Annotated in this window: 60 protein-coding genes (1 of these 60 cut by a window edge); 8 read left to right on the forward strand and 52 right to left on the reverse strand. The window is 31.6% G+C overall.

Translation table 11 applies throughout. The features are described 5' to 3' along the window. The 43 genes in view from flhA to CR532_RS01620 are tightly spaced (at most 48 nt apart) and all read right to left on the reverse strand, a layout consistent with a single transcriptional unit that may run on beyond the window. On the reverse strand, nucleotides 1-997 hold the 5' end (the start) of the coding sequence (gene flhA, locus CR532_RS01410; RefSeq protein WP_108729062.1) for a flagellar biosynthesis protein FlhA. 1,097 nt of this gene lie to the left of the window's left edge; 997 of the gene's 2,094 nt are visible here — the first part of the coding sequence; it begins with the start codon at nucleotides 995-997; the stop codon falls past the left edge of the window. 1 nt (nucleotide 998) lies between these two features. Then, the gene (gene flhB / locus CR532_RS01415) at nucleotides 999-2,126 is read right to left on the reverse strand and encodes a flagellar biosynthesis protein FlhB (RefSeq protein WP_108729063.1); all 1,128 of its coding nucleotides are present in this window, start codon (nucleotides 2,124-2,126) and stop codon (nucleotides 999-1,001) included. Then, the gene (fliR, locus tag CR532_RS01420) at nucleotides 2,123-2,911 is read right to left on the reverse strand and encodes a flagellar biosynthetic protein FliR (RefSeq protein WP_108729064.1); all 789 of its coding nucleotides are present in this window, start codon (nucleotides 2,909-2,911) and stop codon (nucleotides 2,123-2,125) included. The genes flhB and fliR overlap by 4 nt, the downstream gene beginning before the upstream one ends. A 15-nt stretch (nucleotides 2,912-2,926) precedes the next feature. Then, nucleotides 2,927-3,190 (reverse strand): flagellar biosynthesis protein FliQ, encoded by a 264-nt coding sequence (fliQ, locus tag CR532_RS01425; RefSeq protein ID WP_108729065.1) that lies wholly within the window; start codon nucleotides 3,188-3,190, stop codon nucleotides 2,927-2,929. An 8-nt stretch (nucleotides 3,191-3,198) separates the two neighbouring features. After that, complete coding sequence (gene fliP, locus CR532_RS01430) at nucleotides 3,199-3,963, reverse strand: flagellar type III secretion system pore protein FliP (protein ID WP_108729608.1); 765 nt, start codon at nucleotides 3,961-3,963, stop codon at nucleotides 3,199-3,201. A 9-nt stretch (nucleotides 3,964-3,972) separates the two neighbouring features. Further along, nucleotides 3,973-4,617, reverse strand: a complete 645-nt coding sequence (locus CR532_RS01435; RefSeq protein WP_108729066.1) for a flagellar biosynthesis protein FliZ — start codon at nucleotides 4,615-4,617, stop codon at nucleotides 3,973-3,975. Beyond that, on the reverse strand, nucleotides 4,610-4,951 hold the full coding sequence (gene fliN / locus CR532_RS01440; RefSeq protein ID WP_108729067.1) for a flagellar motor switch protein FliN: 342 nt from the start codon (nucleotides 4,949-4,951) through the stop codon (nucleotides 4,610-4,612). The genes CR532_RS01435 and fliN overlap by 8 nt, the downstream gene beginning before the upstream one ends. Before the next feature lie 48 nt (nucleotides 4,952-4,999). Further along, nucleotides 5,000-6,058: a flagellar motor switch protein FliM gene (gene fliM, locus CR532_RS01445; RefSeq protein ID WP_108729068.1), complete on the reverse strand. Its 1,059-nt coding sequence runs from the start codon at nucleotides 6,056-6,058 to the stop codon at nucleotides 5,000-5,002. Nucleotides 6,059-6,078: 20 nt separating this feature from the next. Next, the gene (gene fliL / locus CR532_RS01450) at nucleotides 6,079-6,612 is read right to left on the reverse strand and encodes a flagellar basal body-associated protein FliL (protein WP_108729069.1); all 534 of its coding nucleotides are present in this window, start codon (nucleotides 6,610-6,612) and stop codon (nucleotides 6,079-6,081) included. A gap of 44 nt (nucleotides 6,613-6,656) precedes the next feature. Beyond that, entirely contained in the window at nucleotides 6,657-7,436 is a 780-nt protein-coding gene (gene motB, locus CR532_RS01455) for a flagellar motor protein MotB (protein WP_108729070.1), read from the reverse strand. After that, on the reverse strand, nucleotides 7,436-8,218 hold the full coding sequence (locus tag CR532_RS01460; RefSeq protein ID WP_108729071.1) for a motility protein A: 783 nt from the start codon (nucleotides 8,216-8,218) through the stop codon (nucleotides 7,436-7,438). Before CR532_RS01460 ends, motB begins: the two co-directional genes overlap by 1 nt. After that, complete coding sequence (locus tag CR532_RS01465) at nucleotides 8,215-8,436, reverse strand: flagellar FlbD family protein (RefSeq protein ID WP_108729072.1); 222 nt, start codon at nucleotides 8,434-8,436, stop codon at nucleotides 8,215-8,217. Before CR532_RS01465 ends, CR532_RS01460 begins: the two co-directional genes overlap by 4 nt. A 16-nt stretch (nucleotides 8,437-8,452) precedes the next feature. Beyond that, a complete protein-coding gene (gene flgE / locus CR532_RS01470; RefSeq protein WP_108729073.1) occupies nucleotides 8,453-9,781 on the reverse strand; it encodes a flagellar hook protein FlgE in 1,329 nt (442 codons plus the stop codon). A gap of 4 nt (nucleotides 9,782-9,785) precedes the next feature. Continuing rightward, nucleotides 9,786-10,211, reverse strand: a complete 426-nt coding sequence (flgD, locus tag CR532_RS01475; RefSeq protein WP_375537737.1) for a flagellar hook assembly protein FlgD — start codon at nucleotides 10,209-10,211, stop codon at nucleotides 9,786-9,788. Nucleotides 10,212-10,227: 16 nt separating this feature from the next. Continuing rightward, nucleotides 10,228-11,394, reverse strand: a complete 1,167-nt coding sequence (locus CR532_RS01480) for a flagellar hook-length control protein FliK (protein ID WP_108729075.1) — start codon at nucleotides 11,392-11,394, stop codon at nucleotides 10,228-10,230. A 3-nt stretch (nucleotides 11,395-11,397) separates the two neighbouring features. Next, a complete protein-coding gene (locus CR532_RS01485; protein ID WP_108729076.1) occupies nucleotides 11,398-12,012 on the reverse strand; it encodes a periplasmic-type flagellar collar protein FlbB in 615 nt (204 codons plus the stop codon). Further along, nucleotides 12,005-12,436: a flagellar protein FlbA gene (locus tag CR532_RS01490; protein ID WP_108729077.1), complete on the reverse strand. Its 432-nt coding sequence runs from the start codon at nucleotides 12,434-12,436 to the stop codon at nucleotides 12,005-12,007. Before CR532_RS01490 ends, CR532_RS01485 begins: the two co-directional genes overlap by 8 nt. Then, nucleotides 12,433-13,740 carry a FliI/YscN family ATPase gene (locus CR532_RS01495; protein WP_108729078.1) on the reverse strand — a complete coding sequence of 436 codons (1,308 nt, stop codon included), beginning with the start codon at nucleotides 13,738-13,740 and terminating at the stop codon, nucleotides 12,433-12,435. Before CR532_RS01495 ends, CR532_RS01490 begins: the two co-directional genes overlap by 4 nt. Nucleotides 13,741-13,756: 16 nt before the next feature. Then, nucleotides 13,757-14,677 (reverse strand): flagellar assembly protein FliH, encoded by a 921-nt coding sequence (fliH, locus tag CR532_RS01500; RefSeq protein WP_108729079.1) that lies wholly within the window; start codon nucleotides 14,675-14,677, stop codon nucleotides 13,757-13,759. A 14-nt stretch (nucleotides 14,678-14,691) separates the two neighbouring features. Then, nucleotides 14,692-15,726, reverse strand: a complete 1,035-nt coding sequence (fliG, locus tag CR532_RS01505; RefSeq protein ID WP_108729080.1) for a flagellar motor switch protein FliG — start codon at nucleotides 15,724-15,726, stop codon at nucleotides 14,692-14,694. A gap of 21 nt (nucleotides 15,727-15,747) precedes the next feature. Further along, nucleotides 15,748-17,454, reverse strand: coding sequence for a flagellar basal-body MS-ring/collar protein FliF (fliF, locus tag CR532_RS01510; RefSeq protein WP_108729081.1), 1,707 nt, complete (start codon nucleotides 17,452-17,454; stop codon nucleotides 15,748-15,750). 13 nt (nucleotides 17,455-17,467) lie between these two features. Beyond that, nucleotides 17,468-17,782 carry a flagellar hook-basal body complex protein FliE gene (fliE, locus tag CR532_RS01515; RefSeq protein WP_108729082.1) on the reverse strand — a complete coding sequence of 105 codons (315 nt, stop codon included), beginning with the start codon at nucleotides 17,780-17,782 and terminating at the stop codon, nucleotides 17,468-17,470. A 15-nt stretch (nucleotides 17,783-17,797) separates the two neighbouring features. Beyond that, nucleotides 17,798-18,256 carry a flagellar basal body rod protein FlgC gene (gene flgC, locus CR532_RS01520; protein ID WP_108729083.1) on the reverse strand — a complete coding sequence of 153 codons (459 nt, stop codon included), beginning with the start codon at nucleotides 18,254-18,256 and terminating at the stop codon, nucleotides 17,798-17,800. A gap of 23 nt (nucleotides 18,257-18,279) precedes the next feature. Further along, nucleotides 18,280-18,687, reverse strand: a complete 408-nt coding sequence (gene flgB / locus CR532_RS01525; RefSeq protein ID WP_108729084.1) for a flagellar basal body rod protein FlgB — start codon at nucleotides 18,685-18,687, stop codon at nucleotides 18,280-18,282. Between the two features lie 31 nt (nucleotides 18,688-18,718). Next, nucleotides 18,719-20,071 carry an ATP-dependent protease ATPase subunit HslU gene (gene hslU, locus CR532_RS01530; protein WP_108729085.1) on the reverse strand — a complete coding sequence of 451 codons (1,353 nt, stop codon included), beginning with the start codon at nucleotides 20,069-20,071 and terminating at the stop codon, nucleotides 18,719-18,721. Then, nucleotides 20,071-20,613, reverse strand: a complete 543-nt coding sequence (hslV, locus tag CR532_RS01535; protein ID WP_108729086.1) for an ATP-dependent protease subunit HslV — start codon at nucleotides 20,611-20,613, stop codon at nucleotides 20,071-20,073. The genes hslU and hslV overlap by 1 nt, the downstream gene beginning before the upstream one ends. A gap of 8 nt (nucleotides 20,614-20,621) precedes the next feature. Beyond that, a complete protein-coding gene (gene dprA / locus CR532_RS01540; RefSeq protein WP_199911320.1) occupies nucleotides 20,622-21,563 on the reverse strand; it encodes a DNA-processing protein DprA in 942 nt (313 codons plus the stop codon). Nucleotides 21,564-21,570: 7 nt separating this feature from the next. Next, entirely contained in the window at nucleotides 21,571-22,260 is a 690-nt protein-coding gene (locus CR532_RS01545) for a tetratricopeptide repeat protein (RefSeq protein ID WP_108729087.1), read from the reverse strand. Then, a complete protein-coding gene (ftsZ, locus tag CR532_RS01550; protein ID WP_108729610.1) occupies nucleotides 22,261-23,457 on the reverse strand; it encodes a cell division protein FtsZ in 1,197 nt (398 codons plus the stop codon). A 20-nt stretch (nucleotides 23,458-23,477) separates the two neighbouring features. Then, nucleotides 23,478-24,719, reverse strand: coding sequence for a cell division protein FtsA (ftsA, locus tag CR532_RS01555; RefSeq protein WP_108729088.1), 1,242 nt, complete (start codon nucleotides 24,717-24,719; stop codon nucleotides 23,478-23,480). Further along, on the reverse strand, nucleotides 24,719-25,462 hold the full coding sequence (locus tag CR532_RS01560) for a cell division protein FtsQ/DivIB (protein ID WP_108729611.1): 744 nt from the start codon (nucleotides 25,460-25,462) through the stop codon (nucleotides 24,719-24,721). The genes ftsA and CR532_RS01560 overlap by 1 nt, the downstream gene beginning before the upstream one ends. A 35-nt stretch (nucleotides 25,463-25,497) precedes the next feature. Continuing rightward, nucleotides 25,498-26,595, reverse strand: a complete 1,098-nt coding sequence (gene ftsW, locus CR532_RS01565; RefSeq protein ID WP_108729089.1) for a putative lipid II flippase FtsW — start codon at nucleotides 26,593-26,595, stop codon at nucleotides 25,498-25,500. Between the two features lie 15 nt (nucleotides 26,596-26,610). After that, entirely contained in the window at nucleotides 26,611-27,666 is a 1,056-nt protein-coding gene (gene mraY, locus CR532_RS01570) for a phospho-N-acetylmuramoyl-pentapeptide-transferase (RefSeq protein ID WP_108729090.1), read from the reverse strand. Nucleotides 27,667-27,675: 9 nt separating this feature from the next. Continuing rightward, complete coding sequence (gene murF / locus CR532_RS01575; protein WP_199911296.1) at nucleotides 27,676-29,073, reverse strand: UDP-N-acetylmuramoyl-tripeptide--D-alanyl-D-alanine ligase; 1,398 nt, start codon at nucleotides 29,071-29,073, stop codon at nucleotides 27,676-27,678. 21 nt (nucleotides 29,074-29,094) lie between these two features. Further along, on the reverse strand, nucleotides 29,095-29,376 hold the full coding sequence (locus CR532_RS01580; protein WP_108729092.1) for a hypothetical protein: 282 nt from the start codon (nucleotides 29,374-29,376) through the stop codon (nucleotides 29,095-29,097). Then, nucleotides 29,364-30,263, reverse strand: a complete 900-nt coding sequence (gene rsmH, locus CR532_RS01585) for a 16S rRNA (cytosine(1402)-N(4))-methyltransferase RsmH (RefSeq protein ID WP_108729093.1) — start codon at nucleotides 30,261-30,263, stop codon at nucleotides 29,364-29,366. Before rsmH ends, CR532_RS01580 begins: the two co-directional genes overlap by 13 nt. Beyond that, nucleotides 30,256-31,086, reverse strand: a complete 831-nt coding sequence (locus CR532_RS01590) for a hypothetical protein (protein ID WP_199911297.1) — start codon at nucleotides 31,084-31,086, stop codon at nucleotides 30,256-30,258. Before CR532_RS01590 ends, rsmH begins: the two co-directional genes overlap by 8 nt. Nucleotides 31,087-31,088: 2 nt before the next feature. After that, a complete protein-coding gene (locus CR532_RS01595) occupies nucleotides 31,089-32,159 on the reverse strand; it encodes a hypothetical protein (RefSeq protein ID WP_108729094.1) in 1,071 nt (356 codons plus the stop codon). A 24-nt stretch (nucleotides 32,160-32,183) separates the two neighbouring features. Further along, nucleotides 32,184-32,942 carry a TP0443 family flagellar-associated protein gene (locus CR532_RS01600; RefSeq protein ID WP_108729095.1) on the reverse strand — a complete coding sequence of 253 codons (759 nt, stop codon included), beginning with the start codon at nucleotides 32,940-32,942 and terminating at the stop codon, nucleotides 32,184-32,186. 15 nt (nucleotides 32,943-32,957) lie between these two features. Beyond that, nucleotides 32,958-34,622: a DNA repair protein RecN gene (locus tag CR532_RS01605; RefSeq protein ID WP_108729096.1), complete on the reverse strand. Its 1,665-nt coding sequence runs from the start codon at nucleotides 34,620-34,622 to the stop codon at nucleotides 32,958-32,960. A gap of 41 nt (nucleotides 34,623-34,663) precedes the next feature. After that, nucleotides 34,664-35,500 carry an NAD(+)/NADH kinase gene (locus CR532_RS01610; protein ID WP_199911321.1) on the reverse strand — a complete coding sequence of 279 codons (837 nt, stop codon included), beginning with the start codon at nucleotides 35,498-35,500 and terminating at the stop codon, nucleotides 34,664-34,666. Continuing rightward, a complete protein-coding gene (locus CR532_RS01615; protein ID WP_108729098.1) occupies nucleotides 35,490-36,017 on the reverse strand; it encodes a chemotaxis protein CheW in 528 nt (175 codons plus the stop codon). Before CR532_RS01615 ends, CR532_RS01610 begins: the two co-directional genes overlap by 11 nt. 18 nt (nucleotides 36,018-36,035) lie before the next feature. Next, nucleotides 36,036-36,629: an SAM-dependent methyltransferase gene (locus tag CR532_RS01620; RefSeq protein WP_108729099.1), complete on the reverse strand. Its 594-nt coding sequence runs from the start codon at nucleotides 36,627-36,629 to the stop codon at nucleotides 36,036-36,038. A gap of 51 nt (nucleotides 36,630-36,680) precedes the next feature. On the opposite strand from CR532_RS01620, the gene CR532_RS01625 reads away from it, so the two are divergent. Then, nucleotides 36,681-37,727 (forward strand): polyprenyl synthetase family protein, encoded by a 1,047-nt coding sequence (locus CR532_RS01625; RefSeq protein ID WP_108729100.1) that lies wholly within the window; start codon nucleotides 36,681-36,683, stop codon nucleotides 37,725-37,727. Then, nucleotides 37,724-38,413 (forward strand): tetratricopeptide repeat protein, encoded by a 690-nt coding sequence (locus CR532_RS01630; protein WP_108729101.1) that lies wholly within the window; start codon nucleotides 37,724-37,726, stop codon nucleotides 38,411-38,413. The genes CR532_RS01625 and CR532_RS01630 overlap by 4 nt, the downstream gene beginning before the upstream one ends. Here the strand turns inward: CR532_RS01630 and CR532_RS01635 are convergent. The 6 genes from CR532_RS01635 to CR532_RS01660 are packed head-to-tail and all read right to left on the reverse strand — an operon-like array spanning nucleotide 38,391 to nucleotide 44,258. Next, nucleotides 38,391-39,197 (reverse strand): ABC transporter permease family protein, encoded by an 807-nt coding sequence (locus tag CR532_RS01635; RefSeq protein WP_108729102.1) that lies wholly within the window; start codon nucleotides 39,195-39,197, stop codon nucleotides 38,391-38,393. The two genes, CR532_RS01630 and CR532_RS01635, sit on opposite strands and share 23 nt — an antisense overlap. Then, complete coding sequence (locus CR532_RS01640) at nucleotides 39,198-40,130, reverse strand: ABC transporter permease (RefSeq protein ID WP_108729103.1); 933 nt, start codon at nucleotides 40,128-40,130, stop codon at nucleotides 39,198-39,200. After that, the gene (locus CR532_RS01645) at nucleotides 40,127-41,584 is read right to left on the reverse strand and encodes an ATP-binding cassette domain-containing protein (protein ID WP_108729104.1); all 1,458 of its coding nucleotides are present in this window, start codon (nucleotides 41,582-41,584) and stop codon (nucleotides 40,127-40,129) included. Before CR532_RS01645 ends, CR532_RS01640 begins: the two co-directional genes overlap by 4 nt. A gap of 3 nt (nucleotides 41,585-41,587) precedes the next feature. Further along, a complete protein-coding gene (locus CR532_RS01650; protein ID WP_108729105.1) occupies nucleotides 41,588-42,628 on the reverse strand; it encodes a BMP family ABC transporter substrate-binding protein in 1,041 nt (346 codons plus the stop codon). Then, the gene (locus CR532_RS01655) at nucleotides 42,625-43,191 is read right to left on the reverse strand and encodes a 5-formyltetrahydrofolate cyclo-ligase (protein ID WP_108729106.1); all 567 of its coding nucleotides are present in this window, start codon (nucleotides 43,189-43,191) and stop codon (nucleotides 42,625-42,627) included. The genes CR532_RS01650 and CR532_RS01655 overlap by 4 nt, the downstream gene beginning before the upstream one ends. Before the next feature lie 5 nt (nucleotides 43,192-43,196). Beyond that, nucleotides 43,197-44,258 (reverse strand): hypothetical protein, encoded by a 1,062-nt coding sequence (locus tag CR532_RS01660; protein ID WP_199911298.1) that lies wholly within the window; start codon nucleotides 44,256-44,258, stop codon nucleotides 43,197-43,199. 540 nt (nucleotides 44,259-44,798) lie between these two features. Between CR532_RS01660 and CR532_RS01665 the strand changes: the two genes are divergently transcribed. Together CR532_RS01665 and CR532_RS01670 are read left to right on the forward strand one after the other, a co-directional pair. Further along, nucleotides 44,799-45,935, forward strand: coding sequence for a LysM peptidoglycan-binding domain-containing protein (locus CR532_RS01665; protein ID WP_108729108.1), 1,137 nt, complete (start codon nucleotides 44,799-44,801; stop codon nucleotides 45,933-45,935). Nucleotides 45,936-46,034: 99 nt separating this feature from the next. Continuing rightward, nucleotides 46,035-46,400, forward strand: a complete 366-nt coding sequence (locus tag CR532_RS01670; protein ID WP_108729109.1) for an outer membrane protein assembly factor BamD — start codon at nucleotides 46,035-46,037, stop codon at nucleotides 46,398-46,400. A 22-nt stretch (nucleotides 46,401-46,422) separates the two neighbouring features. On the opposite strand, the gene CR532_RS01675 is transcribed toward CR532_RS01670, so the two are convergent. From CR532_RS01675 to CR532_RS01685, 3 genes are read right to left on the reverse strand one after another with little or no spacing between them, the layout of a single operon-like run. After that, entirely contained in the window at nucleotides 46,423-47,541 is a 1,119-nt protein-coding gene (locus tag CR532_RS01675) for a vWA domain-containing protein (protein WP_108729110.1), read from the reverse strand. A gap of 52 nt (nucleotides 47,542-47,593) precedes the next feature. Further along, on the reverse strand, nucleotides 47,594-50,464 hold the full coding sequence (gene flcA, locus CR532_RS01680; RefSeq protein WP_108729111.1) for a periplasmic flagellar collar protein FlcA: 2,871 nt from the start codon (nucleotides 50,462-50,464) through the stop codon (nucleotides 47,594-47,596). A 13-nt stretch (nucleotides 50,465-50,477) separates the two neighbouring features. Next, nucleotides 50,478-51,371 carry a 1-acyl-sn-glycerol-3-phosphate acyltransferase gene (locus tag CR532_RS01685; RefSeq protein ID WP_108729112.1) on the reverse strand — a complete coding sequence of 298 codons (894 nt, stop codon included), beginning with the start codon at nucleotides 51,369-51,371 and terminating at the stop codon, nucleotides 50,478-50,480. Between the two features lie 166 nt (nucleotides 51,372-51,537). Here CR532_RS01685 and CR532_RS01690 point away from each other — a divergent pair, with 166 nt between their 5' ends. The 4 genes from CR532_RS01690 (at nucleotide 51,538) to CR532_RS01705 (ending at nucleotide 57,473) form a co-directional block, all read left to right on the forward strand. Beyond that, nucleotides 51,538-53,121: a peptide ABC transporter substrate-binding protein gene (locus CR532_RS01690; protein ID WP_108729113.1), complete on the forward strand. Its 1,584-nt coding sequence runs from the start codon at nucleotides 51,538-51,540 to the stop codon at nucleotides 53,119-53,121. Between the two features lie 235 nt (nucleotides 53,122-53,356). Next, nucleotides 53,357-54,940 carry a peptide ABC transporter substrate-binding protein gene (locus tag CR532_RS01695; protein ID WP_108729114.1) on the forward strand — a complete coding sequence of 528 codons (1,584 nt, stop codon included), beginning with the start codon at nucleotides 53,357-53,359 and terminating at the stop codon, nucleotides 54,938-54,940. A 322-nt stretch (nucleotides 54,941-55,262) separates the two neighbouring features. Further along, the gene (locus tag CR532_RS01700) at nucleotides 55,263-56,849 is read left to right on the forward strand and encodes a peptide ABC transporter substrate-binding protein (RefSeq protein WP_108729115.1); all 1,587 of its coding nucleotides are present in this window, start codon (nucleotides 55,263-55,265) and stop codon (nucleotides 56,847-56,849) included. 366 nt (nucleotides 56,850-57,215) lie between these two features. Next, nucleotides 57,216-57,473: a hypothetical protein gene (locus tag CR532_RS01705; RefSeq protein WP_108729116.1), complete on the forward strand. Its 258-nt coding sequence runs from the start codon at nucleotides 57,216-57,218 to the stop codon at nucleotides 57,471-57,473. Nucleotides 57,474-57,671 lie beyond the last annotated feature (198 nt).

Here is a 57,671-nt window from a genome sequence, read left to right on the forward strand (position 1 = left end):
TCCTAGCCAAATTAGATAGTGAGTAAGCTAAAAATGCTATTAAGAAACTCAAAAGAATAAGTATTAATGTAGGAAACCCTGGAAGGAATGCCAAAAATAACAAAAATCCAGATACAATCCAATAAATTCCCGAATAGGAAGTAAACTGCTCAACAATTTCTCCTCCAAAACTATTCTTAGCTATTGATCTTGTAACAATAAGTCCTGTAGCTGTCGAGATTAATAGTGCTGGAAGCTGAGATACAAGTCCATCCCCAACAGTTAAAGATATATAATTATTGAGTGCATCACTCAATTTAAGACCTTGCAGAGTAATGCCTACTAAGAGTCCCCCAATAATGTTTATAACAGTTATCAAAAGTCCAACCTTTACATTACCTGATACAAACTTAGAAGCACCATCCATAGCACCATAGAAGTTTACTTCAGCCTGTAATTCATTTTTTTGTTTTGTAGCTTCCTCTTCTGTTAAATTCCCAGAACTATAAGCAGAATCAATCGCCATCTGTTTCCCAGGAAGAGCATCAAGAGCAAACCGAGCAGCTACCTCAGCAACTCTCGTAGAACCTTTAGTGATAACAATAAATTGAACTGCAATGATAATAAGAAATATTATAAACCCAACAACTAGCCCCTGAGTTCCAGCACTTCCAACAACAAATGTTCCAAAAGCTCTGATCATTTGCCCATCAAAATTAATCCCTTTCGTTAAAATTAATCTAGTAGAAGAAATATTCAAAACAAGACCAAAAATAGTCATAACAAGTAAGAGTGTTGGAAAAACTGAAAAATCAAGTGAACGCCTAGAATAAAGAACAATAAGAATAATCAAAAGACTTACTACTAAATTAACCACAATCAAAGCGTCCAAAATAAAAGCAGGAAGTGGTAAAATAAAACCAGCAACAATAAGTATTAAACCAATTGAAACTATTAAGTCTGATTTATTATTAAGTCCCAAATATCCTAATACAGAACTTCTTCTAGCATCCAACAATTCAACCTCTAATAAAATTTTTAGTAATAGAATACACCTTCACAAGAATTTTTGAAACAATCTCCCAATACTCTCTTGGAATCTCCTCATTAACTTCAACATTAGCATAAAGATCTCTCGCAAGTGGTTTATTCTCTATCACAGGAATACTACTCTCCCTTGCAATTTGTTTAATTATAAATGCGATTTCATCTTGCCCTTTTGCAAGCACCCTTGGTGCCCACATCGTATTACTATCCCACTTGATAGCAACGGCAAAATGCTCTGGATTCGTAATTACTATATCCGCCTGAGGAACCGTTACCCTCAAATTAGCACTTAAAATCTGCCTCATTCGTTCTCTCATCCTAGAACGAAGTAGGGGATCCCCCTCCATTTCCTTTCTCTCCTGCTTCACCTCTTCTTTTGTCATTTTCAAATTCTCAATATAACGAGTCCTCTGAAAAGCATAATCCAATATACTAATAATCACTAACACTATTATTGAAAAAAAGCATATTTTATAAGCAACACTCAATATAATAGAAATGCCTCCCTCAAGGCTATACTCAGATATCTTTGAGACTTTACCTATATTGCTTTTTAGCATAACGTAATATATCAAAGATATTATAGCAACTTTTGATAAACTTTTAAACAAATTAAAAAAAGCTTCAGATGAGCCAAATGAATTTCTTATCCACTTTGAAAAATTTGGACTTACGCGTTCCCACTTGGGTACTATAGGCTTAAAAGTAATCAGAAAACCAACTTGAATAACATTAATAAAAAAATTAACCACAAATGATATTAAAAAAAATACAATCATATATCCAAGCATCGGCCTAATATATGCGAAACTTAATGAATAAATACTAATAGACATTACCTTTGGAAGCTTGCTAGCCTGTTCCGTAAAAACACTTACCAAATCTCGTGCAAAATAAGATAACATAAAGAAGAATACAGCAAATAATATGAAAAGACTAACTGCTGAGTTGATCTCATTTGATTTTAATACTTGTCCCTCTTCTCTTGCTTTATGCTTCTTTTGCTCAGTAGGAAGTTCAGTTCGCCCCTCATCCTCTGATGCAAAAAAATTAAGAGGGATATACCATTTTTTATTTAAGAATGCTTTTTGATCATTCATTCCAAAGTCTCAGAGAATAAATTTAAAACATTTCGCATAGAGTCTAGAGCAAGTTCAATGACCCTTCTAATAGATATTATCAAACTTGGGAAACTAATATATAAAATAATCAATCCTAAAAGCAACGAAACTGCAAAACTAATCATTAATAAATTAATCTGAGGAGAGGTCTTTGAAAGTATACCTAAAACCAAATAAAGCAGTAAAAGTACTCCCAATATCGGCAAAGAAATTACTAAAGCTTTTTCAAAAAGAATAGCAAAAGAATAAAGCATTAACTTAATAAATTCATAATCTTTTATATTGACCAAATTTTCAATTCTAACATTTAAAATAGAATCATGAACTCCGATCAAAAAAAACCGAAATAGAATATTATGCGACAAAAACAAGAGCAAAAATAGATAAGTAAATATTTGAGATATTACCAAGCTATCCTCCTCCGCAAACACATCAAAAATATTTGCATAAGCAAGTCCCATCTGATTTGAGAAAAAAAATCCAAGTAAATGAAAAACACTAAAAATTATATTTACAAAAAAAGCTTGAATAAGGCCTAAAAGAGCTTCCCCCAATAATATCAATGAAAATGAAAACAAACTGTCTAAAGGGTAAGCAATATTTATTTTATCTACAATAATAACCGACAGAATCAAGGAAAAGAAAAAATTTAAATAACTCACTTTTACAGTTGCAAAAAGAGGAGAAAATCTTAAGAAGAGAAAAATCCTAATAAATACAGGCAAGATTACGAAAGACTTTGAAACTAAAAAATTTATATCCATACTTTAATCCACAGATTATATATTTTGTATTTGACTAAAAACCAAAAAAGCGAATTGTATAAGCTTTTTTAAAATCCAAGGACCAAAAACTATAAGCGTTAAAAGTATTATAATAATTTTAGGAATAAAGCTAAGAGTCTGATCTTGAATCGATGTAACGGCTTGAAAAATTGAAATCAAAAGTCCAACTATAAGCGCTGTGATCAACATTGGAGCCGAAAGAATAATAATATTTTCAATAGACACCCTAACCAGATAAATAATTTGCCCCGTTGTCATTTAACTCCTCACATGAAACTTTTAACAAGTCCGCTAGTAATTAAAGTCCAACCATCCACCATTACAAAAAGAATAAGTTTAAATGGTAAAGATATCATTACAGGTGGCAACATTATCATTCCCATTGCCATTAAAACCGAAGCTACAATAATGTCTATTACTATAAATGGTAAAAATATCAAAATGCCCATTTTAAAAGCAACTTTCAGCTCATGTAAAACAAAAGATGCAATCAGAACATGAGTTGGAACTTCACTAAAATTTGTAGGCCTGGGATATTTACTAATACTCATAAATAATCTAATTTCTTCATGCTTTCCATTAGACATCTGCTTATACATAAAATTTCTAAGCGGAGCTATTCCCTTATCATAAAATTCATTAAAATCTATTTTTGCATCCTTAAGAGGCAAATAAGCATCCTTATACACTATATTAAAAGTTGGCCACATGGTAAAAAGAGTTAAAAACAAAGCCAATCCCATTATTACCTGATTCGGTGGAGATTGCTGAAGTGCTAATGCTCTTCTGATAAAATCTAATACTATTGATATTCTTAAAAAAGAAGTCATTAAGACTAAAAAGGCTGGAGAAAGAGTTATTACAGTTAATATCAATAAAAGTTGCAAAGGAAAAACTATTCCCCCGCCAGTAGAATTTCCCAAATCAACAAAAGGAAAATTTAGACCAGTAGTAGTTTGCAAAGATTTATTCTGAGCAAAGGACAAATTTACAACTCCAAAAAACAAGAAAAGACTTATATTTTTTCCCAAATTCAACCTCTAAAACTTTTTCAACCTATCCTGCTTACTTTTTAAAGAAGTTTCAATATCCTTCTCTAGCTCCGTATACTCAACTTCATCAGGCAAAGATTCATCTTCCTTACTCTTCCGCAATATTTTATAAAAAATTGCCCTAAAAGATTTTGTGCTACCCAGTCCCTTAACCTTGTCAAGCTCAAATTCTAACTTGTCTAACTCTTCCCCTTGCTTTATCTCTCTTAGTAAAATAGAAGAATTGATAGACACCAAAAATACATAAATATTGCCTAGTATATTGATAATCCTTATAGAATTTTTATTATCTATTTCATAAAAAGCAAGCTCTCTTATAAAATTCGACTGTCTATCATTTTTTAATATCTTACGACTAAAAATCATTCTCTTAAATAAAAAGATACAAAAAATAAAAAAGATACAGAAAAGCAATATATTAACCAAATCCGCAATATTGAAAAGAGATAGTTTTCGTATATCGTCACTATTCAAATCAACCTTATCATCTCCCAATATTGGCAAATCAATTTCACTCTCTAAACTAGACGGGGTACTATCCAAAGTAACTCCATCTTTTTGCGCAAATAAATTCTTAGAAAAGAATGTAATAAAAATTAAAAACAACAACTTAAATGAAGTTAACCTACTCATTTTTAATTTTAATTATTTCGGTAATTCTAACCCCAAAATTCTCATCAATTACAACCACCTCGCCCTTAGCCACTACTTTCCCATTAACCAAAATATCAACAGGCTCACCTGCAAGTTTATCAAGCGTAATAATTGTTCCCTCAGACATACCAAGTATATCCTTTATCTTACGCTCAGTTCTACCAAGCTCAACCGTAACCTGCATGGATACATCCATTAAAAGCCCAAAATTACTAGAATCAACACCTTCCGGCAAAGTATCAATCAAATCAGGAAGCTTAACACCCTTTATCTCAGGCTTCTCTTCACTAATGTCATTCTCATCTACACCCATTAATTCATCTCCTAATCAAACTTCTTAAAATATCCAAACTTTTACAAACTATTCAACCTCTTCTGTAAGTTCCTTTAACAAGTCAAAATCCTTTATATCACCAACTTTTTCTGTAACCTGAACAGCAATCTTATTCCCCACAAGCCCCATTCTACATTTAAATTTCTGTTTAGTTCCTACCTTTAGAGTTAAATCCTTATTTATTTGAGAATTCTCAAGACTAATCACATCACCCTTTTCTAAAGACAATATTTCTTTCACCTTTAATCTAACTTCTCCCATCTCAGCTATCAAAGGCATATCTGTATTTTCAAGCTTTTCCCTTAAAGCATCAAGATTTTCGCTAGTAGTACCCACGCCAATTAAAGAATGCCAATACCTTGTTGACAGCTTGGAAACAATAGGCTCTATTGTAATATAAGGCAAACAAAAATTCATCAACCCCTCTACCTTACCTATCTTAACCTCAAGAGTTACTAAAATAATCATTTCTGTTGGAGGAACAATCTGAGCAAATTGAGGATTAACCTCTATATGTCCAAAACGAGGTCTAAGATCTACTACCTGAGACCAAGCTTCTCTCATATTAGCAAGTATACGAATAATAACGCTCTCCATAACAGATTGTTCTATCTCCGTTAAATCTCTACTCTTGTCTTTCATAGTATCCCCATCCCCACCAAAAAGTCTATCGACTATTGCAAATGCAATAGTCGGATCAACTTCAAATATAGCAGAACCCTTAAGAGGATCCATGTTTATTATTGCCAAAGTAGTAGGATTTGGGATAGACCTAATAAACTCTTCATAAGTTAACTGATCTACTGAAGCTACATGTACGTGCACCATCTTTCTTAAAAGAGCTGAGAGGGAAGTCGTAGTATACCTTGCAAATGCCTCATGAAAACTTGATACAGTTCTGACTTGCTCCTTTGAAAACTTGTCTGGCCTTTTAAAATCATAAACTTTAACCTTCTGCTTCTTACCCATAGGACTAGATATAACATTGGAAAGCGCATCATCTGATGATAAATTCTCAGATGAATTAATAGATTCTAAAAGACTGTCTATATCATCCTGTGATAATGCCCCCGGATTACTTGCCATTAAAAATTCCTTATCAAAAACTACATATCAAAAATATCAATTTGTGTTAATGCTATTTCTTTTATTTCACCATTTCTAAGAACACTATTAATCCTAGCCTTAATTTCAGCTTTAATTTGACTTTCATTTTTTATCTCTTGTCCTGTTCTTTGACTAAAATATTCTCTAATAATATCTTTTAATCGTACCTTTTGTCTTCCAAGTTCATTTAAAATATTTACATTATTTTCAGCATAGCCCAAAGCAAGTTTTACAACAAAAGTTTTTGGAGGGGTATCCAAAGTAGTTCCTCTAATCTCATCTATACTCTCATACCATATAAGCATAGGGGGTTTCCCTAAATATTCATTAGAAAAAATTGGAAAATCATTAGGTGTCCCACTTTGGCTTACAACCATCTTAGAGACAAAATAAGAAACAATTATCATAATAACAACAGTAAATAACCCTATAGCCAATATTTGTAAAAACTTTATTATAATGTCAGATAGCAAACCACTCTTCTTACTATCATCACTACCTATATCCATGTTCTCATCATCTTTATCAGGCATATTACCTCCCTATAAATTTCTATCATCATTTCTAAACATTGCTACTAATTAACACTCTTAGGAGTACTCAAAGAAGAATCACTCGTAATTAAAATATCAATTCTTCTATTATAGGCTCTGCCCTCAGGAGTATCATCTGTAGCAATTGGCCTGCTACCTGCAAATCCGGATACTTCAAATCTACTCTCAATACTTTCTATCCTAGACTGATCAGCATAATTTAAAATCTGCTCTAGCATATTTACCGCCCTTACTGCTGAGAGCTCCCAATTACTTTTCCAAATTCCATTCACATCAGTATCAACATTATCCGTATGACCCTCTATTTTAAAATTATATCCTTGATCATCTAAAAACCCAATAAAAGATGCTATTCTTTGTATTGCTCTCCTATTCTCATCAAGCTTAACCTCAGCGCTAGCTGAGTCAAAAAAAGCATCAGCTAAAAGGGACACAACAACACCTCTCTCAAGTCGTCTAACAATAATACTCTTAGACTGAATCTTTTCAATGAATTCAATCATAGATTTATTTTTAGCTGTCTGAGAAGCTTGTTTATTCTTCTCAGTAGAAGGCAAAGACATAAAACTATTACTCAAATAAGAAAGTTTACCAACATCCAAAGTCTTTCCGCCCTTAAAAAATCCAGATCCTGAAAATGAAGCTGACATTATTCTTAATATATTTTCCTTAACGATAATATCATTTAACGAAAACATAGTAACAAAAAAAACAAGTAACAAAGTAACCATGTCTCCATACGTTAACATATAATCAGGAGCACCTTCTTCGCGCTTTGAATTCTTCTTAGCTCTCAATGCCATTACTCACCTCCAAGAACACCCCCAAGCTGATTTCTGTCTTTAGGCGTTAAGAATGTCACAAGCTTCTGCTCTAAAATTCTAGGATTATCGCCTGCCTGAATTGATAAAATACCCTCAACCAACATTGTCTTAACTGCTGCCTCCTCAGAATCTATAGATTCTAATTTAATCTGAACAGGAAGAAACATCAAATTTGCCATTATTGTGCCATAAAGAGTCGTAACAAGAGCAACAGCCATAGAAGAACCAAGTGCTGATTTATCTTCTAAATTTCCAAGAAGAGCTATAAGACCAATAAGAGTACCTGTCATTCCAAAAGCAGGAGCAAGCTTTGCCCAAGTTCCAAAAAGATCAGAGCCCATCTTATGTCTTTCTTGCATCTGATCAAGCTCAAGATAAAGCATAGTTCGAATTATCTCGGGATCAGCACCATCAACAACAAGTCTCATTCCAGACTTAAAAAACGGGTCACTGATCTGCTCAAGCTCATCATCAAGAGATAATAGTCCTTCTTTTCTAGCTTTTTCTGAGAGCTCCACCAAATTCTTTATAATAGACGCCTTAGCAAAAGTACTCTTCTTAAAGAAAAATCCTAAATATGTAGGAATTTTCTTAACGGCGAGAATTTCTGAGGAAGCCATAAGTGCAGAAAAAGATCCAACAACTGTAATAAATACAGAACTCAAATCCCAAAAAACCCCTAACCCCGTAGGAGTAAACGCCATAGAAATTAAAATAGCCCCAAATCCAACTCCCCATCCAATTATACTAGCCAAATTCATAATCCAGCTCCCTTATTCTCTTGTGTAATTTTATCTAAAAAAGCAATCTCTCTCCTATACATCTTAATTCTATCTACCACCTCTACTATATTTTCCTTTACAACCACTTTCTTACCGTTCATAAGAAGAATTGTAGTATCAGGATTAGCCTCAATACTCTCAATATGACAAGGATTTAAATAATATCCATCTCCATTAAGTTTAGTTACATAAATCATAAACTAAAACAAAATATTAACTTTTAAGTCTTACAAGTTCTTGCAATAACTGATCGGAAGTAGTGATAGTCTTAGCATTAGCCTGAAAACCTCTCTGAGTAACTATCATATCTGTAAATTGTTCAGCAAGATCAACATTAGCCATCTCTAAGACTCCTGCCCTAATAGTACCAAGTCCTGCAAAACCAGTCTCACCCACTCTAGCCTGACCTGAATTGCTTGTCTCAATGAAATTAGTATCACCAGCCTTCTCAAGTCCTCCAGGATTAACAAACGATGCAAGAGCAATCTTTCCAAGATCTCGCCTTATACCATTAGAATAAACTCCTGTTATTACGCCATTCTGATCTATCTCGTAATTTTCCATATATCCCATACCATACCCATCTTGAATAATAGCCTTAGTTGTACTTGCATCAGCAAATTGAGTAATTGAATCAGTATAGCTACCAACATTTCCAAGCCTAAGGTTAATAGTCTGCTGTTCACCATCTTCCCCAACATTAGCATTAGGAACGCCAAAAGTTATAGGAAATTCAAGCAAATCGCCTGGCTGACCTGGCTGACCATTCAAAGAAAGCAATGCTCCTTCATTGTTAAAACCTATCACAAAGTTAGAATTTTCCTCTCCATTAACTAAAACTGTAGCATTCCATGTATTAAAAGCAGTTGCATCCCTTACAACCCTAAGTTCAACAACACTAGTATTCCCAAAATTATCATAAACCGTTTTATTAACAACCCAAGTTCCACTAGCAATATCCGATTCACTAGCACCCTCTTCAATTACAGGCAATCTCTTATCAAGATTACAGGCAAAAGTAATGTGCCCAGTAGCCTTAGCTCCTTCTTTATCTCCAACAGGAATAATCAAATCCTCGACATCAGAAGATGTATTAATAACCTGTTCTCCCCCAAGAGTCCTTGCCATCCAACCCTGAATTCTCATGCCATTTGCAGGATTTACAAGATGACGATCAGAATCAACATCAAATGCACCAGCTCTTGTATAAAAAGAATTACTACCTTCTCTTAAGATAAAAAACCCAGCACCACTAACTCCAAGGTCAGATGCTTTCTGAGTACTCTGAAAAGACCCTTGAGTATGAATAGTATCAACGGTAGCAACACTCATACCAAGTCCAACCTGTTTTGGATTAGTACCACCACGCCCATCAGTAGGACGGGATGCTCCAGAAATACTTTGAGATATCATATCTTGGAAATTAACCCTTCCCTTCTTGAAACCAATAGTATTTACATTTGCAATATTATTACCAACAACATCCATTCTTGTTTGATGATTCTGCAACCCAGAAACACCAGAATATAAAGATCTCATCATATAATTATTCCTCCAATCCTACTGACAAAATATTTTCATAAACGTAATACTTTCCATTAACCATAATCTGTGGAATCACTCCCGTTTTAATATTTGTAACCTTACCCCTAACAACCTCACCATCAGCATGCTTAAATTCAATTATTTTACCTAACAAATCCAAATCTTTATTGATACCAAGAGCAGATGAAAGTTTTTCGAAAGATTTGCTCATATTAGTCATTTGCTCAAGAGTTGAAAATTGTGCCATCTGAGCAATAAACTCTTTATCTTTCATTGGATCTGTAGGATCTTGATACCTAAGCTGAGTAATAAGCAACTTTAAAAAATCATTTCGACCAAGATTAGCTCCCTTAATGCCTCGTTCTACCTGAGAATCAGACACTTCCCTCACTCTGACTACATTAGAAATACTGTCAATTGTATTCAATCTCATTCCTCTCCTACTAAACAATAAAATTAATATTTTTTTCTAAATCACTAGAAATTTCAACATCCTCTTCAAGTTTAAAAATTTTATTCTCATTAAAAGAACCCTCTTGATCCCCGGCATCATCTCTAAAATCACCTGAAAAAAATCCAGTATTCCTACCCGCAAGCGAAAGATCCAAGCTAGTATTAAACCCATTATCATCTAACATTTTACTGATTGAATACATATTTTGCTCAAAAAGAGTTCTGACATTTTGATTATCAACTATTATTTTGCCCAATAAATTATTATTGGAGTCAAGATTTAAATTAATTCGTATGCTACCAAGTTCTCTAGGCTTTAAAATCAACCTAATCTCTCCTGTATCATTCGATTTTAACACAATTTTGACTTTATTCACAATATTATGATTAATCTTCAAGTTCCACTCTGACATTAAATTATCAGCAATATTACCGCTCAAAAATTCTTTAACATATTTTGTATCAACACTAGAAAGATTTCCGCAAAATTCTCTAATTCCATCGAATGCTTCTTTAAAAATATATTTGCCTACGGAGTTCTCGCTATCAACTATCCTCAAGCTAGCGCCTGCGTTAACAAATTCCTTAACATTATCATTTCTCTTAAAATCCTTAACATCAATATTAATAACATTTTTATCCTTATTACCCTTTTCAACATTCGAATCTCCATAAGCAAAACCTAAAGTATTCAAATCTAAAATAGAATTCAAATTTCTAAACAAACTGTTAAGCTCCGATAAAAAATTTTCCATATTTTTCAATATTTCTTTTCTATCCACGACCTCAGAACCCAAAGATAAACTTTCACTCAAAGTACTCAAATTTTCAAAATCAAATAAATTATCCATCCTGTTTATTAAAGATTTCAAATTAGATACAAAATCATTACCTCTAAGTCTTTCAAAAGCGACATCTTCATTTAAAGATACATTTTTAAAACCCTTATTGATAAGACCATTGTTTTTTAAAAACTTCAAAAAATCCACTATTGAACCTCTACTCTTAACCAAATTCTGTTTCTCTGAGGCAATAAGGTTTGAAAACACACCTTTCATATCTTTACCCAAAACATTACCTAAACTTAAAGAGGCTAAATACTTACTTGAATTTATCGAATTAAGATTATTTGGAACAATCTTAATTAAATTACTCATAACTTACTCCAACGAACCAACAGACATCTTTCTCATTAATATAGCAGCCTTCTTAGAATCCATAAGAGACAGCCAATAAGGAACAATAGATGCACGCCCCTCTTTTCTAAAAACATCTTCTACCTTGCGCATATAAGATATTGCAATCTCGTCATTAAGCTCCTCAAGTCTTTTAACAGCATCCTCTGGTGGCATATTCACCAAATATAGAGCAGCTTGTACAAAATTTGCGTCCTCATCTTTATATTTATTAACAATGTCATCAATTACCTTTTGTTTTAAATCTAAATCTTTTTGTTTTTGACTAAGTTCAGCTTCAAGCTTATTTAAATTATCTTCTCTAATCTTTAATTCTTCTCTCAACTTTTCAACTTGTTGGCTCTTAATATCAATAGCTTCTCTTTCCTTTATCATCCTGATCTCATCAAGATTAATACGTATGTACTCAAGAGGTTGAGAACTCTCTCCAAAAAGTAAACTCCTTATGTATAGTGGAAAATAATCTCTAGTCTTATATATTCCAAATAAATCAATCAAAAACAATGAAAGACCTAAGAAAAAAATAATCAAAAATAACCACAAAGATACTCTAAAAGAGAATGACAAAACCCTATTCATCATTAATTCCTAACTTTTTACAAATTTTATAATTTATATATTCATCTAAAAGTAAACTTTCTTTTTTCTCTTTTTTTATAATTATAGTATCATTTAAACCTTTTATTAAGATGTTAATTTTTTTTTCTTCCCTATATTTCTTTAAATAAACATCATAATACTTCTTATATTCATATTTCAATTTTGAAATATTTTTTAATTCTTCCTTTTTTTTACTATTTAAATAATCTAAATAATATCCCCTCAAAAGAGTGTCCTCATCGCTCAGTTTCTTCACCCGCTCAGGAATCTTCCCCACAAACTCTGTTATTTCTGAAATTTGATTATTTATATTCATTAATTCAATTTCGCTAAACCTCTTATCATAAGTTTTAATACTTAATATTTTCTCAAATTTCTTCTTCTTAAGATTTAAATCATTCAAGCCAATATTTCTCTTATTGCATTATCTAGATTTTCAAAATCAAATTCTTCTTGCATCCCTTGGGATACAAAATCAATAATCTTTGGGTATTTTAAAATTGCCAAATCAACTTCCTTATTAGAACCTTTAATATAAATTCCTGTTCTAATCAAATCCTCATAACTTTTATAAATTGACAACAAATTCCTAATTCTAGTTATCAATTTCTGTTTCTCAAAATTTACTACCCTATGGAGAGATCTTGAGGTCGAACTTAAGATATTTATCGAAGGATAGATTCCTCTATCAGATAAATCCCTATCTAAAATAATGTGTCCATCCAAAATAGCCTTCATATTATCAGCTATTGGCTCTGTAAAGTCATCACCCTCAACAAGAACAGTATAAAATCCTGTAATGCTACCTTTGCAACTAATCCCCGAACGCTCAAGCAAAATGGGGATTTCTACAAAAACAGAAGGAGGATAACCCTTAGTAGTAGGCGGCTCCCCCATAGAAAGGCCAATTTCTCTCTTCGCATTTGCAAACCTTGTAATTGAATCAAACAATAAAATAACATTCATGCCCCGATCTCTAAAGTACTCAGCTATCAGTGTCGCCGTATAGGCTCCCTTATATCTTGAGATAGGAGATTCATCGGAAGTTGAAACAATTAAAACACTTTTTTTCAAGCGTTCTTCACCAAGTTCATACTTAATAAACTCATTAAGCTCGCGCCCTCTCTCACCAATAAAAGCAATTACATTAACATCCGCCTTAGAATTTTTTGCAATCATACCAAGTAAAGTAGATTTACCAACCCCAGCTCCTGAAAAAATTCCCAAACGTTGCCCCTTTGCAACTGGTAAGAATCCATCAAGAACCTTCACTCCAGTAACTATTTGTTCAGAAAAAACTCCCCTACTTAAAGGATTAATGCTGTTAAAACCTAATTCCTTGCAATATTTGCCAAAAAATTGCCCCTTATTATCAATAGGCCTCCCAAGAGAATCAATCACTCTTCCAAGTAGTTCATCACTAAGATTAATCTGTAGCCTTTTATTTAAAGAATAAACCTTATCTCCAACTTCAATACCATCTAATCCTTCATAAGCCATAAGACTAACAAGCGATCCATTAAAACCCAAAACTTCAGCATATATTTTCTTGCCATTCCTCTGTTCAATTAAACATAAATCGCCAATACTACATTTTGGGCCCAAACTCTCAACTAAAAGTCCTTTGATTCTTTTTATCTTTCCAATAAGAGATATAGATTCAATATTATCCAGCACTTTTAAATAACCTTCAAAAAAATTGTCCATCAATATTCCTTAACGCTTAAAATAGTGAAGAAAAATTCTTAACTCTTTCTTCTATTCTATCTAGCTGAGATGAAATTCGTGCATCAATTTCTCCAAAGTCAGTCTCAATAACACATCCACCCTTCCCTATATTAACATCTTCAACAACTTCCAGATTTTCTATAAGATCAAATTTAGATATAAATTCATTTTTTTGATGACTGACAATCTCCATATCATCAAGATTGACACGCACAACAATATTGGTTTTACTATTTATTTTTTTTAAAGCCTCATTTACATTTTCTATGATAACACCTTTGTGAGAATCTATAATTCTTTTTACTACCTTAACTGCGATCTGCATGACAAGATTCATTATCTGATCTCTCGAAGACTCAATAATTTCTCTTCGCTTCGAGACCAAAGAAGATATTATACTATTCAGCTTCCCTAATACTCTATCAAAATCTTCACCACCCTTCTTAAATCCTGCATCATATCCCTCCTGTCTTCCTCTAGTAACTTCAATCTCAAGTTCATTTTTTAATCTTCCCTCGTACTCTCCCACAATTCTCTCAATTTCAGAATTAGATTGTCTCTCAATTGTCTCTTTCTTATTCTCAGCTTCTCTTTGCAAAGCCTCAGCTTGTTCATTAGCCAAAGCTATTATTTGACCAGCTTTCTCTCTAGCTCCCTCAATAAGTCTAGCGCATTCAGCATCTATCTCCCTCTTAGTAAACTCATGACTACTATCAAGCTCTTCTTGCAATTTCTGTTTTTTTTCCATTAAGGCTTCCAGTTCATTTCTAAGACTAATACTCCGATTATCTATATCATAAGCTTCATTTTCTTTTCTTTTAATTTCCAAAGATTCAAAAATGGGATTTGCAATCTCAACAAATTCTAACTTCACAGCATTTATAACTTCTTTTGACTTATATAAAATCTTAGACAAACAAAGCTCCTTTATCAGACAAGTACATCTTCCTCGCCACCTCTTGAGATTACTATTTCTCCCTGTTCCTCTAATTTTCTAATCAAAGAAACGATTTTTTGTTGAGACTCCTCAACATCCTTACGTCTAGTAGGTCCCAAAAATTCCATATCTTCCTTAAGCATTCCGGCAGCTCTCTTAGACATATTTTTAAAAATCTTCTCTTGAACAGGAACATCCACAGATTTTAAAGCCTTTGCTAATTCTTGCCCATCTATTTCTCTTAAAACTCTCTGTATTGATCTATCATCAAGAAGAACAATATCTTCAAACACAAACATCTTTTTCTTAATTTCTTCTGCAAGTTCGGGATCTTCTTCTTCAAGAGACTCAATAATAAATTTCTCTGTCTTTCTATCGGCCATATTGATAATCTCAACAACATTATCAACACCACCAGCTGAGGTATAATCCTCTGAGGACAAGGAAGCTAGCTTCTTCTCAAGCACTCTCTCAACTTCTCTTACCACCTCAGGAGAAGTTCTATCCATCAATGCAATTCTTCTTGCGACATTAGTCTGAATTTCAGTAGGAAGACTAGAAAGGATAAATGAAGCTTTCTGGGGATCAAGATACGAAAGTATTAAGGCAATCGTTTGTGGATGTTCTTGTTGAATAAAGTTTAAAATATTAGCAGGGTCTGCTCTTCTAACAAACTCAAAAGGTCTCGATTGCAAAGCAGATCCCAAATTGTTAATGATATCTACTGCCTTTTGGGTACCAAGAGATTTCTCAAGAAGCTCCCTAGCGTAATCTATTCCACCTTTTTGAATAAATTCTTGAGCCATCATCAATTCTTTAAATTCCAAAAGAACACTGTCCTTAAGCTCAGAAGTAATAGTCTCAAGTCTTGCTATCTCGAAAGTTAAGGACTCTATCTCTTCTTGAGAAAGATATTTGAATACTTTAGAAGAAATCTCAGAACCTATTGAAACCAATAAAATAGCCGCTTTCTCTTTCCCCGTTAAAGCAGAGACATCAAGTATCTCTTTTTCCTTTTTATCTTCCATAAACTTATTACCCTTTATACATCATACATTCTTAAAAATCCATGTTCTAATAAGTTTAGCAACATCCTCAGGCTTTTCTCGAGCTAAAAGCTCAGCATTATCTTGAAGCTCGTCTCCCTCTCTAAGTCCTCCAACAACATCATCAACACCAATATCATCCCCATCCATTAATGCCTGCTGACGCCTCAAGTGTGCCTGTTTTGCAAGCTCCTCTTCCCTAAATCGTCTTCGCCTTTCAAGTTCTCTAGAAATAGCAAAGAATAATGTAAATCCTAGCATTAACAATGCAAACGCTATGCTTGCAATAAACAACAAAGACTTAAATCTCTCACTTGAAAAATAATCTTCATCTATCTTTCTAAATTCATTTACTCGATCAAAAGAAATATTCCTAACAGTGATTGAATCACCTCTTTCTGGCTTATATTCAAAAGAACTCTGCAACACATCTGTAATATTTTTCAAAGATTCATCAGAAATAGCCCTATATTCTCTTTTTCGCATGCCATTCTCTATAACAAAATTTCCAGACTCATCATAAACAAAATCCCAAATACCATCTACAAAAATACCCAAAGAAACCCCCGCAATTCTAGCAGGCTCCTTTTCACTTAAAGATTTCTTTTCATTAAGAGCAACATTCTTTATTTCCTGGAATTCATTTGACTTGCCAATAATATCGCTTAAATCTTGATATTCAGGAGGAGTATTTCCCTCCTGACCAGGGGGCCCCCATGGACTATAACCCTGGCCCTCATACTCTCGTTTGCGCACCTGAGAAGAGATAACTGTAGAATCACTTATTTTTCTTGTATTATAAGAAACTTTTGGATCTTGAGGTTGAATTTCAATAGGAGCATATTCCTTAGATTCCGTAGTTTGACGAGAAGTATCAAGCTTCACATTGATTCTTGCAATCATAAATCTATCAACAGACAAAACTTTACTTAAAGCAGAATCAATTTCATCTCGAAGCACAGCCTCATATTTCAATTTAAGCTTTCTTTCCTTTTCAGCTAAATCAATCCTATCGATTCCATCTAAATTAGAAAAATCATTTAAGATGGCTCCCTTATTGTCAACAATAGCAATATTCTCTGATTCAAGACCTTCAATAGCATATTGAATTAACTTGACAAGTCCCTCTACCTTCTTACGATTAGTGACAATATCAGATCCAGGCTTGGGAGTAATCCTAACAGAAGCTTTAACCGCTTCTTGTGATTCTTTAAAAAGAGCCTTCTCAGGCATCACAAGACTAATACTAACAGCATCTACATCATCAAGAGCAACAATATGCTGCTCAACAGCTCTCGTAATTGACCTTCTAAGATTAATATTTCTCTCAAAATCTGTAATAGTCCATCTATCAATATCAAAAAGAGACCAAGGATCCATATGGATAGGTACAAGCTCCTCCCTCACAAGAATCGCTCTCATTCTCTTTGACACATTCTCATCACTTAAATAAATCTTTCCATCAGCTGTGATAGTGTATATAGCATTTTCTCTATCCAGTCTTTGAACTATTCTATCCAATAAATATTGATCTTTAATTCCAACACCAAAAAGAGCAATGCTTTGACTCCTAGTAGAAAATCCCACTAAAAAAATAAGTGCAAAAATTATAGCTACACCAATACACCCAAAAGCCACTTTTTGAACTATACTAGCCTTTTTAAAAACTTTATTCACTGATGTAAAAAACTTAGTAATAAAATTGCCCAAACTGTATAGCCCCTTAACGAATACTAATCATATCTTGATAAGCCCTAACACTTCTCTCAACAATAGCCTTTGTGATATTTAAATTCATATTAGCCTTAGCAATAGCGATTACAACATCATGAACATCAACACTGTCTGGACTCAAGATAGCCTTATCTGACATTCTAGAAGCATTCAATTGACTATCATTCACACGAGATATGACATCCAAAAATGTATCCTTAAAAGTTTTACCTACCTCTTCATGCTTAACATCCAAACTAAAATGTAAAGGATTTTTACGAATCAAATAAATATTATTATCCGTAAAAAAAGAATCAATCTTCATTGCCTAAACCTCCTTTTAACTCTGCAGTATTGATAATGCGCTCCTAAACATCGCCTTGCTACTATTAATAACAGTAGAATTTGCCTCATAACCACGAGAAGCAGAGATCATATCCACCATCTCTTCAACTAAATTAACATTAGGAAGTTCAACATAACCCTCCCGTTCACCAGACCTTATTGCATCAGGATGTGTTGGGTCATATTTCAATCTTAAAGGAGCTTTATCTTTTTCAATACCAGCAACCCTAACACCTTGCCCAATTCCATTATCAAGATACCCAGGAATAAAAGGCCCTCTCCAATACGGATTTCTAACCCTCGGAGAAAAAATTATTCTCTGCCTTCTATAAGGCCCCCCATCAGCGGTTCTAGTAGTTTCTACATTTGCAATATTATTTGAAATAACATCAATTCTCAACCTTTGAGCTGTCAACCCTGTTGAAGCAGTATTAATACTTGAAAACAATCCCATCTAATATTCCTTAAGATAATAATTTATTTTATTACAATATTCACACTTTTAAAATAATGGGCCTGTATATTTGCAAACAAGTTATACATCATTTGATTTTGAACAAGACTTTTAATCTCAGAATCAATATTAACATTATTACCATTATTATTTTGCGTAGATAGATAATCAAGCATTTTGTAAGGCTTAATATCTAAATATCCCACCTCTTTCAATCCATTTAGATGCTTTTCGTTGCCCTTTAACAAAGATAAATCACCTACCCTCTCATTCAAAATCGCTCGCTCAAGCTCAGCTTCAAAAGTGACCTTACTTCTCTTAAAATTTGGAGTATCTACATTGGCAATATTATCAGATATTACATTCTGCCTTAAAGTCAAAACATCCAAATACCTATGTGCTAAATCTATTGATCTTTCAAAGCCATTCATACTAATGCCCTCTGCTAAAATTTGTTTTTATCTATATTATATAATAATTTAAGTCTTTCTGTTCATTAATTTTTATTTTTTCATTAACATAGTCCAAGTTTATTTCAATTTTTTTCAACTTGCTACCAGGTGCTTCAAAAAAAAGATCGGCAAGAACTCTTTCCATAACTCCATGTAATCTTCTTGCCCCAAGATTCTCACCCTCAAGATTCATATTAAATGTAAGTTCAGCAATCCTATCAATGGCCTCTTCACTAAACTTTAAGGTTAAATTATAAACTTTAAACATTTCAATGTATTGTTTTATTAAAGAATTTTTAGTTTGTTTTAAAATATTTTTAAAATCATCCACGCTTAAACTCTTAAGCTCAACTTTAATTGGAAATCTACCCTGAAGTTCCGGTATTAAATCAGATGGCTTTGACAAATTAAAAGCTCCCGCAGCAATAAATAAAATATGAGATGTATCCACTATTCCATATCTTGTATTAACTTTAGACCCCTCAACAATTGGCAAAATATCCCTCTGAACACCCTCTCTAGATACATCATTTCCGGTTCTATTCTTAGTAGCTATCTTATCAATCTCATCAATAAAAATAATACCCATATTCTCAACTCTTGATTTGGCAATCTCTACAATATTTTCATGATCAACCAACTTTTCAAGTTCTTCAGATAAAATAATTTCCCTAGCCTTTTTCACTTTCAATTCTTTTCTCTTCTTTCTATCAAATATATTATTAATCAAACCTCCCAAACTCATATCAACCTCTTCAAAGCTACCACCAGAGAATATCTCTATTGTGGAAACAGGCATTTTACCTGAAACATAAACATCAATAAGGTTATCATCAAGCTCTCCATCCCTTAATTGTTTTCTAAACTTATCTCTTAATTTCTCATGCACTCTCTTATCCGCGTCACTTTCATTGTCACTCTCAGGATTATCAGCAATTTTTAAAAGCTTATCAATTATTCTCTCCTCTGCACGTCTGTATGCTTCTTCACGAACAGAATCATACATCTCCTCTCTAGTCATGTTAATCGCAATACTCATTAAATCTCGAATCATAGATTCAACATCGCGACCTACATAACCTACCTCAGTATATTTTGTAGCCTCAACCTTAAGAAAAGGCGCCTTAATAAGTTTTGAAAGCCTCCTTGCAATCTCAGTCTTACCAATTCCAGTTGAACCTATCATAATAATATTCTTAGGCATAACATCATCTCTTATTTCCTTGGGGAGCTTAGACCTTATATATCTATTAACCAAAGCAATTGAAACTAATTTTTTAGCCTCAGCCTGTCCTATTATATATTTATCTAATTCTGCAACAATTTCTTTAGGAACTATATTTTGACTTTCAAGTTTACCCATTAACCAATCTCCTCAAGAATAATATTTGAATTCGTGTATATACACACTCTTGCTGCTATTTTTAAGGACTTTAAAGCAATTTCAGAAGCACTTAATTTTTTATTTTCCATATAAGCAAGGGCTGCTGAATACGCATAATTTCCTCCACTGCCAATTGAGATTACATCTTCTTCAGGCTCAACAACATCACCCGTACCCGAGATTAACAAGATATTATCAGAATCAGCGACAAGCATCATAGCCTCAAGTTTATGAAGTATCCTGTCAGATCTCCAATCCTTTGCAAGATCTACAGCAGCTCTCTTGATGTCAATAATTCCATCTTCTCTAGCCTTTACTTTCTCTTCGAATTTTTCAAAAAGAGTAATAGCATCAGAAGTTGAACCTGCAAACCCTGCCAAAATTCTCCCATTAAGTAATTTTCTTATCTTTATAGCATTGGATTTTAAAACCGTATTCCCAAAAGTCACCTGCCCATCTGCTGCCACTATGGTCTTCCCACCCCTTCTTATTGCAATAACTGTAGTTCCCTCAAAACCCACACTACCCCCTATTTAGATATTTCATTCAATAACTCCCTAATAAGCGTACTAGACACATCTTGGGCATCAAAACGGTCCTCAAAGTCATCTCTAATTCCAGACTCATTATACGGAATATTAAGTATCTTATAAAGATCTGGTACTTCTTTTATTTCTTGCGCTCCAAAATCATATAAAACCCTAGAACCATCACCGGAATAATCAATATTATAAACATATACATCAAGTCCCAAATCAAGCCCAAGATCAGCAGTAATTAAAGCTCCAGATTTCATTGGTGCATAAGTTACAAAAATAGCGTCTGAAAGGCCCGCTACTATTCTATTCCTCTTTGCAAAAAAATAACTTTGTATTCTCTCGCAAGGCAAAGTCTCAGTAATGACCCCTCCTCCGTTCTCTAAAAGTCTAGAGACGTATTTTCTATTTTGCTTTGGATAAATGTTATCAATATCCGTTGCAATAACGGCGTATGTTCTTTTTTTCTCACCAACTGCACCAAGATGCGCCTCAATATCAGCTCCTATTGCAAACCCAGATATTATCTCCACATTATTCCTAGCAAGATGAGATGCTAATTCTCTAGTTTTATCTGCCAAAGCCTTACTAATTCGTCTCGACCCTACAATAGCCCAAGATAAAGAATTAGGATCTGGAAGATTGCCTTTATAATAAATAGCAAACGGTGGATCATATATTCGATCAAGCTTTAAAGGATACTCCTCAGATCCAAGAAGCGTAACCCTTGCACCTGCTCTACTAATAATTTTTTGCTGTAGTTCTATTAATTTCAAATCTGGAAATTTGTGAATCTTGTTAAAACTTCTGGACAAATAATTTGAAATATCTCCTAAAGTTAACTTCAAAATACCATCTAAATCAAAATCATTAAAAATTTTAAACTTTTCTTTACTGTTTAAAAACCTCAAATTATCAATATAAAGTAATTTGATCATATAACTACTTAACATTACTCATCATTCTGTTAACACCATCAATTTGCTCTTTAGTTATAGCCTTACTTCTCGCCTTTTCATAAAATAACAAGGCATTGCTAAAATCGCCAAGAGAATAGCAATTTGCTCCTCTCAGCATAAAAAATTCAAAGTAACTCTCTCCCATAGTCTCAAGTCTACTTAAATACTCCTTAGCTTCTAGCTGCTTATCAAGATCATAAACATACATAGTAGATAGAGCAAAAAGTGCTTCCTTAAAATCATCTTTAATGAAAATTGACTCTAAAAAAGAATCCTCAGCAAGAGTTAAATATTTCTCAATATTTTCTCTAATCTTTATTTCTTTAGATAAATTATAAGAAGAAACACCTATGTAAAAATGAGACAAATGGTTATTTGAGCCATACTCCAAATTTTTATTAAAATACTCAATAGCGGATCCGTATTGACCAAGCTTCATAAGTTCAAGTCCAATTAAACTGAAAAATCTAGACTTTTTATCAATAGAATTTACTATCTTTAATATATTTTTCTCTTCCCTATCAATAAATTCCTTATACACTGCAATTTTTTCTAAAGAACCACCTCCTGCCACCTCTATCTCTCTTATTCTAAGTCCAAGGTTTACCTTCTCCTTAGATTCATCCCCACAAGAGCTAATTAAAAACAACAATACTAGTATCAGTTTGCTCATTCAATCGTCACTGTTTTTTTTGTTTAAATTCCTAAGAAATGTTGGAACATCAATGTCATCTTCAAAATAATTAACATTTTTTGATTTTGCTATGAAATTATCATTTACTCCATAAGAACTTCCCGAAGCACCCTGACTTCCCGACATCAAACTATCGAATTCTTTTGAGCTTAAAGTATTGTTTTCCACAGCACCAGACAAATCCTTATGCCTCTTAGAAGAAAACCCAGTAGCAACAACCGTAACATAAATCTCATCATCAAAATTTGAATTAATTGCATGTCCATATATTACAGTAGCCTCATCATCAACACTAGCAGTAATTATTCCCATAATCTCTTCAAGCTCAAGTAATGAAAAATCCTCACCTCCAGTCACATTAACCAGAAGCCCCTTAGAACCCTCAATTCTAACCTCTTCAAGCAAAGGATTACTAATAGCAGAAGTAGCTGCATCAACCGCCCTATTCTCGCCCTTACCATAACCAATACCCATCAAAGCATCACCTTGTCCTTGCATAATACTCTTAACATCGGCGAAATCAATATTAACCTCTCCATGCTCAATAATAAGTCCAGCAATACCTTGAACACCCATTCTTAAAACATCATCAGCTCGCTTAAAGGCATCCTTAATTGTAGTTCGCTTATCAACAACAGTTAAAAGCTTTTGGTTTGGAATAATTATTAAAGTATCTACAGATTTGCGCAAATTATTTATTCCCTGTTCAGCAAGTCGCATTTTCTTAGGCCCCTCAAATTTAAAAGGCTTAGTAACAACTCCAACAGTTAAAATTCCAAGTTCTTTAGCTACCTGAGCAATTACAGGGGCAGCCCCTGTTCCAGTCCCCCCGCCCATTCCGGCAGTAATGAATACCATGTCAGCTCCTGCCAAATGGTTCTTAATAATATCAATGTCTTCCTCCGCCGCCGCTTGTCCAATCTCAGGTTTTCCACCAGCTCCAAGACCTGCAGTAACTTTAGTGCCAAGGGCAATCTTTATTGGAGCAATAGAAGTCTGAAGAGCCTGAAGATCCGTATTAGCTACAATAAATTCAACATCCCTTACTCCATATTCAATCATACGATTAACAGCATTGCTACCGCCACCGCCCGCACCAATTACCTTAAGAACTGTAGGATTTGTAGCAGAATCAAATCTCCTTGAATGACTATCAATAATATTATAATCTTTCATTAAATTTCCTCCATGACTAGTCAAAACCACTCTTTCAAAAACCAACCTTTCAATTTTGAAGATATTTTACCTTGTCTCTTAGATTTATTATTTCCTTTCTTTAATTTATTGAATTTTTGCTGCTCATGCTTATAAAGAACAAGTCCAAGCGCTGAGGAAAATTTAGGATCAATATACTCTTCCCCAACCCCACTAATATTCATTGGAAAACCTACTCTTGACGGATATTTAAAAATTTCTTCAGTCAAATTAGAAATCCCGGGAAATAAGGCTCCCCCACCAGTCAAAACAATACCCCCATTGATCTTATTATAAAGTCCCCTCTTCATTATTTCAGCTTTTATCATTTCAAAAATTTCACTCAATCTTGAATGAATGATTACAGTCAGCTCTCTTCGACTCTTCTCTTGAGGCGGTCTAGTTCCAAGATTAGGAATAATAACACTCTCCATTTGGCTCTCAAGCACAGATATGTGAGCAACACCCGTCGTTATTTTAATATTTTCAGCAACGTCCTCGGGAACTTTCCAAACCTGTGCAATATCAAGAGTTACTCTATTCGCACCGATTGGAATAACGCCCGTATAATACGGAGAACCATCAACATAAAGAATTATGTCAGTTGTACCCTTACCCATGTCAACAAATAAAACTCCCATTTCTCTCTCTTCCTTAGATAAGGTAGCATAAGATGACGCTAAACTTCCAAGCACAACTTCATCAACAGAAAATCCAGCACGATTTACACATCTAACCAAATTCTGACTTGAAGAGCTAGATCCTGTAATAATGTGTACCTCACCTTCAAGACGTATTCCCATCATATCTATTGGATTTTTTATATGAGGAATTCCATCCACAATAAATTCCTGAGGAACTACATGCAAAATTTCTCTGTCCATCGGAATCACAATCGCCTTAGCAGCTTCAATAACACGCTCAACATCTTCATCGTCAATCTCTCTAGTCTTTGAATTTATTGCAACAACCCCACGAGAATTAGTGCCCTCAATGCTACTACCTGACATAGAAACAGAAAGCGTGGCAATATCACATCCAGAAATAAGCTCAGCCGCCTCAATAGAATTAGAGATTGAATCAAGTGCCGCCTCAATATTTATAAGGACTCCCTTTCTAACCCCCCTTGATACACTAGTGCCTATTCCAACTATTTCTAATTGATTATTCAAATTTATCTCAGCCACAACAGTACAAATCTTTGAAGTTCCAACATCTAATCCCACTATCAAATTCCTAGACACTAATTTTCTCCCAACAAAATAATATCACCACTTCTTAAATCAACAGTATCAGATCTTCCCTTAAGTAAGTCAGTGATCATTAGCACCTTATGCATTGTACTTATTAAGCTAATATCAGTTGTTATTAATATTTTATTATATATACTTTTCATATACAAAGTTATCTTGTAATCATAGAAATTCAACTTTAAAAAATTGATCTCTGATATTAAATTATACAAAGTATTTTGATTTATTTTAATATAGTTAAGATTCTTTATAATAGCAAGCATTCTATCCTCTAAAAAATCACCCACTTCATTATCATTTAAATTTAGGCCACTAATTATGGGCACATCATAGATTAAATCTTTACATTTTTCTAAAATTACACCATCTGAGGCAATAAAATAATAGATAAAATGCCCATCAATATTCTCATAGGCAACAGCAATAGGAAATCTCTTTTCAATATTAATGTTAATCCTATTAGGAAATTTAAGCTCTACCTTTACACTCCTTACTCTTACATCTTTCCTAATATTTGCCTCATAAGTCCTAACATCAACTTCATAATAATAAGTATTAGGCCTAATACCTGAAATATTTAGCATATCTTCCTTAGAGATATGAACATTATCATTAAAACTAATATATCTAATTAAAAAATAAGGTGAAATAAAAATAATAAAAACAATTTCGAGTAATATAAAAGAAATTATTATATACACATATATTATCAAAAATTTTCTATAAATTACCATAGATTCAATTGCCATGGCGATAAAACTTCCTCAGTCTACCCATCTTCGATATCCCTAGCTACATTTGAAATAAGTCCAGCAAGTGCCATTGTAACAACAATAGAAGAACCGCCAGATGAGAAGAATGGCAAATTTATCCCAGTGGGAGGTAAAAGTCCAACTGCAATTAAAATATTCATTATAGCTTGAAGAAAAATTGTAAGACTCGCAATAAACGCAATAAAAAACTTAAATTTAGTCCTAGCTAAAGTAGCAACAAAATATCCAAGATAAAAAAATAAACAAAATAACACAATCGCAAAACAAACCCCCAAAAACCCTAATTCCTCCCCAAGAACCGAAAAAACAAAATCAGAATTAGCCTCTGGAAGTCTACCAAGTTTTATTTCTCCCATTCCAAGACCCTTACCCCAAAGACCCCCGTTCTTTAAGGCATTAAGCGATGCAATTATTTGATATCCTTTCCCTGCAGGATCCTCATAAGGATTTAAGAACGCGAAAATCCTAGCAACCCTATAAGGTTCAAACATTAAAAAAAGAATAGAGATTGGAAAAAATGTCAATAAAATAGAGAAAATATATCCAAATGACATCTTAGAAACAAATAAAATAATAAAAAAAAGGATAGCGAAATAGATGGCTGTTGAATAATCATTTTGCAAAATTATGAGCAACCAAAAACTACCAAAAACTACCATAGGTTTTATCCAATAAGAAATATTATTATCTGCCTTCAATCTAAACTTACTCAAATAACTTGCAAGATAAATCGTAAAAGATACTTTAAAAATCTCTGATGGTTGAATGCTAATTCCCTTTAAAAAGATCCACCTTTTTGCTCCAGAAACGCTAGGAGAGAGAAAAGTTGCCAAAACTAAAGTAAAAGTTACAAGCAATATAATAGAAACTATATTTTTCAAAAAATCTAGAGAAATTCTTTCAAAAAACAGAAATACAATAAAGCTAAAAAAAAGATATTTAAGACGCATCAAAAATAAAAAATTGGGATTTCCCGTAAGCTCCAGGCTTAAAAAAAATGAAGATGTATAAAACACAACAAGACCAAAAGAAACGAGCATCCATAAAATAAGTAAATAATAATTTCTAAGTGAACCTTTCTGTATAAACAACATAAAATCAATCTAAGCTTATCTAATCTTTAGAGTACTTAGAGCAATTATAGCAAATATTAAACCCATTATCCAAAACCTAATAACAACCTGCATCTCAGACCACCCAAGCTCCTCAAAATGATGATGAAGTGGTGCCATTCTAAATACTCTTCTTTTGGTTCTCCTATAAACTGCAACTTGAATAATTACAGACAAAGTCTCAATAACAAAAACCCCTGCAAGAATTGCAAAAAGGATCTCACTTTTCAAGATTAAAGCTACCATTCCAAGAATTGCCCCAATAGACAGACTACCAGTATCTCCCATCATTATTTTAGCAGGATAAGCATTAAACCATAAAAATCCAAAACTACCCCCCAGTAAAGCTCCAAGAAATATTACAAGTTCTTCAGAACCTTTAACATTTGGAATATCCAAATAAGATGCAAAATCAGCTCTACTAGTCAGATATGCAATTATTACTAAAGCACCTGTTACAACAATACTAAGCCCAATAGCAAGTCCATCAAGTCCATCTGTTAAATTAAAAGAATTAGATGCAGATATCAAAACGAACATTCCAAATGGGATATACAAAAATCCCAAATCTAATTTAAAAGATTTAATAAATGGAAAATAAATCACACTCACGTGTTCACTTCCAAAATAATACAGCATGCTGACTGAAATAAAAGAAAATAATATTTGTCCATAGACCTTAATCCAAGGATGAAGCCCATCTGAATTTTTTCTCTTTATTTTCAGAAAATCGTCCATAAAGCCTAAACATGCAAAACTAAGCATCACAAAAGTCATTATTAAAAAGTAAACATTTGAAGGATGAATCCAGAAAAATAAAGAGACTAAAACACAAAAAAAAATAAGAATACCCCCCATAGTAGGAACTCCCACTTTCTCATTTAAATGACGCTTTGGTCCATCTTCTCTTAAAATTTGATCTAGCTTTAGTTTCTTAAGTCTTAAGATAATAAAGGGCCCAACAATTAAAGCAAGCAAAAATGCAAAAACAGTAGCATAAGCAGCTCTAAAAGTAATATATTTCAACAATCTAAGCCCTACAAGATAAAACATAAAACTCTGTTAATCCTTAATATAGCTAAGGATCCGCTCAAGTCTATTTGACCTTGACCCTTTAATAGCAATAAAACACTGAGATTCCAAATTTTTAACAAAACAATCAATAAAGTCTTCAAAATTATTGAAATAATATAAATTATTCAAAGTTAAATTCTCAAGTCTCTTTATCTCTTGAAATTCTTCACCAATTAAAAAGACTTTATCAAAATCCATTAAAATAATTTCCTGCATTACTGTTTTATGAGTTTTGTATGAAAAATTTCCAAGCTCTTTAAAAGAACCAAGAATAATAAATTTTTTACCCTTAATATCAAGATCCAGAACCATCTCCTTTAAAGCCATAAAAGAACCTAAATTGCCATTATAAGAATCATTTAATACCAAATAATCCTTTAGCCTGATAAGCTCTGCCCTACCTTTTTGAAAATCAGCCTTCATAAGTCCTTGTCTGATCTCATTTTCACTCAGTCCAAGCAATATAGCTAAATTGATGCAAGATATTGCATTTAAAATATTATGTCTACCGGGCAACAAAATAGAATAATTGCATCCTTTATAAGTAAAATCATAAAAAAATTTCTCATTAAGCAGTGAAAATGATCTAATTTGCAGTCTACCAAAATCAAAATAGGAAATATTAATTCCTGGACTCCTGGAATTGGCTATTTCTCTCAAATTAGAATGATAAGGACAAGTATCATTTAAGATTACTATCTGCGTATCTTTAGTAATTATTTTACCCTTCTCAGAGGCAACAATTTCTAGATTCTCAAAAGCCTGCATGTGTGCATAACTTATATTTGTAATAATAACAATCTCAGGATGCAATATTTCAGAAAGGAGACTCATCTCTCCAATATAACTAATTCCAACCTCAAAAACAGCATATTCTTCATCACCCTCAGCTCTGAGAATGCTAAGAGGAAGTCCAATGTCTGAATTTAAATTTCCCCAAGTCTTGTAAGTCTTGTATCTTTCTGACAATATACTGTAAAGCATCTCTTTTGTTGTAGTCTTACCATTGCTGCCAGTAACAGCTATACGTTTGTAATTTGTTCTTTTAATAAAGTTTGCTGCCAATTTTTGAAGAAGAAGAATCACATCACTAGCAAGCAAAAAAACCAAATCGTCATTCTTGTCTAAATACTCAACACATAAAGTCTCATAATCCTTAGAGCACGCAAAACATTTAACGCCAACATTAATTAAATCTTCAACAAAAGAAAATCCATCTACTCTATCTCCCTTGTGCGCAAAATAAAGACTAGAGCTACTATTCTCTGTACTTACTTCACGACTATCCAGAGTATAAAATGACACGACCCTTTGCATACTATTTGAATGACCAACAAATTTAATATCGTCTAAAGAATTTAAAATGTCTTCAATCTTTATATGCACTATATACCCCGTTTAAAGATTCTAGTATTCAATAACATTTATATCTTTATTACTCTTTTTCTCTAAATTTAAATAATTCCGATTAAGCTCTTCTATTCTCTCGATATCTTGTAGTTCATATATTATAGTTAATAATCTGAGATTTTCATCAATAATATTGTCTTGGTCATTATTTAAAGCCTCAAACTCACGCAACTTGACAACATATCTAAAATTAAGATAGATATTTAGACATATCACAATTGTTAAGATCAAAATTAATACATTGTATAATTTAACTTTAACTATTCCTATTTTGCCCATCTATTTTTTATAGCTCTAAGCTTAGCACTTCTTGATGCATTATTACATCTCTTTTCTTTAAGACTTGGAATTATAGGTTTCTTAGTCAATACACAATATGAATCTTTATCCAAACTTTTAAAATATTCTTTTACAATCTTATCTTCCAATGAATGGAATGTAATGATCGCTAAAACTCCACCTTCTGCTAAACTTTCTACCCATAATGGCAAACTTCTCCTTAATCGAAAAAGTTCATCATTGACATAAATCCTTAATGCCTGAAAGGTTTTAGTCGCTGGGTTTATTTTAAGTCTTACCCTAGGATAAGCTTTATTAATTATATTTCGAAGCTCTCCCGTAGTGCTTATTTTTTGAGTTTCCCTATATTCAAGAATAGATTTTACAATTCTTCTAGAATAATGTTCACCACCAAACTCATAGATTAAATTCTCAAGCCTTTCTCTACTGAAATCATTTACAACCTCATAAGCACTAATACCCCCCGAATCAGGATTAAGCCTCATATCTAGTCTCTCATCTTCAAGAAGCGAAAATCCCCTACCACTCATCTTGTAATGAAACATAGAAATACCAAGATCAGCTAAAATAAAATTAGGCTTGGTAGATAACGGACATTCACTAAAAAAATCATCAAACCAAGCATTAAAATATGAAATCCTATCTCTAAATTCTACAAGAGATTCTTTTGCTCTGCTTAAAATAATATCATCCCTTTCAATTCCAATTACATTTATATTTTCATACTTTCTCAGTATCGCACCTGAATGACCACCCTCTCCAAGGGTACAATCAATGAAAACAAAATTATTATTTACATATACACTCTCTAGGAAATTAATAATTTCACCAAGAAGCACAGGAGTATGGAACATAACGCTACCCAAGCGTAAACCTGTAAATTAAGTTATTCTCAGTCTCATAAACATCTCCATACCTGATCTTAATTTCATTCCTGCCCTTAGTAAACTTAAGATTATTTATCTCAATATTCCCATCATTTCTTTTTATATTAAGAAAATTTAAATTATAATTTTTGCCCCCAGATACAACATATGAATTATCATCTAAAGATATGCTTTGAAAATCCGATCGAAAAACACTCCTATTATTTAAAAACACTTCAAAGTAATAAATACCCTTAAGCGACCTTGAAGTGCTGTTATCCTTTTTCAAAAAGCTCAAAACAAGACCATAATTATCAAACTCCACATCTAAATTTAAATCCCTATGTAACTCAAGAACTGCATCATCTTTACCCCTCAAAAGAATATCCTTCAAGGAAAGATAAGAATTGACATTTAAATTGCCTCTGTTCTTTATTACAAATAAAGGATTAATGATTTGCTCTTTATGCTGATCAACAACTACTATATCAAAAATTTTACTATCATCATTTAAAAAAATTTTTTCATTCTTATAAACAAAATCACCAAAAAATTCAACATTAAGTCTCAAATCGCTATCAAAAATAATTAAAACACTCCTGTCATGCTCTCTCACCTTACTTTTGGAATACAAAATTTTATAATTATTTGAAAAAATAGAAACACTTGTACTCAAAGCTTTTAATCTTATACCAAGACTTAAAACATCTTCCTTCAATTCCCCAAAATCACCAACTAAATCAAACTTCTCACCATTTCTGAACTCTAAAAACGAATATAAATTAGCAAAAGTAGAAAGAAGAATAAAAATAATTATCATCACAATTACAACCCTAAATACTTTAATTCACTATTATCATTAAAATATAAAATTCCTTCATTAAATTCAATATATGAATTTATCGTATCCTTAAAAAATATATTATCAAACAACTTAAAAGAATCCAGAGAATAAGTCCTTACATTGATTATTTTGTCATCTATATCATAGAAATATATTCTATAAACCCTAGAAAAAGCATCATAAGAAGCCCTTAACACAGAATTTTCATTATCAACTCTAAAAATCTTACCATCTTGAATATTAAGCATTAAAAATGAATCCTTAGTTTCAAGAAACAAATTATAAAAACCATCTACTTTTAAAAAGGGATTAAAATTTCTAAATTTTAAATTTTTTAAATGTAAAATTTGATTATATCTATCATCTAAATTAATTACCTCTAAGCAATTTGCCTCATCCTCTCTTACGATGCACAAATATTTATTATCTAAGCTCAACTTAACGCATATAACTGGCAATCCAGCGCTCAACAAATCACCACCATAAATCATGTTCCCACCTTTATACACATAAGTCTTACCATTAGAGAGTCCTAAAGCTAATACATCATCATTATAATCAATGCTTAATATTGATGCTATAAACTTAAGAGATAAAATCTTATCACCGCCCATCCCATAAACTTCTAAGGCTTTATATAAATCATTTAAAGCAAAAATAGCATTGCCTTTTGCAAAAACAAAATCTTTAGACTTAAAAGAAAACAAAAATTTGTCCGTTTCCCTAGAAAACACGGAATAATTATCTTTAAAACTGGAAAGCACATAATGATAGTCTGAAAAACTTATTAAATGTTCATTTAATACATGATAATAATATTTATTAGGATCTAGCTTTAAAATTGTATCTTGCAGGAAAACATTAGTATTTGGCAAAGCCTTACTTACACCATCAAGCTTCATTTTAAAATGCTTAAACTTATAAAAGCTTGAAACATTAATAAGTGATTTTAAGAAAAAATCACCTAATACTACGAATATTAACAAAAAAATTAATAATAAAAAAAAATTTATTTTTCTAAATTTAGTTAGATTTGCTCCATTAAAATTCAAAATTATTAATATCCTTCCCTATGCCTATTTTGTCTTACTTAAATCCGACTGAAATTTAACAGACCAAACCTCATAAAACTTTGAAAATTTCGCTGCTATTTCCTTTTGGGAAGTAACAGTAGCTAAAACTTTTCCTGCCTGAATATACTCCAGAACTTGCTCTGAGAGCCCGTAATCTTCATTTACCTCATATCTTGATCTTAAGAGGAATGCTCCCTCTTCTAGGAGTTCTAAAGATTTAATAAGATGTCCTAATTGAACCTTATAAAAAGGACTATCAATCATTAAATTTTTTGCCAAATTCTTAAAATCAATAAAATTCTTGGCTAAAGCAATAAATTTAAGATGCATATCTTCTAAAAAACGAATTGCTTTAAAATCACCCTTACTAAAGTATATACCCAGATCAATAAGGTATCCTAATTTCTTAACAATTAAAAATCGCTCCCTAGGATTCAAATCAATCACAGGCGTACTCGAAATAAGTTCTCCAGGAGAGATACGTAGAATAGGACTAACAAACAACGAAAAATCAGAAATAAAATTAAAAAGATTTGCCTTAAAATCATAGTTAACTTTTAATCTAGGTTTTGTATAGAAATAATTCAGAGATGCAATATAACTTAAAACATTTAAACTTAAATTAATAAAATTAATTTTTGAATCAGATTCTGATGAAAATCTTTCGGACTTTTTTATATCTCTTATATTGTTTAAAGTTTGTAAAATAAGATTATCAATAAATAAAATTTTTTGATAATCTTCATTATCAATTAGATCCATAAATACCCGCTTATATTAATTATCATTTCTTAAAAGCTCCTCTGCATGTTTAATGCTAACGTTATTCACATTCCCACTAAGCATTCGAGCAATTTCTAAAACACGATCATTATCTAATAATAAAGAAGTTTGAACATATGTCTTACTCTGCATATATTGCTTTTTAACTAAAATATGATAATCTGCAAGGCTTGCAATATTGGCAAGATGTGTAACAACAAATATTTGAACATTATCTGATAGTCCCTTTAAATATTTACCCAAACTCACACCAGCCTCACCTCCTATCCCAGAATCGATCTCATCAAATATTATAAGCTTATCCTCATCAACATTTTGCACACTCTTAATGGCCAACATGATTCTTGAAAGTTCACCTCCAGATGCAATTCTATAAATTGGCTGAGCTTTCAAACCAAGATTACTAGAAATCAAAAATTCCACATCATCAACGCCTGTGCAACTCATTTCACCATCAGAAACTGACACAAAAAACTCTGCATTACTCATATTAAGCTTATGTAAGATTCCTGTGACTCCAGAAGCAAATACTAATCCAGCATCTCTTCGAACACCCGAAATATCAGATGATAACCTCTTCAATTTTTCAAGCAAACTACTTAATTTTTTCTCCCTATCTATCCTTTCAGTCTCAAAATTAAGTGCTGAATGAATAATAATATCACATCTTCTCCTTAATCCTATGACATCTTCAAGATTTGGTCCATATTTTTTCTTAAGACGAGAAAGCTCGTATAGCCTACTCTCTACTGCCTCAATCTCCATCTCATCATAAGTTTTGCTAAAAAGATATTTACTATAAACTTGTCCAATATCTTCAAGTTCATAATAAGAACTTTTAAGGCGATTTTCAAGTTCAAGATAATCATTGCTAATACTTGAAAGATATTCAGCATCGCATATTATCTTTTTTATCTCGACTAAAGCAGAAGTACTCTCACTTACGCTTAAAGTATTTTTCAAGCTTAAAAGTGCCCTACATAAAGATTCATGATTCCTAAGTTCATCTAATCTACCTTTCAAAATCTCTTCTTCTCCCATCTTGGGATCTAAAGAATCTATCTCATTAAGAATCCTTTCACACTCTTCTATGTTCTCCTTCTGTGATTTTTCTTTCAAAATAAAGTCATCATAGTCACTTGAAAATTCCATGTAGGCCTCATAAGCCAATTTATACTCTTTCAGTTGAGCATTTAAATTAGCATAATTATCCAAAATCTTTAGATTATTTGAGGGATTTTTCAAAATTAAATACTGCTGATTCTGAGAATGAACTTCAACCAACATATCAAAAACTGGCTTTAAGATTATACTAGAAATTGGTTCATTATTAATATAATAATTACTCAAAAAAGTATCTAGAGATTTAAATGTAATGACTCTCTTTATAATAATTGAATCTTCTACTAATATACCCTTAGAAAATAAATAATCTCTAGCGTCGCTATTTGCTCTAAATTTAGCAAGTAAAATACATTCCCGTTCGCCATCCATAATTATATTATCTTTAAGCTTCCCACCAAATAAATAATAAATTGATGACAACAATAAGCTTTTCCCACTCCCAGATTCACCTGTGAGTGCTATTAGACCCTTATTTAGTTTAATGGATATCTCTTTGATTAAAACAAAATTTTTTATAAAAAGTTCAATTAACATATAAAACTCAAAAACAAATCATATCATAAAATTCTTTTATCTTATAATAACTTATTTTTAAGTCTTTTAACAAAAGTATCTGTGCAAAATGATGCAAACCGCAAGCTCTTATTAGCAAGACCCAATTCAAAAATAATATCAACCTCAAATTTGCCCAGATTAACCCCATCAATAAAAATCGATGCTGGATTTAGAGTATATTTTTTTTGAAATGAAAGCGATAACTTACTTCCGCTTGAGAAAACAAAAGAACGATTATAAACAGAGTGCGGAGAAATAGGTGTTAATATAAAAGCCTCAAGATCTGACTCTAAAATAGACCCACCTGCTGAAAAAGAATATCCAGTCGAACCTGTAGGTGTCGCAAATACTATGCCATCACTCCTATACGAAAGGAAATCTTCTGAATTAACCATAAGATTCACACAGATTAACTTATTAAGAACGCTTGACCGAATAATTACATCATTTAAAGCATATTTGGTGAATATCTTATGTCCACTGTGATAAGCATTAATGTTTAGCAAATACCTTTTTTGAATAACTAAAGAATTATTAAAAAACTTATCTATTACCTCTTTAAAATCCTTAGGCTTTATATCTGCTAAAAATCCCACCTTACCCAAATTTATTGAAATAATTGGAATATCAATATCATGCTTTAAGAGCAAACTGCTAGCTAGCAAAACTGTACCATCTCCACCCAAAGTTATTGCAAAAATCAAATTATCTTCCGTTAATAGATCTAAAGATTTGCTAACACTGGCGAATACACTTAAAACACCATACCTATCTTCTAAATATTTTTGTATTTCATGACCAAGAACTTCAGCATCCGTATTTGAATAATTCACATAAATGAGAACCCTACCTTCCATCATTCTCCTTGTATGGAATGTCTTCAAATTCACTCTTGTCAAATATCTGCTCAATGTCAATTAAAATTAAATACTCACTCTCAAAATTTTCCTCATCAATCCTAACAACACCTGACATGTATTTTCTATTCAAAGTTTGCAAAGTTGCAGGAGGTTCTTGCACTCTATATTCATCAAAGCTAATGACTTTTAAAACCTTGTCTACAAATATTCCTAAAAGCTTCTCTTTAATCTTCACTATCAAATATCCCGTTAAGAGCTTATCCTCTTCTGTTGCATAAACTGAAGGAATTTTAAATCTAACATTTAAATTTATTAAAGGAATAACATTTCCTCTAAGATTATAAATACCTGTAATATAATCAGGAACATTGGGTATCGCATATATACCCTCCAAGGGTACTTTGATCACTTCCCTAATATGTTCTATTCCAACTCCATAACTTTCCTTTCCTATCTTAAAACATGCAACTTGTAACTGAGACTTTCTTTCCCTAACTTTTTCTTTTACAAACATACCCAATACCCTTGTTATCTAAATATTTACCCCTAATGCATGAAAATCTTTAGATAAAAAATAAATTTCAAAGGAATTCTTCCTAATAGCTTTAGGCCTAATCTTTTTAACAATCCTGAAACACTTCTTAAGTTTGTCAAAAATTTGCTCTTCCTCTCCACCCTGAAAAATCTTAATTAATAAATTTCCACCTATCATCAAGATCCCAGAAGCCAATTCTACTATTCTCACATTTAAATTAAAAGAATTACTTGTATCAACCAATCTATTACCAGTAGTTTTAGGAGCTACATCACTTAAAACTAAACTATATGGTGCAAAAATTTTGATTTTTTGAAAAACATCTTCAAGATATATATCACCCTTTATAAAATGAAAATTACTATGAAAATTCAGATCCACATCCTGAAGGTCAACTGCAACAAGTACCCCGTTCTTAAGCTTTCTATAAGCATATTGAGAAAAACTGCCAGGAGATGCTCCAATGTCTAATATATTACCAGGAGAAAACAAAGAAAATCTTTTATCAATTTCAATTAACTTATAAACAGATCGAGCAAAATATCCTTCTCTCTTAGCTCTTTTTGAATACTCATCATCAACATCATACATATAAATCTCTTCAGTGCACTTATCATTATACTTTTTATTATAATTCTTATTATGCAAAATAAATTATTTTTAGATAATATTGAAAAAAATATTAATGCCCTATTCCTGAATGAAAATTTTCTAAATCTATTTAAAGATAAAGATCTAAAGCTAAAATTTAATATAAGAGAAGGTATGACAACCGCAATTCAAGCTCCAGCTATTGAAATAATAAAGAGGGGTGGCAAAAGAATAAGACCAATACTTATGATTGTCCTAGCACATGCACTAGGACACAGCAATAGCGATACCGAAAATTTATACAAACTAAGCCTACTACTTGAATTACCACATTCTGGAAGCTTAATTATTGATGATATTGAAGATGAAGCCATAAAAAGACGAGGAGGACCTGCTATTCACTTAATTTATGGAACAGATGCCAGTATTAATACCGCAAATCTAATTTATTTTCTGCCAGCAAAATTAATACAAACTTCTAATTTAAAGACAAGTCAAAAACTAGCAATTTACGAAAATTTTTTCACAACTCTTTCAAATCTTCATTTGGGACAAGGAATTGATATCGAGTTACATAATGGAGCATACGTCCCAAGCATTGAAGAATACATATCTTTAGTTGAACTTAAAACAAGTTCTCTTTTCGGAATGGCTGGTTTTTTAGCTGGAATACTTACAAACAACGAAAAAAAAGCAAAAAATCTTTACAATACTCTCTTGAAACTTGGAACCTATTTTCAAATAATGGATGACATTATAAATATTAAAAGTGGAATTGCGGGTAAAGACTTTGGAGATGACCTAATTGAAGGAAAGAAAAGTCTGCCTATAATATACTTTTTAAAAGAAAAAAATTTTGATAATAAAATAACTCAAACACTAGATAAAATTAGAAATAAACCTATAAATGAATCAAAAGAAGAAATATTAAAATTTAAAAATATGATTAATTCATCAAGTGCCATTAAAGATAGCTTAAATCTTGCCATGTGGTACCTTAATGAATTTATTGAAGAATTAAATTCGTATAAACTAATCAATAAGTATAAAGACATGCTAATAGATATTTCAAACAAAATAAAAGAGGAAAATTTATGAGACAATATACACTAATTCTAGTCTTGATAAATATCATGATTCCTATCTATGCGACAATACCCATAGAAGATAAAGACAGATACGAAATGGATGAACTTTACAAAGAATCAATGCTCTTAAAAGAGCTAAAAGAATACGATAAATCAAAATCATTATTAATAAAAATCATAAATAAAGATGCAAAACAAGTTGATGCATATTTACTGCTTTCAGAATTAGGATACTTAATGGGTAACTGGTTAGAAGCAATTGAACAGATTAAAACTTATTTAGGAATAATTGATTTTAAAGATGCAAAAAACTATCTTGATATTTCATGGGCATACTTTCTAATTGGAGAGACCAGTAACTCAATGGATTATATAATCAAATTTATTCGAGAGAACCAAAATCTATTAAATACTAATATATACATACTTATGGACACTATTTTAAAAAAGGGATTTTATCATTTTATAGAAGATGAAGATTCAATGTTTAATCTAATAATTAATACTATTTTTCAAATAGAAACAAATGACGATATCATATTTACAATTTTTCTAAACAACTTAGACATCATAAAACAACTTCCCTTTTATCAATTCAATAGAATAAAAATAAAAGATCTAGACTTACAAATCAGATCCTTAAGGACGCTTAAAAATTCAATACATGGTATTGCTAAAACCTCTTATTTTTCCTAAAAAGAGAAATCAATATATTTATTAAGATAGCCATATAAAAGGGCAAAGCAAGGGCAAAATAAGAATTCAAATAATCCTGAAAATTAAAAAACTTATATTCAATAAATACTATTAAGAATGAAATTGGTAGCATAAGCCAAGGATTTGACAATGAAATATACATCATGCAAATCGCAAGCCAACCATTGCTTAATCCTAAGTTATAAGAATAAGCATTAAGATTTATAGCAAGAAATGATCCTGCAATACTTGCTGAAATTACAGATGCACAAATAGCAAAAGATTTGAAATAATTACTAGTTTTCTCACCTAATAGATTCTCATAATCATTAGAACGGATAAATTCAAAGACTACTCTAACTCTTGAATAACTTATTATATAGATGCTAAAACCTAAGAAAACGAAGAACAGCAAAACAAAAACTATAACAGCAAAATCATTTGATACATTGAAACTAAATCCTGGAATTAAATTAAAATTAACTCTCATTAAAAAATTGACTAAAAAATAACACAATATGTTAATTCCTATGCCCGCTATAAAAATATCATACCTATTTATGACAAACAAAGATAAAAATCCTCCAAAAATCAAGCTAATCAGAAGCGTTATCATAGCTGAGATAAAAATCCCATATCCCAAATAAACAAAAAGAGAGGTCAAAAAAACAGCTAAAAAAGAAACTCCCTCAATAGCTATATTTAACATCCCCACTCTTTCGGTATAAAGAACCCCAAGTGCTAAGTATGCAAATGTTAGAGAATACACAAAAATATCAAACACTTATTTTCTACTCGAATTCATTAAAAACAATGAGATACAAATTGAAACCGCTTGACATAACCCAATAAATTCATATTTGAAAGAATAATTTATTTTAAGATAGTTATTAAATTCATTCAACATTGAAAAAAACAAACTAAAAAACAATACATACATATAATTAAAACCCGAAATTACAGCAATAATAAACCCATTCCAGCCAATTCCTACAGTTAATCCCAAAAATAAATAATTTTTAAAAAAAACTAAAAATATTGCGCCTACAAGGCCATTCAAAAAAGCACTAGAGAATACAGTCAAAAGCTTATACTTAAACTCATTAACACCAAAAAATTTACCCAACAACTTTCTATCACCCAATATCTCAAGTTTTAATCCTATAATAGTTTTCTTATGCACAAACACATAAAGCCCCCAAACCAAAATACCAAATAATAGTAAATATGGCAGAGAAGTATCAAGAGTAAATATCTTATCAATACTTTTTGTTTGACTTAAAAATCTATTTGAAGCTAAAACATTCGATATAAATCCATCTACCAACCGTTGATTCCCATAGGACATTAAAACTCCCGTAAGCATCCCATTTATTTTAAAAAAGAATGTTAAGTAAAAAGGTACAAGACCTATTAATCCAACTAAAGAAGAGCTTAAAATCATTATCAATATAAAATTAAAATACGTAAGTCCAAATAAATCACAAAATATATATGCTAAAAATGCTCCGAAATAAACTTGACCTTCATTTCCAAGATTTAAACTATTACTTTTAGCACAACCAGAAATTCCTGTCGCAATTAGTAAAAGTAAGATAAAATTCCACAATATTATCTTGATATAAGAAAAACTAAAAAACCCATCAAAAAAATACCCGATGCCTAGCACACTAACTGAAAAGATTAAAAAAACATATTCTTTTTTAATTGTCCTCATATAAACAGTAGCTCCTTTAATCTTCCTTTATTAATGTGCTCCCTTTTAAGTCGCAATATAACCTCACCAGTCCTCATTGCTAAAATATCATCAGATAGAAGAAGTATCTCATCTAAATTAGGGGTAATTAATAGTACAGGCTTCTCCTTAGAAAACCTACGGATAAAAATAGATGTTTCACTATATACCCTATAGTCTAGGTTACTAAGAGGCGAAAAACAAATTAAAAAACTCTTTGTAATATACTTTTCTCTAAAAAGAGCAAGCTTTTTTAAAGTTCCTCCAGAGAATTCAAAAGACTTAGAATAGAAAGTTTTAAGTATTTTTTCATCAGAATAACCCATATCTTTCTTAAAAAAATCTTTAAGTCTATTAATAGTAGATTCTTTAATGAATACTTCATTTTCAAAACTCATTATCTTTGCCAAAAAACTATCCAATATAGTACTATTATCAGCAAATAAATTACCAATTCCTGAAGGCAAAAACCCAGCCTTCATCTCATAAAAATTAATATTCTCATATCTATACCCATTCATTTTTATGCATCCCACAAATGGAATTTCTCCTAAAAATAATCTCTCCCATGTTTTTATTGCCGCTTCTTCTGCAATAATTCCCAAAACTCCTCTTCTTTTTAAATAAAAACTAATATCATACTTCCAAAAATCTTGAAAAAATAAATTAAACTTTATAAAGTCTTCATTTGACTCATCACGATTAATATTTGTAGAAATAAGTTTATCAATAGGCACTTCAAGCTTGCTAAGTATTACCTCTTTATTTATTGATCTAAAGCATTTCCCATCTTTCAAAATAATAAATTCATCACTAAATTTTATGGCATCACCAATCTCTCTATGCGTAATAAAAAGAGAAGTAATTCCTGCCCTTTTAAGGTTTTTAAGCAATATAACAAACTCTTTAGCCTCTTTTTTAGAAAAATAAGCTACACTCTCATCAAAAATAATAATCTTTGCATTTTTTTTAAGAGAAGAAATAATAAGTAAGAAATACACCTCTTTAATATTTAAGTCTTGTATTCTCTTTTCTAGATCAAACGCAATATTATAAAATTGCCTAAGCCATTTATAATATCTATACGTCTTAGATTTATTCATTGGCATAAAAAATTTAGAATCAAACCAATAAATACTAAGATACTCCCAAACCTTCAAGTTCATATTAAGTTTTGGAATTTGAGATACAAGATAAATACCATGTTTCTTGGCCGTGTCTACATTCCAGTTTGACTGCCTCTTATTATTTACAAAGACATCCCCACTATCAAAATGAATAAAGCCAGCCATAATTTTTGATAAAGTACTCTTACCCTCACCATTCCTGCCAATGACAGTCAAAATTTTAACTTCTTCAATCTTTAAATTAACATTATCTAGGATAGGTCTCTCAAGATCTGGAAAAGATTTTACTATATTTTTAAACTCTATCATAAATCATTCTAAATCAATCGTTATCTCAGTATCATCTATCTCTTTAATCTTATCTTCAAGACTTTTCTTAACCTCTGCACTAGCCTTTTCTACATAAAATTTATTTAAAAAATTAAATGAAATCCCCATTTTCTTAAGTCCAAGAACTTCACAAGTCCCATATTGGATCTCGCCTCTGAGAGCTTTATTTAAGACCTTTTCTAAATAAAATCTTTGATTTGTAATGCCTGAACCAATAATATTATCTTTATTATCCAAATAATTTTCACTATCAAATAGAACAGCAAACATACCGTGCTTGCGAACTGACGAGAGCACACCCTCAACAGCTGAACCCACAATCGGAAGAATTACAGAAACTCCTGAATTTAAAATTAAAGAGTCAGACAAAACCTTTGCCATATTGCTATCATGCCAATTTCCTAAGATCCTAAAGAACACCATTGAGTCTAAAATCTCTTCAATACCCTTCTTGAAATAGGGAAAAATATAGTCTCTCATAACAGGATACTCTTGCCCAGAAATCAAGGCAACATTCTTATTGGATAAATTAGAATCTTTTAAAAATAGGGCTACATAATAACCTAATATATAAGCTTCTTCTGCAACATTATAAGAGAGTGAATACACTTGAGGATTAGTATTCTTAACCAAAGAATCAAAAATCAAGAATTTAGTATAAGGATAATTTGCAGAAATTCCATCAATAATCCTTTGCATTACATTATTTGTTGTTATCAAAAAATCATATCTTAAAGAATTTAATAACTTCTCAAGTAATTCTATCCATTCACTTTGATTAAACCCAGCTTCAAATAACTTAACTTCAACATCGTTTCTATTTTTTTTAAATTCAAGCAAAAAATCATACATTTCTTTATAAGAGGGTGACCCACTAATAATTCCAGGAATAAATAATGCAATCTTTTTCTTAGTCGAAGATTTAAGCTCTCTAATTTTGAAAAAATTAATATACACAAATAAAAATAAGCAAATTAATGAAATAGAAATCCAAACAATTCTAAAGAATAGAAATTTATTCACAAAAATAAAACACCTTTCTCAGAAATCATAGCATCCACTTTGATATCATGAGAACAAAATGGCACAAAATTAAAAATCTGGAAATCAAAACACACACCAATTTTTACAAAGAAGTCTCTTTGCAAAAATATATCATAAAATCCTCCACCACGTCCAACTCTATGTCCAGTATTACTTGAAAATGCAAGTCCTGGAACCAATATAACAGAAGCTTTATTAATCTCAAACTCAATACAAGAAATAGGTTCAAGTAAATTAAAACTACCAACCCTAAGGGAGGAATTCCCAAAATATTTGAAAAAACTCATATCACAATTGCCCAAAACTCGCGGTAAGAAAACTTCGAAGTTAAAGTCTAGTAAAGAATTTAAGAATACATGAATCTGAACCTCGAATTTCATAGGATAATATGCTAATACCTGACAAGTATTTATATTTTTAATTAATTTTAGCAAATTTGCAGAAATATTAATACTGGATTCAGCAATCTTGACTATCCCATAGTTCCTGAGCAAAACAGTCATCTCATTTCTAATTGCTTGTTTTGACAAACCTATGTTCATAAAAATTAAAATTCTCTAGGCTTTAACAAATAAAATTCATCAACACTTAAATTGCTAGGAACATTACCATTCGTACGACCTAAATACATCTTAAAAGAATGAATCGTTTTAAAAAACTTTTTTGCTAAAGATGATCTATTTTTCTTATAATCTTCAAAAAATTTTAAAACAGATCCATGAATAATCAATTTATCAGAAATATCAGAAGAATGCTTAATGAGATCTTCTATAAAAAAAAATATATTTGCCAGATAAATAAAATTACTAAAAAGGATACCTATTCTTCCTCTCAGATAATTGACATAATTTACCATATCAATTCTATTACCCAAAGTATGATTTTTATCTTCTAGGCTCCACTTTGAGTATACAGTATTAAACCTAGGATCTTTTACTAGATAATCATATACAAAATCAAACCTAAAACTATCCTCAACGTATTTTGAAAATATATAATTTGAACGCCTATTGCTTAGAAAAATAAAACCTTTACGAGACGTTTCTTTAAGATTTTGAATTATATTAGTAGGAGCAGTATCACTAGTTTTACATAAAAAAGAATTATCATCCCAAAGTAAAATACTAGTACCTTCTGAAACTAAATATTCATTCTTATTGTAATGCTTAAGAATGCCTTCAAAAACACTAACAAAATAATTATTAAAATATTCACCGTTTACATAAAATTTTGCCGGCGCATCAGTCATAAAGAAATAATTATTCACATCGACAGAAAATGAAGAGCCTTTAACAACCTCATAAATAACGACCTCTAAGCTTCCCTTAAATAGATATATTTTTGCATCTTGCACGTCTTTAAGGGAAGAATAAAAAACAAGACTATGCGTATTAGAATGAAAGGTTACATCTGATAAAACACCATTTATTCCATATAAACCTATCTTAATTTTCGAATTATCGCCAACCTCAATAAAATCATATTCAAAAATCTCATCCCCCAAATACAATCTAATAGGAATAGTATTCCTGACAACATTAATCTGACCCTCTATTTCCTTAATTAATGCTACTTGAGAGAATAATACTACCCTAGATAATAACAACAAAAAGATGATAGAGTGTGATTTTAAAATAAAATTATCCTCAATTTGAATAAACTTATGAACTTAATTATATCCTGTTTTAAAAAATTTATTAACTTTAATAAACATGAAAAATAAACTATAATGTTAAGAAGCTTGCAAAAAAGATATTTTGAACTAGATTTTTCCTAAATAAAGAACCTAGGAAGAGATAAAAGCTACAATTTATGTAGTCAACATTATATAAGAAGGATATATATGATGCGTAAAAACAAGTTATTACTTTTGATGTTATCTGTATTTGCTCTTTCTCTCATTTCATGTGAAACCCCCCCAGAAGAAAGGGCATGCGGAAATGCCAAAATTTCAAAGATGCTCTAGGATAGGAGTATAGTATTAATATAATTAAAATGGATCAGAGATGACAAACAAATAATTGCATAATGTTAGGTTATGCAATATTATGGTAGTAAGGTTTACTGAACAGCTAAAAGAACTGATAAATTGATGCTCAAAACCAAAGTTCTTAATTTATATAGTCAATATTATATAAGAAGGATGTATATGATGCGTAAAAACAAGTTATTACTTTTGATGTTATCTGTATTTGCTCTTTCTCTCATCTCATGTGAAACCCCTCCAGAAGATGCAAATAATAAAGATGCCAAAATTTCGAAATCAAAAGAAATTAAGGAAACCGGAGATGTGCAAAGAGACATTGAAGAGATTAAAAATGAAGTCATAAGAGAGCGAGGGAACCTTTTTTATTCTAAAGAATTCAACGAAGCTGAAAAGACCGAAAAGGAAATGAAAGCAAAATTTGCAAAAGGTATGACTAAGGAAGGAAATGACATTGCTATCAAAGCACTAGAAAGATACAGAAGTATTGCCAGAGATACGATAGAAAAAAAAGAAAAAATAAACTACCTTAAAGAAAATATTGAAAAATACCTAAATGATGCTGAAGCCAATGAAGCATACATATGGATACCATTGGAGGTTGATGAAGTAAATAACTTATACTTTGAAGCAACAAGAAAATACAAAGTATACGACATTGAAAACTCTCTTGGAATGTATAGTAAAGCATTTAATAAGGCACAGCAAACAGCCAAACGAGCAAAAGAATCAAGAGCTCTTAAGGAAACAGATGAGAGAATGTATAAACAATTAAAAGCACTTGAAGCTGCTTCTAATCTTCCCGTTTACAGCAATAATAAACTCATTAAACCATCGCCATGGAATGGGAGAGCACTAATTAAAGATAAAGGCGAATATATGAACCTCTTAAATCTGGAAGGTGGGACTTATTTACTTGGAAAAGTAGACTTTCCATTAGTACTTGCCTATGAAGAAGAAGCCAAGGAAATAAAAAAAGCAGATTCAACTAAATTTAAAACACTCCAGCTTATTGAAAAATCCAGACAACTATGGGAGCAAGGGCTTGAAGCTAAAAAGCTCAACAATCTTAGACTTGCAAATGAATTATTCTTAGATTCTGCAAGATACTTAGAAGCTTACCAAAGCTATGCAACTAGGGAACTTTACATAATTAAAATTGGAAATACCTTGTGGGGAATTTCTAAGAAATTATACAACGACCCTTATTTATGGCCAAAAATTTGGTTTGCAAACAGACAAAAAATTCAGAATCCAGATATAATATACGAAGACTGGAAAATAATAATTCCTTCTAAATAAAACAAAACCTAAAAGAAAACAAGTATAATACTTGTTTTCTTTTTTTATATTTAATAAAATTAATCCAATAGAAATGTATTACATAAAAGAGAACAAACAATGAAAAACTTGATATTAATAAGTATCTTATTTTTTTCGTGCTATACAGCCAATCTAGACGAACTTACAAAAGAAACTCCTTATAGTATCTACTTAAGAGAAGCTCAAAAGGCAATGAATGTTAATGATTATACATCTGCTTTAAAAGTATATGAAAAAATGATTGAAAATTATAAACAAAATACAGGAATAGTCGCTACTGGAAAATATGAAATCGCCTTCATACATTATATAACAAATAAAAAAGAGCTAGCAAAACAATTATTTGAAGAATTAATAAAATCTGGTACAAAAACTCCCAAATGGATTATCCCCCTATCTGAGAAGATGATAGACAAGATAAAAAATGAAAAACTTAAACTATAAACTCTACAGCTACCCTTTCAAACTACTGCTGAAGTATTATCCCATAAATTGTAATATCTTTTTCCTTAGCCAAGTTCATAACTTCCTCATAAACTATAGGCCCCCTAGGATATTCATGAGGAGGTGCATCTCCCAATACAACAATAAATCTATTCTCCGCCTTCCAATCAAATTGAGTAACAGCAGCATTAATCCCTTCAAATACCGCCTCAGGATAATCTCCTCCACCACCTACATTAATATATTTAAGAATATTGTTTAAATACTCCTTAGTATTAAAATCAAAAGATCTTGTCAAAAAATCTTCAAGATAATCCTTATAAAATACAAGACCTACCCTATAAGACTTAAATTGCTTTAACTGAGGTTCTACGATCTCAAAAAGATGCTCCTTTAAAATTTCAATATTATTCTTCATACTCTCAGTAACATCAACAACAAAAACAAGATCTAAGTCAGCATTTGAATCTTCTGATTTTTCTAAAATATCCTTGATCTTATCAAGCGCATCCATTCCCTGTTCTGCAACAACAACATCATCCGAAAATCTAGAAAATGCTTCCATCATCCCATTAGACTCAATTTTACCGTCCATTTGACTGTCCTTGAAGAATAATTCATAGGCATTATCCTTATACTGACCTAAATAATCATTATATTTTTTTTCAAAAGTTCTAATTGAAAACCAAAAAGGTTCTTTCCTTCTCTTAAGAGTTTCTAAATCAATATCACCACTTCTTGTTGAAAAATTAGGAAAACCATATTTTAATCTCTTAGGTATTAGTATATGAAAAGCCTCCCCAAATTTTCTATTTGGAACAGGCGTAGAGGATGTCAATGATAAAAGTTCCCTATTCATAATAACTCTACCGTTTAAAATTCTAATTTCATCTCCATTAATGTCATTATACCCTAGCGTTCTAAATGAATAAGTAGATACATCTTTACTCTTTTCTGGAATTTCAAAAGATTCAGTTAAAATGACAGACTTAACCTTTGGCTTTTTCCTAATAAAAAGGTGAAAGCCATTTTCATGAGCCTCAACATATACATCATCAATGGTAATATTTAGATCATCTTCTATTAAAGAAAACAAAGTAAACACAACCAACAAAAAAACAAAAAAGTAAGTTTTTTTCATACAAATCCTTACAAATTAGTTAGACAAAATTATGTCTAAAATTATTAAAAATCTAAAGATTATCAGTTAAGCTCTCGTAAAACAAAATATTGGATCCAGCAAAATCATTCTTAAAAATGCTTCTAAGATTTAAACTAGCAAGATCTTTTTTAACACTCCTAACCATCTCATCATCACGATTTAACAAGTCAAACATTCTAGATGATTTAGTCAAATTCGCAATCCCTGAATCATAAAGCCTATTGTCCATAACAGTACCAGCTCCAACCCTATCACCAAGAGATGCTCTTATCTCAACAACTCCAAGATTATTGTAACTTTCAATTTCTTTTATTAATAAAGCCTTATTATACTTATTATCTTTAGGCCTAAAATCTAAGATACTGGACTTTTCTGTCTCTAAATTCTCTAATATTCTCAAATAATAGCTCCTAGAAGTTACAAAATCACCCATTTTATAAAGGACAGATGCAATTGAATTCAAAACTTCATTACTATTTGAAAACCCAGACATATTCTCAACTTTAAATAAATAGCTTAATGCATCCTTATAGTTATTCTCCTTATAATTAAGCAAGGCTACCTTATAATAAACATCCGGAGAATTAACACCCTCATTTATTGCCATCTTATAAGAAGAAATTGCTGATCTGAAGCCATTTAAAGATCTAAGAATATCCCCTTGCTTTTCATAAATTGAGGAAAGCTCTCGAGACCCTTTAATAAGACCATTTCTTTTATAAAAATCATAATCATTTAAAGCTAAACTAATAATATTGCTTGCTTTCAGAGAATCATTTTCCTTCTCATAAATATCTGCCAAGATTCTATAAGCAATTATCTTATCAGATGCATTTTCCATTGAATTTTCCTGCCTAAATCCATTTAATGCTGTCAGCAAATATCCTTCTGCCTTCTTAAAATCACCCATACAATAAGAATATCTACCACTTTCAAAGAGAGCCTTATTGTAATTGGGATTCTTAACCAAAATCCTTCTAAGAATATACTCAATCTCTGAGTTCAGATTGACATCCAAAGCATTAGCAATAGTCTTCCCATCACCAGCCTCAAAGCTAGCAAATTCTTTATTCAATAGATTCATCTGGGCACTTAAATACCTAGGATTCTTAGATAAATTATTTATTCTCTTGCTATAAACTGTAAAATCAATATATTTATCTATTAACTTCTTAGCATATCTAGTATAAACACCCTCATCAATATCTAACCCTTCATTTGTCTTAATAAAAGTATTTACATTCTTCGCTTCCCTCTCAGCACCAGCTCCAATATAGTTATTAAAAAGTTTAAATAAAATTTCCTTTCTATGCCCATATCTTGAAAGCAAAATAGTATAATTATTAATACTATCTTTGTAATACTTAGGATTTGTTTGAGCCCACCTAAAATAATTATCACCCTTATTCATTAATGCTTCATAATCATAAAGATCATAAGATATAACCTCATCAAGGATTAAATTAGCATCTGAATATTCACCAAGTCTCATTTTCATAGAAGCATAAGATATATATCCATCCTTATCAAAATTTTTTCGTCTTCTCTTAGAAGCATCTCTAGCAAATGGATCAATGGTAAATAATTCCTCGTACTTCTCTTCAGCACTATCAAAATCTCTTATATCCTCGAAAGCTTTAGCATAAGCCAGAAACCAACTGCTATTAGGTCGCATATAATATGCATCTCTAAAAGTATCCTTAGCAAGCTCCCTCTTATTCTCGTATATATAAGATATTCCTTCTCTGTATTTTTTATCAGATGCGATATAAAAGAACATAACATCAACTAAAAAATAAAAAGACACAAAAGTTAGTACAACAAAAATAGATGCTATTTTAAGTATTGGCGTTAAAGCTTTAGAAATCCTATAGCTAAGCTTCTGTTCAAGCTTGCTAAACTCCTCTGCCTTATAATAAATAACAGGCAATTTAACAGAACGCCCAACAATATCACCAGAAAACTTAGCAATAAACTTAAGCCCTTTTTTATTTTGCTCAACAAGATCAATCAATGCCTCAATCTTATACCTAGAGACATTGCCTCGCGTTAAAGCCTCAGCAACAGCAATTCTCAAATTCCTAGGATAAGAGTTTAAATGCTTAAGAAACAAAGGATAATCAATTTTAAAATTATCTTCACTAGAAGGTGTTTTTTTGTCATCTTCCAAAAATCTAAAATCATCTGAAAGATTAGAAAAATCACCCTCTTCATCAGGATCCTCAGAATTCTTATTATCCTCAGAGCTCTCATTAAAATCATTCCCACCCCGATATGTCATCCCCAACTGATCACTTTCTCCATTAGATCCATTCAAATTATCAATTATATCATCAAGATTGAAATTATCATCCAAAGCATCATTGCCATCACTTAAAGATTCGTTATCTAACCTCTCAGCATCAATTTCCTTATCAAAAGACTCATCTGAACTTAATAAATTTGTATCCAAATCACCAGCTAAACTTTGCAAGCTATCTGGACTATCTAAATCAAAATTAGCAGCATTATCTAAACTAATAGAATTATCATCAAGAACCCTCTCAATGTTTTCTTCAAGTTGAGAACTTAAAACATCAAAATCATTATCTAAATCATTAAACTCAGAATCAATATCCACCCCACTAGAATCTTGTAAGATTCTACCATCCTCTTCAGCAGATTTGACTTGATCTTCGCTATCAAGAGCATCAAGAATAAAATCTAAATCAAGTCCCTCCTCAGGTGCTTCTTCTAAGTCAAGATCTACCTGATCCTGTTTCTCCCAAGGAAGGATACTTTCACCATTCCTCGGGGGCTCAATTTCCATTTTAATTCCAAAGGGCTCTTTTGTAGCTCTCTCGGCAGAAATATCATCTAATATCTCTCTTTTAAACTTTTTTACTTTCTCTATATCAGGCATATCAAACAAAACCCTAAGTCAAATCATTATATATCCTAGTTCCCTCTTCATGAAGAACCTCAAAACGTTTTTCTAAATCATCAGCAATTGTAGAGCTTAAAATTTCTTTTGTTGCCTCTAACCCTTCCTGATCTAACTTCCTTAAAATTAAATTCTTATACTCAAGCACATCTAATACCTCTGTTGTATTATACACAAGCGCATCTTCCCTAAAAATATCATGCTCCATATTCTCATCTGATGAGACTTCAAGAATATTGCCATTAATGCCTACCATTACAAAATAGTCAAAAATTTTAAAATAACTTCCAATCTCAGAAATTATTTTTTTAGTTTCGGGTTTACCTTTTCTATATCTTGTAGCCGTTGGAAAAATAAGAATAATATATCCACTACTCTTTTTATCAGAAATAAATTTCATAGAATTGGCATTAAAAGCTCGCCTCTCCCTAATAGTCTCAGGATCAACTCCAATAAATGAATGTGGAGGATAAATAAATATTACACTATAGCCTAAAGATAAGCTTTTAACGAATAAATTATCCTTAAAAAGCTTAACACCCGCTATAGGAATAACATGTTCCGAAACTTCTCTACAGCTCATCCTGTTAAGTAAAAACTGAAAACAAGGAAAGTCAAAATTGCTATAATGTTCCATTAATATAAGTGAGGACTTGCCCAACCTAGACTTCTCATAAAGCTCTAAAATATGTTTAATACCAACAATAGTAGAATTACTACTCAAAAGCCTTTCTATCATTTTGTCAGCTAAACCTACACTAACAGAATCTGCCTCATGATAAGAACTCTTTAAGCAATTTATCTTTTCAATAGCTTTAAATTGACTAAGAAACTCATTCTCAATATCTTTAAAATATTTATTAAAACTATCATTCTGTATAAACATACAACTTCATCCTTCAAAGTTTTCGAAAAACAATATATTAGCAAAGTAAAAATATTACATCATTATACTTTATTTATTTGGCAAATTAAAGTAAAATCCACTTAGGCTTGTTAACAAAATCATTTAAAACAAATAAAAATTCACATAATTCAAGGAGGATGTTTATATGAAATACAAAGTAATAATTCTTTTATCTTTCTTTTCTGCTTTATTCTTAACTACCTGTTATAGTGATACACAGCAAGATAAAATAACCTTTAGAGTAACAAATGACAGCGAGCCCGATTCGCTTGATCCTCAGCTTGCTACTTCTACGCAAGCATTCAACATCATCATAAATACATTCTTAGGCCTAACAGTAAGAGATTCACAAACTGGAGGCTATAAGCCAGGATTAGCTCAATCTTGGGATATATCTGATGATGGACTTGTGTACACATTCCACTTAAGAGAAGGTCTTGTTTGGAGCGATGGTGTTCCTATTACTGCTGAGGGTATTAGAAAATCTTACCTTAGAATTTTAGATAAAGAAACGGGATCACAATATGTTGATATAGTTAAATCAACAATTAAAAATGGTCAGGATTACTTCGATGGCAAGGTAACTGATTCTGAACTTGGCATTAGGGCTTTAAATGACAATACTTTAGAGATAACCCTGGTTAATCCAAAACCTTACTTCCTTGATATGTTAACGCACACATCATTCATACCAGTGCCAGTTCATGTTATTGAAAAACATGGGCAAAACTGGACAAATCCTGAAAATATGGCCGTAAGTGGTGCATATACGCTAAAGAAAAGACTAGTTAATGACAAAATAGTCATCACAAAAAACGATAAGTACTATAATGCTCCAAGTGTTGAAATAGATGAAGTGATATTTTACCCTATACTCGGCGATACTGCCTATAATATGTACATAAAAGACGAACTTGATTTCCTCCCAACAATAGGAAGAGAAAAATTCGATGAAGCCAGAATAAGGGATGATTATTATTCTTACCCTACGAATTCCGCAACCTACTTGGCATTCAACACTACTATTAAACCGCTTGATAATCCAAAAGTTAGAGAAGCTTTAACCCTTGCTATTGACAGAATAACTATAACTCACGTTATTGGCAAAGGTCGTTCAGATCCGACAAGAAACCTAACACCACCATTTGACAACTACTCTTATGGTAAGGAATTAAAATTATTTGACCCTGAGCGATCAAAAAAATTGCTAGCTGAGGCTGGATATCCGAATGGTGCGGGTTTCCCTACTCTTAAATATAAAACTTCAAAACGTGATGGGATGGGCAGAACTGCAGAGTTCCTACAAGAGCAATTTAAAAAAACACTCAACATCAATCTTGAAATTGAAGTTGAAGAATGGACTACATTTTTAGGCAGTAGAAGAATGGGTAATTACCAAATATCAGACATGGGATGGGCAGGAGATTACGGAGATCCACTAACATTTCTTGAAAGCCTATTTACTACAGAAAATCATGTGTTTGGAGCATATGGATACTCAAACAAGGAATATGATGCTTTAATTAAAAAATCTGATTTTGAACAAGACCCGCTTAAAAGACAAGACATCTTAAGGCAAGCTGAGGCAATCATAGTAGAGAAGGACTTCCCTATGGCTCCATTATCAATCATGAAATCATATTATCTCTTTAGAAATGATAAATGGACTGGATGGACTCCCAATGTTGCAAATAAATATCACTATGAAGACATAAAGCCTAAAAGATAACAAAACTAACAAGAGATAAAAATAAGTAATTTAAAAATTAAGATTTAAAATTAAATAATTAATAACTTATACTCCAAAGATTATAAGCTAAAAGAACTCATAGTATTAAACTTAAGAATCTTGATTTCATATCCTACCAGACGCATTATACTTTATCTTATAAAATAAAGTATAATTTATAAGATTGAAAAATAAATAAAAATACAAATACCAAATAACTTAAGGGGAGCAATTTATGAAATACAAAGCAATAATTCTTTTATCTTTCTTTTCTGCTTTATTCTTAACTACCTGTTATAGTGATACACAGCAAGATAAAATAACCTTTAGAGTAACAAATGACAGCGAGCCCGATTCGCTTGATCCTCAGCTTGCTACTTCTACGCAAGCATTCAACATCATCATAAATACATTCTTAGGCCTAACAGTAAGAGATTCACAAACTGGAGGCTATAAGCCAGGATTAGCTCAATCTTGGGATATATCTGATGATGGACTTGTGTACACATTCCACTTAAGAGAAGGTCTTGTTTGGAGCGATGGTGTTCCTATTACTGCTGAGGGTATTAGAAAATCTTACCTTAGAATTTTAGATAAAGAAACGGGATCACAATATGTTGATATAGTTAAATCAACAATTAAAAATGGTCAGGATTACTTCGATGGCAAGGTAACTGATTCTGAACTTGGCATTAGGGCTTTAAATGACAATACTTTAGAGATAACCCTGGTTAATCCAAAACCTTACTTCCTTGATATGTTAACGCACACATCATTCATACCAGTGCCAGTTCATGTTATTGAAAAACATGGGCAAAACTGGACAAATCCTGAAAATATGGCCGTAAGTGGTGCATATACGCTAAAGAAAAGACTAGTTAATGACAAAATAGTCATCACAAAAAACGATAAGTACTATAATGCTCCAAGTGTTGAAATAGATGAAGTGATATTTTACCCTATACTCGGCGATACTGCCTATAATATGTACATAAAAGACGAACTTGATTTCCTCCCAACAATAGGAAGAGAAAAATTCGATGAAGCCAGAATAAGGGATGATTATTATTCTTACCCTACGAATTCCGCAACCTACTTGGCATTCAACACTACTATTAAACCGCTTGATAATCCAAAAGTTAGAGAAGCTTTAACCCTTGCTATTGACAGAATAACTATAACTCACGTTATTGGCAAAGGTCGTTCAGATCCGACAAGAAACCTAACACCACCATTTGACAACTACTCTTATGGTAAGGAATTAAAATTATTTGACCCTGAGCGATCAAAAAAATTGCTAGCTGAGGCTGGATATCCGAATGGTGCGGGTTTCCCTACTCTTAAATATAAAACTTCAAAACGTGATGGGATGGGCAGAACTGCAGAGTTCCTACAAGAGCAATTTAAAAAAACACTCAACATCAATCTTGAAATTGAAGTTGAAGAATGGACTACATTTTTAGGCAGTAGAAGAATGGGTAATTACCAAATATCAGACATGGGATGGGCAGGAGATTACGGAGATCCACTAACATTTCTTGAAAGCCTATTTACTACAGAAAATCATGTGTTTGGAGCATATGGATACTCAAACAAGGAATATGATGCTTTAATTAAAAAATCTGATTTTGAACAAGACCCGCTTAAAAGACAAGACATCTTAAGGCAAGCTGAGGCAATCATAGTAGAGAAGGACTTCCCTATGGCTCCATTATCAATCATGAAATCATATTATCTCTTTAGAAATGATAAATGGACTGGATGGACTCCCAATGTTGCAGAAAGCTATATTTATGAGGGCATAAAACCTAAGAGGTAGCAAAACTAACAAGAGATAAAAATAAGTAATAAAAAGATAAACTACTTCTATGGCCTAGGCTATAGAAGTAGTTCTTTATAATATACTAATAACTTTTAAAAGCTACATAAGCACTCTTACATTCGTATTTATCTCTTATAAGTTAGTTATTTTTCTAATAGCATCTCGCCTTACAAGTTCACACATGGTACTAATCGAACTTATTATTAGGAACTCCTTTATTAACTAAATTTACAAGGCTATAAGTCAAATTTTAGATGAAAAATTATTTATGCTTTTTAGCGAAATTGGAATTAACCTTAATGAATAGGAGATAAAATGAATGAAACAAATACAATATGTATCTATGTTATTTTCTATAATAACTATTCTAGCCTGCAGCAAGGAGATTGAAAAAGAACCTGCTTCATTTAAAATTAGCTGGGGCGGAGAACCAAAATCAATAGATCCTCAACTTTCTGAAGAGACGATAGGATCAGCGATAGTTTTGCAAATGTTTAGTGGCATAATGAATATTGATACACAAACTGGAGGTTATAAGCCAGGATTAGCTCAATCTTGGGATATATCTGATGATGGTCTTGTATACACATTTCATTTAAGAGAAGGTCTTGTTTGGAGCGATGGTGTTCCTATTACTGCTGAGAGCATTAGAAAATCTTACCTTAGAATTTTAGATAAAGAAACGGGCTCACAATATGTTGGTATGCTGAAGCCAACAATCAAAAATGCACAGAACTATTTCGATGGCAAGGTAACTGATTCTGAACTTGGCATTAAGGCTTTAAATGACAATACTCTAGAGATAATTCTGGTTAATCCAAAACCTTATTTCCTTACTATGCTAACACACCAATCATTTATACCAGTGCCAGTTCATGCAATTGAAAAACATGGGCAAAACTGGACAAATCCTGAAAACATAGTTGTCAGTGGACCATTTAAACTAAAAGAAAGACTAGTTAATGAAAAAATAATAATTCAGAAAAACGATAAGTACTATAATGCTCCAAGCGTTGAAATAGATGAAGTAGTATTTTACACTATAAGAGATAGCTCAACTTCTTATAGGATGTATGAGAATAATGAAATTGATGCTCTTACATCTGGAACCATTCCATACGATTTAATAAAAGAGATAAAGTTAAGAAATGATCATTACACATCTGCCCTTAATGGTCTTTACTACTTTTCATTTAACACACAAATAAAACCAATAGATGATTCAAGAGTTAGAGAAGCTTTAACCCTTGCTATTGACAGAGAAACATTAACAGAAAAAGTTCTAAATAATGGTAGTATTGCCACAAGAAGAGTAACTCTCAACTTTAACAACTATTCTTACGGTAAAGAATTAAAATTATTTGACCCTGAACGATCAAAAAAATTGCTAGCTGTGGCTGGGTACCCTGACGGTGCGGGTTTCCCTACCCTTAAATTAAAATATAATACTAGTGAGAACCATAAGAAAATCTGTGAATTTATTCAAAATCAATGGTCAATGATTTTAAATATTAAGGTTGAACTTGAAAATGAAGAATGGACTACATTCTTAGCACATAAACAAAGCGGAAATTATGTAATAGCAAGATCTGGCTGGATGGGGGACTATCCGGATCCACTAACCTTTCTAAATTTATTCCAAAAAGAATTCTCTCATTTTAGTTCATATAAATACTTTAATGAAGAATATGAAAATCTTATTCATAAATCTGATTTTGAATTAGACCCAATAAAGAGGCAAGATATTTTAAGAAAAGCAGAAGAAATAATAATAGAAAAAGACTTCCCTGTTGCTCCAATATATATATACGCAGGGAATTATCTATTCAGAAATGATAAATGGACTGGATGGACTCCTAATATTCTAGAAAGATTTGATTTCTCTGCGCTTAAAAAAATAAAATAATAAAACAAATAGACACCTATGAAAATATTTTTTATAGATGTCTATTTGTTGATAAACTTAAAAATCTACAAATAGTGCTTGCTTTTCAAAGAAATAAAAAGAAAAATATTGTAAAATTGCTATCAAGACCTAAAAACAAATTAATAACATTCTCAATAATTGTAATCTCTTGTGTCAAAACAAAAGACGATAAACTATCATTTCAAATATGCATAGAAGGAAAACCGTTATCCCCTTTTAAGCCACACCTAATCGATAAAACTCTTGGAGCAAATATATTGAATATATATTTTTAGATCTCTTAACATTAAATACAAAAACAGCATAGCTTAAAGCAGGGTTAGTTAAATCTTAGGGTATATGATAATGAATTCGTATGCACATCCTACATCTAAAATAGGTCTCGTTTGGTGCGATGGTGTTCCTATTACTTCTGAAAGGATTAGTCAGTCACTAATACATGTATCATTTGTACCAGTACAAATCCATATTATTGAAAAGCATGGGAAAACCTGGACAAAGCCTGAAAATATAGTTGTTAGTGAGCCATTCAAATTACAGCAAAGAGTACCAAACGATAAAAATAACACTTATAAGCATCATAAATGCTATAATAAGAAATAAGTTGAACTAGAAGTATTTGTATATATACAATCCTGGACATTACCCATCAAAAATGATAAATGAACTGGATAGATTCCTAATCTCTCAGGTATATATTATCTGTTTAAAATAAAATCAGCTCAAAAATCTTAAACTTAAATCCTACAATTAATATATAAATTACAGAATATAGCATAATATATAGATATATATAACACA

It is taken from the genome of Candidatus Borreliella tachyglossi (genome assembly GCF_003076595.1).
GTDB lineage: Bacteria > Spirochaetota > Spirochaetia > Borreliales > Borreliaceae > Borrelia > Borrelia tachyglossi.

Excerpts from the sequence above, each read along its gene's own strand:
- CR532_RS01605 (WP_108729096.1), bottom strand. The coding sequence starts at position 34,622 with ATGTTAATTGAACTTTTTATAAAAAATTTTGTTTTAATCAAAGAGATA.
- CR532_RS01620 (WP_108729099.1), bottom strand. The coding sequence starts at position 36,629 with ATGTATGATGTTGATGATGAGTATTCAAAAAGAGCTAAGAGAGAAGGA.
- CR532_RS01645 (WP_108729104.1), bottom strand. The coding sequence starts at position 41,584 with ATGATAGAGTTTAAAAATATAGTAAAATCTTTTCCAGATCTTGAGAGA.
- motB (WP_108729070.1), bottom strand. The coding sequence starts at position 7,436 with ATGGCATTGAGAGCTAAGAAGAATTCAAAGCGCGAAGAAGGTGCTCCT.
- fliR (WP_108729064.1), bottom strand. The coding sequence starts at position 2,911 with ATGGATATAAATTTTTTAGTTTCAAAGTCTTTCGTAATCTTGCCTGTA.
- CR532_RS01695 (WP_108729114.1), top strand. The coding sequence starts at position 53,357 with ATGAAATACAAAGCAATAATTCTTTTATCTTTCTTTTCTGCTTTATTC.
- fliL (WP_108729069.1), bottom strand. The coding sequence starts at position 6,612 with ATGCCTGATAAAGATGATGAGAACATGGATATAGGTAGTGATGATAGT.
- CR532_RS01655 (WP_108729106.1), bottom strand. The coding sequence starts at position 43,191 with ATGAACATAGGTTTGTCAAAACAAGCAATTAGAAATGAGATGACTGTT.
- flcA (WP_108729111.1), bottom strand. The coding sequence starts at position 50,464 with ATGCCTGATATAGAGAAAGTAAAAAAGTTTAAAAGAGAGATATTAGAT.
- CR532_RS01465 (WP_108729072.1), bottom strand. The coding sequence starts at position 8,436 with ATGATTTATGTAACTAAACTTAATGGAGATGGATATTATTTAAATCCT.
- flgB (WP_108729084.1), bottom strand. The coding sequence starts at position 18,687 with ATGAATGGCTTTGAAAGATCAATAGATTTAGCACATAGGTATTTGGAT.
- CR532_RS01670 (WP_108729109.1), top strand. The coding sequence starts at position 46,035 with ATGAAAAACTTGATATTAATAAGTATCTTATTTTTTTCGTGCTATACA.
- CR532_RS01495 (WP_108729078.1), bottom strand. The coding sequence starts at position 13,740 with ATGGACAATTTTTTTGAAGGTTATTTAAAAGTGCTGGATAATATTGAA.
- CR532_RS01435 (WP_108729066.1), bottom strand. The coding sequence starts at position 4,617 with ATGAGTAGGTTAACTTCATTTAAGTTGTTGTTTTTAATTTTTATTACA.
- CR532_RS01640 (WP_108729103.1), bottom strand. The coding sequence starts at position 40,130 with ATGAGGACAATTAAAAAAGAATATGTTTTTTTAATCTTTTCAGTTAGT.
- CR532_RS01630 (WP_108729101.1), top strand. The coding sequence starts at position 37,724 with ATGAGACAATATACACTAATTCTAGTCTTGATAAATATCATGATTCCT.
- fliQ (WP_108729065.1), bottom strand. The coding sequence starts at position 3,190 with ATGACAACGGGGCAAATTATTTATCTGGTTAGGGTGTCTATTGAAAAT.
- CR532_RS01580 (WP_108729092.1), bottom strand. The coding sequence starts at position 29,376 with ATGGGCAAAATAGGAATAGTTAAAGTTAAATTATACAATGTATTAATT.
- CR532_RS01690 (WP_108729113.1), top strand. The coding sequence starts at position 51,538 with ATGAAATACAAAGTAATAATTCTTTTATCTTTCTTTTCTGCTTTATTC.
- CR532_RS01700 (WP_108729115.1), top strand. The coding sequence starts at position 55,263 with ATGAAACAAATACAATATGTATCTATGTTATTTTCTATAATAACTATT.
- CR532_RS01600 (WP_108729095.1), bottom strand. The coding sequence starts at position 32,942 with ATGGATCTAATTGATAATGAAGATTATCAAAAAATTTTATTTATTGAT.
- CR532_RS01545 (WP_108729087.1), bottom strand. The coding sequence starts at position 22,260 with ATGAGCAAACTGATACTAGTATTGTTGTTTTTAATTAGCTCTTGTGGG.
- fliN (WP_108729067.1), bottom strand. The coding sequence starts at position 4,951 with ATGGGTGTAGATGAGAATGACATTAGTGAAGAGAAGCCTGAGATAAAG.
- flhB (WP_108729063.1), bottom strand. The coding sequence starts at position 2,126 with ATGAATGATCAAAAAGCATTCTTAAATAAAAAATGGTATATCCCTCTT.
- CR532_RS01560 (WP_108729611.1), bottom strand. The coding sequence starts at position 25,462 with ATGGTAATTTATAGAAAATTTTTGATAATATATGTGTATATAATAATT.
- CR532_RS01685 (WP_108729112.1), bottom strand. The coding sequence starts at position 51,371 with ATGTTTATACAGAATGATAGTTTTAATAAATATTTTAAAGATATTGAG.
- flgE (WP_108729073.1), bottom strand. The coding sequence starts at position 9,781 with ATGATGAGATCTTTATATTCTGGTGTTTCTGGGTTGCAGAATCATCAA.
- CR532_RS01625 (WP_108729100.1), top strand. The coding sequence starts at position 36,681 with ATGCAAAATAAATTATTTTTAGATAATATTGAAAAAAATATTAATGCC.
- CR532_RS01615 (WP_108729098.1), bottom strand. The coding sequence starts at position 36,017 with ATGTTTGTAAAAGAAAAAGTTAGGGAAAGAAAGTCTCAGTTACAAGTT.
- fliM (WP_108729068.1), bottom strand. The coding sequence starts at position 6,058 with ATGGCAAGTAATCCGGGGGCATTATCACAGGATGATATAGACAGTCTT.
- CR532_RS01485 (WP_108729076.1), bottom strand. The coding sequence starts at position 12,012 with ATGAATAGGGTTTTGTCATTCTCTTTTAGAGTATCTTTGTGGTTATTT.
- CR532_RS01460 (WP_108729071.1), bottom strand. The coding sequence starts at position 8,218 with ATGAATTTGGCTAGTATAATTGGATGGGGAGTTGGATTTGGGGCTATT.
- CR532_RS01705 (WP_108729116.1), top strand. The coding sequence starts at position 57,216 with ATGAATTCGTATGCACATCCTACATCTAAAATAGGTCTCGTTTGGTGC.
- ftsZ (WP_108729610.1), bottom strand. The coding sequence starts at position 23,457 with ATGAAAGATTATAATATTATTGATAGTCATTCAAGGAGATTTGATTCT.
- CR532_RS01480 (WP_108729075.1), bottom strand. The coding sequence starts at position 11,394 with ATGAGTAATTTAATTAAGATTGTTCCAAATAATCTTAATTCGATAAAT.
- flgC (WP_108729083.1), bottom strand. The coding sequence starts at position 18,256 with ATGGGATTGTTTTCAAGTATTAATACTGCTTCAACAGGGTTGACAGCT.
- hslU (WP_108729085.1), bottom strand. The coding sequence starts at position 20,071 with ATGGGTAAACTTGAAAGTCAAAATATAGTTCCTAAAGAAATTGTTGCA.
- CR532_RS01610 (WP_199911321.1), bottom strand. The coding sequence starts at position 35,500 with ATGGAAGGTAGGGTTCTCATTTATGTGAATTATTCAAATACGGATGCT.
- CR532_RS01675 (WP_108729110.1), bottom strand. The coding sequence starts at position 47,541 with ATGAAAAAAACTTACTTTTTTGTTTTTTTGTTGGTTGTGTTTACTTTG.
- fliE (WP_108729082.1), bottom strand. The coding sequence starts at position 17,782 with ATGAAGATTGATTCTTTTTTTACGGATAATAATATTTATTTGATTCGT.
- fliG (WP_108729080.1), bottom strand. The coding sequence starts at position 15,726 with ATGGAAGATAAAAAGGAAAAAGAGATACTTGATGTCTCTGCTTTAACG.
- CR532_RS01665 (WP_108729108.1), top strand. The coding sequence starts at position 44,799 with ATGATGCGTAAAAACAAGTTATTACTTTTGATGTTATCTGTATTTGCT.
- mraY (WP_108729090.1), bottom strand. The coding sequence starts at position 27,666 with ATGTTTTATCTTGTAGGGCTTAGATTGTTGAAATATATTACTTTTAGA.
- ftsW (WP_108729089.1), bottom strand. The coding sequence starts at position 26,595 with ATGTTGTTTATACAGAAAGGTTCACTTAGAAATTATTATTTACTTATT.